Origin of the sequence: Pseudomonas nicosulfuronedens, from assembly GCF_005877905.1 — a bacterium.
Classification (GTDB): Bacteria; Pseudomonadota; Gammaproteobacteria; order Pseudomonadales; family Pseudomonadaceae; genus Pseudomonas; species Pseudomonas nicosulfuronedens.
Genome location: NZ_SWDV01000005.1, coordinates 56,618 through 114,288 on the forward strand (window position 1 = coordinate 56,618; position 57,671 = coordinate 114,288).

Consider the following 57,671-nt stretch of genomic DNA (forward strand, 5'->3'; position numbering starts at 1 on the left):
GATGGGCTTGCCGAGCAGCGCACGGGCGCCCTTCTCGATCCTCCAGGCCGCCGACCAGATGGTGGTTTCGGTGGGGCCGTAGAGGTTCCACAAAGCATCAGTTTGTGCCGTGAGCTTGTCCGCCAGCTCGGCGGACAGCGCCTCGCCGCCGCAGAAGAAGCGGCAGCCGGTCAGGCGCGGGAAGTCCTCGTGACCACTGAGCAGGGTCCAGGTGCTCGGGGTCGCCTGGATCACCGTCACGCCCTGCTCCAGCGCAACACCGAGCAGGCGCGACGGGTCGCGGGCAACATCGCGGTCCACCAGTACCACACGCCCGCCCACCAGCAGCGGCAGGTACAGCTCCAGCGCGGAGATGTCGAAGGACAGCGAAGTCAGCGCGAGCACGCGGTCCTGCGCCTCCAGGCCCGGCTCGCGGGCCATGCTGAGCATGAAGTTGACCACGCCACCATGGCGCACCGCGACGCCCTTGGGCTTGCCGGTGGAGCCGGAGGTGTAGATGACGTAGGCCAGATCATCCGGCGTCGCGAGGTTGTGCAGGTCGCTGTCGGCGTAGCCCTCCAGCTGCGCCCAGTCGCGGTCCAGGCAGAATGCGCGGGCGCCTGTCTGCGGCAACTCGCCGAGCAGGTGCTGCTGGGTCAGCAGCAGGCGTACGTCGCCGTCTTCGAGCATGTGCGCCAGGCGTTCGGCGGGGAATTCCGGGTCCAGCGGCACATAGGCGCCACCCGCCTTGAGCACGGCGAGCAAAGCCACGGGCAGTTCGACGGAACGCTCCAGGGCCACGCCGACGCGGCTATCCGGGCCGACGCCCTGCTCGCGCAGCCAGTGCGCGAGGCGGTTGGCGCGGCTGTTGAGTTCGGCGTAAGAGAAACGGCGCTGGCCGTCGGTGAGCGCCACGTCAGCGGGCGAGCGCTGTACCTGCTGTTCGATCAGCTGGTGCAGGCAGGCCTCGCGCGGGTAGTCCATCGCGGTGTCATTCCAGCCGTAGAGCAACTGCTCACGCTCGCTGCCATCGAGCAGCGGCAGGCGCGCCACCGGGCAGTGCGGGTCGGCCACCAGGCCGCGCAGCAGGTTGAGGAAGTGCCCGGCGAGGCGCTCGATGGTCGCCGCGTCGAACTGGTCAGTGGCGTACATGAACTGCCCGCGGACCTGGCCGTCGCGGCTTTCCTCGGTGTTCAGGGTCAGGTCGAACTTGGCAATCCCGCTGTCCAGCTCCAGGCTTTCCAGCTGCAGGCCGCCGGGCAGCTCGCGCAGGGCATCGCGGCGGCTCGGCTGGTGGTTGCAGGCCACCTGGAACAGCGGGTTGTAGCTCAGGCTGCGCTCGGGCTGCAGCGCATCCACCAGTTGCTCGAACGGCAGGTCCGGGTTGGCCTGGGCGCCCAGCACGGCTTCCCGGGTGCGGGCCAGGAACGCGCTGAAGGATTCGTCGCCGTCGATGCGCGCGGGCAGTACCTGGGTATTGACGAAGAAGCCGATCAGCCGTTCGCTCTCGGCGCGGCCACGGCCGGCGATGGGCACGCCGACGCGCAGCTCGCGCTGGCCGCTGTAGCGCGACAGCAGCAATTGATAGGCGGCGAGGATCAGCATGAACAGCGTGGCGCCCTGCCCGCGCGCCAGGTCGCGCAACGCTTCGCTCAATTCGCGCGGCAACTCGAAGTCGAAAGTGGCGCCGCGGTAGCTCTGCACCAGTGGCCGCGGCCGGTCGCCCGGCAGGGTCAGCAGCAGGGATTCGTCGCCCAGCTGCTGCTTCCAGTACGCCAGCTGCCGCTCGCCCTCTCCGGCCGCCAGCCACAGGCGCTGCCAGCGGGCCATGTCGCTGTACTGGATCGGCAGCTCGGCCAGGTCGGCTTTCGCGCCCTGCACCTCGGCGCTGTACAGCACGGCGAACTCGTCAATCAGCACACCGATGGACCAGCCATCGGCAATGATGTGGTGCAGGTTCACCAGCAACAACGCTTCACCCGGCAGGCGCGCCAGGTGCAGGCGCAGCAGCGGGCCTTCGGCCAGGTCGAAGGAGCGTTGCGCGCAATCGTTAAGCCATTGCCGTGCCTCGGCTTCGCTACCGAAATCCTTCGCCTCCAGATGCGCCGGTCCCGGCGGCAGGATGCACTGCATCACCTCGTCATCTGCCGCTATACCCGGCCCACCTTGCGGCGGATGACGCTGCGCGTCATTCGCCCTACCAGAGCGGTCTTCTGCCGAGCGCAGAACCTCGCCAGCCGGCTCCCGTAGGGCGCATAACGCGCCAGCGTTATCCGCCGAGGCAAGGTGCCCGGGTTGTGCTGAGCGGAACACCGTACGCAGGCTCTCGTGGCGCGCGATCAGCGCAGTGAAAGCACGCTCCAGCGCGCCCTCGTCCAGCTCGCCGCGCAGGCGCACGGCGGCCGGGATGTTGTAGGCGGCGCTGTGCGGCTCCATCTGCCAGAGGAACCACAGGCGCGCCTGGGCCGCCGAGAGCGGCGCGTACTCGCGACCCTCGCGGAGGATCGGCAGACGCGAGAGGCTCCCGCCCTTCTCACGAAGCTGACGCAGGAAGACGATCTGCTTGTCCTCGGGCAGCGCGCCAAGGCGCTCCGCGACCTGTTTCAGCTGGGCGTCCATCGGGTGGGTCATTACAGGTTCTCCAGCTCGCCGAGCAGTTCATCCATCAGGTCCAGTTCCTCTTCCGCGCTGGCGGAGCTTGCCCGCTGGGTTTCGATCCAGGCGGCCAGCGCCTCGATATTGCTCAGCTCGAACAGGCGATGCAGCGGCAGCTCAAGGCCCAGCCGCTGCCGCAGGGTCAGGCCAACCTGGGTGAGCAGCAGCGAATGCCCGCCCAGTTCGAAGAAGTCGTCGTGCAGGCCAACGCGATCCACCTGCAGCACGTGCTGCCAGATACCGGCCAGCTCGACTTCCAGATCACTGCGCGGCGCCACGTACTCGCGCAGGCGCTCGCCCAGTTGCGGGTCCGGCAGGGCCTTGCGATCCAGCTTGCCGTTGGGCGACAGCGGCATGGCGTCGAGGGCGATGATCCGCGACGGCACCATGTAGTCCGGCAGCTCGCCTTGCAGCGCCTGGCGCAGGGCTTCAGGCTCGGCGCTGGCGACCACGTAGGCCAGCAGCACGCCGTCCTTCGCCACCACCACCGCTTCGCTGACCTCCGGCTGCGCTTGCAGGCGGGCCTCGATCTCGCCCAGCTCGATGCGCAGGCCGCGAATCTTCACCTGGTGGTCGAGGCGCCCCAGGTACTCGATGGCGCCGTCTTCGCGCTGGCGAGCCAGGTCGCCGGTGCGATAGAGGCGTTCGCCGCTCCCAAAGGGATCAGCGACGAAGCGTTCAGCGGTCAAGCCGGGGCGCGCGTGGTAACCGCGCGCCAGACCCACGCCGCCAATGTACAGCTCGCCCGCCACACCTTGCGGCACCGGCTCCAGGCGCTCGTCCAGCAGCACCAGGCGCAGGTTGTCGATGGGCCGGCCGATGGGCACGACGTGCCGCGCGTTGTCTTCATCGCAGGCCCAGAAGCTGACGTCGATCGCCGCCTCCGTCGGGCCATAGAGGTTGTGCAGCTTTGCGCTGCTGCGCTGGCGGAACTGCTGTTGCAGCTCGTAAGGCAGCGCCTCGCCGGAGCACATCACCTGCAACAGCGACGGGCAGCGCTCCAGTTCGCCGGAAGCGACGAAGGCCTGCAGCATCGACGGCACGAAGTGCAGCGTAGTGACCTGCCCCGCCTCGATCACCTGGCGCAGTGCCGCCGGATCGCGGTGCGCGCCGGGCGCAGCCACCACCAGCGCCGCACCGGTCATCAGCGGCCAGAAGAACTCCCACACCGACACGTCGAAGCTGAACGGGGTCTTCTGCAACACGCGGTCGGAGGCGTCCAGCGCGTAGGCTTTCTGCATCCAGTGCAAGCGGTTGACCAGCGCGCGATGGCTGTTGCCGGCGCCCTTGGGTTTGCCGGTAGAGCCGGAGGTGTAGATCAGGTACGCAAGATTCTGCGGGCTGCCGGCGATGGCCGGGTTCTGCTCGGAGGCCTCGGCGATCTCGCTCCACTGGCTGTCCAGGCAGATCAATCGGACGTCGCTCGCCGGCAAGCGATCGCGCAGGTGTTGCTGGGTCAGCAGCAGACCCACGCCGCTGTCGCTGAGCATGTGTTGCAGGCGGTCCTGCGGGTAGTCCGGGTCCATCGGCACGTAGGCGCCACCGGCCTTGACGATGCCCAGCAGGGCCACCACCAGTTCCAGCGAACGCTCGGCGGCCACGCCGACCAGCACATCCGGCCCGACGCCCTGGCCTCGCAGCCAATGCGCGAGCTGGTTGGCGCGGGCATTGAGCTGGGCGTAGCTCAGGCGCTCGTCAGCGAACTGCAGGGCCAGCGCATCCGGGGTCGCGGCAACCTGGCGCTCGATCAGCTCCTGCAGCTGCACATCAGCCGGGAACGTCGCCTCGGTGTCGTTGAAGCGTTGCAGCAGCGCGTGGCGCTCGGCGTCGGCCAGTTGGCTGACCCGGCCCAGCGGGCGTTCGGCGTCTTCCACCAGGGTCAGCAGCAGGTGCTCGAAGTGGCCACGCAGTTGCTCGACCTGGCTCGCGCTCAGGCGGTCGGCGCGGTAGGTGTAACGCACGTCCAGCTGTTCGCCAGCGCTGGCCACCAGGGCCAGGGCGTAGTTGGTGCCGTCCACCGGGTGGTGGCCGAGGATGCGCAGCTCATCGTTGCCCGAAGACGCCAGGGCTGCATCCATGGGGAAGTTCTCGAACACGATGAGGCTGTCGAACAGCGCCTGCCCACCGCGGCCGGCCCAGCGCTGGATGTCATACAGCGGCGTGTGCTCGAACTCGCGCACGTCGAGGTTGAAGGCCTGCAGCTGGCGCAGCCAGTCGCCGACGCGCTGCGCGTCATCCGGGCTTTGCAGGATCGGCAGCGTGTTGATGAACAGGCCGAGGCTCTCCTCCGCCCCCGGCAAGTTGGCCGGTCGCCCGGCCACGGTGGCGCCGAAGGTGACGCTGCGCTGGCCGCAGTAACGTTGCAGCAGCAACGCCCAGGCACCCTGCACCAAGGTGTTGAGGGTGATGCGCTGGGCCTGGGCGAAGCGTTGCAGCGGTGCGCTGTCGAGGCGGCTGCGCAGTTCGCGCAGTGGCTCGTCGCGGAACCCGGCGTTGCAGGCGGTGGCCAGCAGGGTCGGCTCATCGAAGTCTTTCAGGTGTTCGCGCCAGAAGGTCTCGCCCGCAGCGCCATCCTGGGCGTGCAGCCAGGCGATGTAATCGCCGTACTGTGCGGCGGGCACCGGCAGTGTTTCGCCACGGTAGAGCGCGAGCACTTCGCCGATCAGTCGCGCGCTGCTCCAGCCGTCCAGCAGCAGGTGGTGGCAGGTCCAGATCAGGTGGTAGCGGCGCTCGCCCAGACGTACCAGCGCCAGGCGCTGCAGCGGTGGCTTGGCCAGGTCGAAGCCGAGGTTGCGCTGGGCGTCAGCCACTTGCTCCAGCTGCTGCTCGCCGACCGGCTGATCGCGCCAGTCGAAGGACTGTACCGGCAGCTGTACTTCGCGCAGGACGAACTGCAGCGGCGCCGCATCCGCACTGGCGAGGAAGCCGGTGCGCAGGTTGGCGTGGCGCGCAATGACCGCGCGCCAGGCGTCGAGGAAGCGGGCTTCATCGAGGCCGTCGAGGTCGACGCGCAGCTGGTTGACGTAGAGCGAGGAGCCCGGCACGTCGAGGGCGTGGAACAGCATGCCCTGCTGCATCGGCGACAGCGGATAGAGATCGTCCACGCCGGCCGGCAGCGGCAGTGCATCGAGCTGTTGCTGGTCGAGTCCAAGCAGCGGCACATCCTTTGCGCCAAGCTTGTAGGGATGGCTCAGGCAATAGGCGACCAGCGCCTGCAGCTCGGCGCGCAGCAGCGCTTGCAGCTCGTCGATGGCGGCGGCGTCGAACATGGCGCTGCTGTAGGTGACTTCCAGGCTCAGCTCGCCGCCCAGCACACGACCGGCGTAGACCAGTGCATTGCCCAGCGCCGCATTCAGCGGTTGGCTGCGGCCGACGCCTTCGAAGGCCGGCAGGAAGTCGGCATCGGCAAACGCCTGGTCGAGCTGGCCGAGGTAGTTGAAGGTCACCTGCGGCGCCGGCAGGTCACGCAGGCTGGCCGCGTGCTGGCTGAGGTAGCGCAGTTGGCCGTAACCCATGCCGGCGCGCGGCAGGTTGCGCAGATGTTCGCGGGTGGCACGCAGGTCCGCGCCCGGCTCGCCGCCGGCTTGCAGGCGGATCGGGTACAGCGCGGTGAACCAGCCCACGGAACGGCTCAGGTCCAGCGCCGCTTCGCCGTCGAAGGCGTCGCGGCCGTGGCCTTCCATCTCCACCAGCGCGGAGGTTTCGCCGGTCCAGGCACACAGGGCGCGGGCCAGCGCGGTGAGCAACAGGTCGTTGATCTGCACGCGCTGCGCCTTCAGTGCCGGACCGAGCAGTTGACGGGTGGTGTCGGCATCGAGGCTGAAGCGTGCGTTGGCGGCCTCCTTCCAGGTGGCAGGGGCGTCGCTGCGGGCGCGGGCCAGACGGGGTGCATCACGCAGTTCGCCTTGCCAGTAAGCCAGCTCGGCAGCGACTTCGGCGCTGTTGGCGGCCGCCTGCTGGCGGGCGCTCCAGGCCTGGTAGCTGTCGCTGCTCGGCAGCGCTGCCGGAGTGCGCCCGGCGCGCAGTTCGCGGTAGGCGGTCTGCAGGTCCTCCAGCAGGATGCGCCAGGACACGCCATCCACCGCCAGGTGGTGGATCACCAGCAGCAGGCTCTCGCCACCCTCCTCGAGGGTGACGTGCATGGCGCGCAGCAGCGGGCCATTGGCGATATCCAGACTGGCCTGGGCGTCGTCGCACAGACGTTCCAGGGTGCGGGCGTCGGCGGCACGGCGGCGCCACAGGAGGGTCATGTCCAGCGGCCCCTGTTCCGCGTAACGCTGGCGGCTGCCATCGAAGCGCAGGCGCAGCGCGTCGTGCTGGCCGACCAGCCAGTGCAGGGCGCGGGCCAGGGCATCGCCATCCAGGGCTTCGCGTGGTTGCAGCAGCAGCGCCTGGTTCCAGTGGTGACGTTGGGCGCTCGGTACGCGTTCGAAGAAGCGCGTCTGTACCGGCGACAGGGCCACCTCGCCGCTGACGGCGGCCACCGGAGCCGGTGCCGCCGCGGCAGCCGGCGCACGGCTTTCCAGCCACTGCGCGAGCTGGCGGACGCTCTGCCGCTCGAACAGCTGTTTCGGGCTGAGCTTGTAGCCCAGCTTACGGATGCGCGCGATGATCTGCAGGCTGAGGATGGAGTCGCCGCCCAGTTCGAAGAAGTTGTCCTCGGCACCGACGCGCTCGACCTTCAGCACCGCCTGCCAGATATCGGCGATGCGCTGTTCCAGCTCGGAGATCGGTGCGCTGTCCAAAGGCTTGGCAGCCGTCTCGACACGCGGCAGGGCCTTGCGGTCGACCTTGCCGTTGGCGTTCAGCGGCAGGCAATCCAGCAGCATCAGCTGGGCCGGCAGCAGGTATTCGGGGACTTCGGCGGCCAGGCTTTCACGCAGACTTTCAATGCTCTGCCCTTCTGCAACGGCCCAGGCCAGCAGCTTCATCGGGCCGTCGCCTTCACGCTCGGCCAAGGCCACGGCATCACGCACGCCGGGCAGGCGCTTGAGCGCTTGCGCCAGTTCGCCTGGCTCGACGCGGTAGCCACGGATCTTCACCTGGTCATCCACGCGGCCGAGGAATTCCACGGCGCCGCGACGATTCAGGCGCACGCGGTCGCCGCTGCGATACAGGCGCTCGCCTTCGATCTCCACGAAGCGCTCCGCCGTCATTTCCGGCAGACCGAGATAGTCCAGGGCCAGACCGGCACCGCCGATGTACAGCTCGCCCGGCACGCCCGGCAGCAGGTCACGACCATTTTCGTCGAGCACGCGGATAGCGGTGTTGGCCAGCGGCGTACCGATGGGCAGGCTGGCCGCCGGCAGATCATCCACCAGCGACCATTCGTGGGTCAGCACGCCAACGGTGGATTCGCTGGGGCCGTAGTGGTTGACGATGCGCAGTCGCGGGGCCAGCTCGCGGATGGGTTGCAGCAGCGCGCGGTCGCAGGCTTCACCACCCACCACCAGCAGACGACGCGGCAGCACAGCAGCGGCATTGGGCGCGGCAGCCAGCAGGCCGGCGAGGTGGCTGGGGACGATCTTCAGCACATCCACTTCACGCATGAACTGCGAGAAGCGTTCGGCGTCGGCCACCGCCTGTGCATCGGCCAGGTGCAGACGGCCACCGCCGCACAGCGCGCCGAACAGCGTGGTATGACCGAGGTCGGCAGCCACCGAGGAAACCATCCCCATGCCCAGGCCCTGGGCACGGCCCTGGTCCAGTTGCAGGCGTTCGAGCACGGCCTGTACATAGTTGGCCAGCGCCGCGTGGCTGACGCGCACGCCCTTGGGCTGGCCGGTGGAGCCGGAGGTGAAGATGACGTAGGCGGCCTGCTGCGCGTCGATCCCGCGCGCGGGCGCTTTATCGCTGCCCTGCTCCGGGCCACCCACAGATATCAACGAGGCTGCTTCACCGAAGGTTTCCAGCAGCGCAGGCTCACTCACCAGTACGCGGCCGATAGCGTTGTCCTGGATCAGCTGACGCAGGCGTTCAGCCGGTTGCGCCGGGTCCAGCGGCACGTAGGTGGCGCCGGCCTTGAGCACGCCCAGCAGCAGGAGCACCCACTGCGCGCTGCGCTCCTGGCAGATGGCGACGCACTCGCCCTGCTCCACACCGCTGTCGATCAGCGCGTTGGCCAGGCGATTGGTGCGCGCATCCAGCTCGGCATAGCTGTAGCGCACGCCCTCGTCCTGCAGCGCGATGGCATCCGGTTGCGCGGCGGCCTGCGCGGCGAACAGCGCGAGCACGTCCTGCTGCGGCCACTGGCGCGCTTCGCCACGACGACGCGAAGCGACCGGGCGCGGCAGCTCGCCGAGAGCACGCTGCGGCTCGGCACACAGCTGGCGCAGCAGGGCTTCGAACTGGCCGGCGATGGCAGCGACGCTGTCCTCGTCGAACAGGTCGCGGGCATAGACGAAGCTGCCGCGCAGCTCGTCGCCGGCGACACCATTGGTGTCCAGCGCCTCGGCCATGTCCAGGGCCAGGTCGAAGCGCGCGCCGTATTGTTCCTCGCTGAACAGTTCCAGCTTCAGCGACCCGGCGTCGGGCAGGCGGCTGACGTCGAAGCCGAAGTTGAACTTCACCTGCACCAGCGGGTTGTAGGCCAGGCTGCGCTGGGGTTGCAGCGCTTCCACCAGCTGTTCGAACGGCAGATCCTGGTTCGCCTGTGCGCCCAGCGCCAGCGGTTTGAGGCGAGCCAGCAGCGCGGCGAAGGATTCATCGTCGGCAAGCTGGCAGGGCATCACCTGGGTGTTGACGAAGAAGCCGATCAGCCCTTCGGTTTCCAGTTGCTGACGGTTGGCGATGGGCACCGCGACGCGCAGGTCACGCTGGCCGCTGTAGCGCTGCATCAGTACGGCATAGGCGCCGAGCAGCAGCATGAACAGGGTGACGTCCTGCTCGCGGGCCAAGTGCTTAAGGCGCGCGCCGAGGCCAGCGTCCAGGCTGAAGCCGAGGCTGCCGCCGCGGTAGCTCTGCACGGCCGGGCGCGGCCGGTCGGCGGCCAGTTCCAGTACAGGCGTCTCGCTATGCAGTTGTTCGGTCCACCAGCCCAGCTGGCGCTGGCCCTCCTCGCCCGCCAGCAGCTCGCGCTGCCACTGGGCGTAGTCGGCGTACTGCACCGGCAGCGCCGGCAGTTGCAGTTCCTCGCCAGCGGCGAAGGCGCCGTAGAGACGGCTGAACTCGTCCACCAGCACGCGGATCGACCAGCCATCGGAGACGATATGGTGCATCGTCAGCAGCAGCACGTGGTCGGCGTTGGCGAGCTTGATCAGGGTCAGACGCAGCAGCGGGCCTTTGCGCAGGTCGAACGGACGCTGGGCTTCTGCCTCGGCCAACTGGCGGGCAGCAGCTTCGGTATCACCTTCAGCGGACAGGTCCACTCGCGCCAGGTCCAGCGGCCGGGCCGGCTGGATACGCTGGAAGGCCTGGCCGTCCACTTCATCGAAGGTGGTGCGCAGGGTTTCATGGCGTGCCACCAGGGCATCGAAGGCACGGCGCAGCGCAGACTCATCCAGCTCGCCGCGCAGGCGCAGGGCGCCCGGCACGTTGTAGGCGGCGCTGGCCGGCTCCATCTGCCAGAAGAACCACAGGCGGCTTTGGGCGGCGGACAGCGGCAGGTCGCCGTCCCGGGCGATGGCCCGCAGCTGCGGGCGGGCACTCGGGCTCAGCGCACTGAGCCGGCCGGCGAATTCGTCCAGGCGGCTGGCCTCGAACAGATCGCGCAACGGGACTTCGCAGCCCAGGTCACGGCGCAGGCGGGAGATGACCTGCGTGGCCAGCAGCGAATGGCCGCCCAGCTCGAAGAAGTCGTCCTCGCGGCCTACGGCCGGCACGCCCAGCACTTCGGCCCAGACAGCCGCCACTCGGCTTTCCAGGCCGTCTCGCGGGGCTTCGGTGGTGCTGGCTTCGTCTTGTGGCTCGGGCAATGCCTTGCGGTCGATCTTGCCGTTGGCATTGAGCGGCATCTGCTCCAGCACGAGGACGCGCGACGGCACCATGTAGTCCGGCAGCTGTGCGCGCAGCGCAGCTTTCAAGGAATCTTCGGCGAGGGCTTCGCCGGTGACGTAGCCCAGCAGGCGCTTGCCGCGTTCGCTGTCACGGGCGATCACCGCCGCTTCGCGTACGCCGGGCAGCGCACGCAGGCGGGCTTCGATCTCGCCCGGCTCGATACGGAAGCCACGGATCTTCACCTGCTGGTCAACGCGGCCGAGGTAGTCCAGCGCGCCGTCTTCACGCCAGCGCACGCGGTCGCCGCTGCGGTACAGGCGAAGGCCGTCGGCATAGGGGTCGGCGACGAAACGTTCGGCAGTCATGCCGGCGCGCTGGTGGTAGCCGCGAGCCAGGCCATGCCCGCCGATGTACAGCTCGCCGGCCACGCCGCGCGGTAGCGGTTGCAGGCGATCGTCGAGGATGTACAGGCTGCGCTCGCCGACCACCTCGCCGATGGGCGCGTAAGCGGCGCCGCATGCGGTGCGCGCATCGGCCTTCCAGAGCATCGGGGTGACCACGGTTTCAGTCGGGCCATAGCCGTTGATCAGGTATTGCGGTTTCAGCGCCTGGTGCGCCAGCTGGTACGCTGCTTCCGGCACGGCATCACCACCGAAGCAGTAGATGCGCATGCTCGGCGCGTGGCCGTGGATCGTCGCTTGTTCGGCCAGCTGTTGCAGGTAGGCCGGCGGGAAGGCGGCGACGCTCACTGCATGACGGCGCAGTTGCTCGAGCGTCTGTTCGGCGGTCCACAATGCGTCGTTGCGGATCAGCAGGCTGCCACCGTGGGACAGAGCGGTGAGCCAGCGCTCGTGGGCGCCGTCGAAGGCGAAGGACATGAAGATCAGTTCGCGATCTTCGCTGGTCATCGCGTAGCGCTGGCCGATGGCGCGGCAGTGCGCGGCGATCTCGCCGTGGGCCACGGCAACGCCCTTGGGTTGGCCAGTGGAGCCGGAGGTGTAGATCAGGTAGGCAAGGTTCTGCGCTTGGATGCGCACCAGCGGGCGCACCGCCAGGGCATTGCCGAGGTCAGCCTCTTCCAGTACCAGGCGCTCGATGCCAGCGGGCAGAGGCAGGCGCTCGGCCAACTGGGCGTTGGTCAGCAGCAGGTCGACGCCGGCGTCCTGCATCAGCCAGGCCAGGCGCTCCTCGGGATAGTCGACGTCCAGCGGCAGGTAGGCGCCGCCGGCCTTCATGACAGCCAGCAGGGCCAGCGGGATGTCCACGCCACGCGGCAGCGCCACGGCAACCCGACGTTCCGGGCCGATACCGCGCTGGATCAGGCGTTGCGCCAGACGGTTGGAGCGATCCTCCAGCTCGGCGAAGTTCACTTCGCGCTGCTCGTCGATCAGCGCAACCTTGGCGGGATGACGGCGGGCCTGGGCGGCGATGGTCTCGCTCAGCGCCTCGAACGCTGGCGCGTCACCGGCCACGGCGATGCTCCAGTCGCGGGTGGGCAGCCAGTCGCGGGCGTCCAGCACGGCGTCGGCATTCATCTGCGGCAAGGCGCGCAGCAGGTCGAGGAAGTGCCCGACGAGGCGCTGCATGCCCGCGGCGGCGTAGCGCTCCTTCGCGTAGCAGAAGCTCACGCGCAAAGAGTGATCGCCTTCGCGGACACGCAACACCAGATCGAACGGGGTTTCCAGGTCGAGCTGTTCCAGCGCTTCCACGCTGACGCCCGGCAGGCCGTTGCCGGCGCGTGGCTGCCACTGGTGGTCGAAGGCCACCTGGCAAAGCGGATGGCGGCCGTGGCCACGTTCGGGCTGCAGGGCTTCCACCAGTTGTTCGAACGGCAGGCCCTGGTGCGCCTGGGCTTGCAGCAGGTCGTCGCGTAGCTGGCGGAGCACGCCACGCAGGCTGGCGCCTTCGGGCAGCTCGCTGCGCAGCACCAGCAGGTTGACGAAGAAGCCGACCAGTCGCTCGCTGTCGAGCTGTTCGCGACCGGCCTGGGTCAGGCCGATGCGCAGGTCGTGCTGGCCGCTGTAGCTTTGCAGCAGCAGGTTGTAGGCGCTGAGCAGGAGCATCGGCAGGGTCGCGCCGTGCGCCTGGGCCAGGCCGCGCAACTTCGCGGTCAGGTCGGCGTCCACTTCACGCTCGATCAGCTCGGCGCTCTGGCCTTTTCCGCCGGTGGTGAAGGGCAGTTCCAGCGGCGCATGCTGGGTGCCCAGGCGTTCGCTCCACCAGTCCAGCAGGCGCGTTCCCTCACCCGCTTCCAGCTTGTTCTGCTGGGCGGCGGCGAGGTCGAGGTACTGGCGCGACAGGACCGGCAGCACCGGTTCGCGTTGTTCGACGATGGCGCGGTAGCACTCGGCGAACTCGTCCAGCAGCAGATTCAGCGACCAGCCGTCCGCGATGATGTGGTGCACGCAGAGCAGCAGCGCCTGGCGGCCGCCGCCGAGGTTCTGCAGGCGCAGGCGCAGCAGCGGGCCGGCGGCCAGGTCGAACGGCTGCGCGGCAAAGGCATCGGCGTCCTCGCGGGCGGCGATGTCACGGCGTGCATTGCCCAGGGAGCTGAAGTCGCTCTCGGTCAGCTCGACCTGGCTCATGTCGGACAGGCTCAGCGACACCTCGCCGTCCGCCTGCTCGATGAAGCGGCTGCGCAGGGTTTCATGGCGGCCCAGCAGCACCGCGAAGGCTTGCTCTACCGCTGGGCGGCGCAGCTCGCCGCGCAGGTTCATGCGTCCGGCAATGTGGTAGACGGCGCTTTCCGGCTCGAGCTTCCAGAGGAACCAGAGGCGACGCTGGGCCGGCGAGAGGGGCAGCAGGCCGTCACGCGGAACCTGCGCAATGACTTCGGTTTCGCTGGTCGGCAGTGCCGCCAGTGCAGCGACGAAGGCACCCAGTTCCGGCGCTTCGAACAGCAGGCGCAATTCCACGGCGCGGCCGAGACGTTCGCGCAGGCGCGCCATCAGTTGGGTGGCCTTGATGGAGTTGCCGCCCAGGGCGAAGAAGTTGTCGTCACGGCGGATCGCCGGCAGTTCCAGCACTTCGCTCCACAGCGCGGCGATGGCTTGCTCTTGGGCGGACAACGGCGCGACCGGCTTGGCATTGGCGCCATCGCTGATCGGCTCGCCGGCACGCTGGATCGCGTAGGCCTGAAGACTGCCGTCCAGCAGCTGGGCACGGCACGCCGAGCGCTGCAACTTGCCACTGGAGGTTTTGGGCAGTGCGCCGGGTTCCAGCAGCGCCACCACCAGCGGCGCCTCCTGGAAGGTTTCCGCCACGGCGGCGGAGATGGCCTTGGCCAGCGCCTCGGCGGAGATCAGCTTGCGCACGCTGCGCCCGACCTCGGCGGCGATGCCGATGCCGTCGCGGCCCTGGTGTTCGATGGCGAAGGCGGAAACCCGGCCCTTGCGAACCAGGTCCACCTCTTCCTCGACGCAGCGTTCCAGATCCTGCGGGTAGAGGTTCTGCCCGCGGACGATGAGCATGTCCTTGAGGCGGCCGGTAACGAAGAGTTCGTCGTTGTGCAGGAAGCCCAGGTCGCCGGTACGCAGCCAGGTGCGACCTTCCTTCTCGACGAAGGTGCGCGCGCTGGCTTCCGGATTGCGCCAGTAGCCGAGGGCGACGCTGGGGCCGCTGCTCCAGATTTCGCCGACGCGGTCCGGGCCGAGGGTTTCTCCGCTCACCGGGTCGACCAGTTGCACGTCGTGGTCCGGCTGGGTGCGGCCGCAGTTGATCAGCGAGGTACCACGACCCGGGCGGGCGATATTCTCGCCCAGGGCGTTGAGGTCGACTTCCAGCTGCACAATGCCTTCGCCACGCACGCCGCCGGTGACGAACAGCGTCGCTTCGGCAAGGCCGTAGCAGGCGTAGAAGGAAGAGGCGTCGAATTGTGCCGGGGCGAACCAGGCGGCAAAGCGTTCCAGGGTGTCCGGGCGGATCGGCTCGGAGCCGGAGAAGGCCACGCGCCATTTGCTCAGGTCGAGGCCTTCCAGGGCGGATTCGTTGACCCGCTCGCAGCACAGTCGATAGGCGAAGTCCGGGCCGCCGCTGACGGTGCCACCGAAGCGCGCGATGGCTTCCAGCCAGCGGCGCGGGCGCTCGAGGAAGTAGCGCGGGGACATCAGCACGCACTCGATACCGCTGTAGATCGGCTGCAGCAGGCCACCGATCAGGCCCATGTCGTGGAACAGCGGCAGCCAGCTGACGATCACGTCGTCGTCGCCGATGCCGAAGCCGTGACGGATCAGGCGCTCGTTGGCGACCAGGTTGCCGTGGCTGACCTGCACGCCCTTGGGCGTCGAGGTGGAGCCGGAGGTGTACTGCAGGAAGGCGATGTCGTCATCGGCCAGCTCGGGCATCTGCCACTCCACGGCCAGTGCCGGGTCGGCCTGATCCACCGCCAGCAGCATCGGGCTGTCGCCGTTCTCGCGCTCGCACGCCGGGCGCAGCGCTTCGATCAGCGTGGAGTCAGTGAGCACCAGACTGGGCTCGGCGTCATCGAGGATCGAGCGCAGGCGCGCCAGGTGCTGCGGGCGCACCGATTCCGGCGGGTAGGCCGGCACGGCGATGATCCCCGAGTAGAGGCAGGCGAAGAATGCGGTGACGTATTCAGGACCGCTGGGCAATAGCAGCACGGCGCGGTCGCCCTGCTGGCCGTGGCGCAGCATCCAGGCGGCCATGGCACGGGCACGCTCGTCCAGCTCGCGGAAGCTGATGGGCTGTTCGAGGTTCTCGGCGATGAATCGCAGGGCAGTCTTGCGCGGCATTTCGCAGGCGCGTTGCAGCAGGGCCTCGACCAGGTTTCCTGCGGCTTCGTAACGGTCGTTCATGACATCACCTGTTCTGGCGGCGAGTGCGTGGGCGCTCGCCGGAGGAAATTCTTGGGACTTACCGGCGCCCGTGCCTGGCATGGGCTTTCCCGGTACTCCAAACTGTTCCCTCTCCCTTCAGGGAGAGGGAGCTATCCGTGCCGGCCTTTACGTCCGGCGCACTCCTGATACATCCATCTACTCCGAACCAGTCCCCTCTCCCTTCAGGGAGAGGGTTAGGGAGAGGGAGCTATCCGTGCGGCGTTCAGGCCCCTGCGTCAGCCCCATGCCCTTCCGACATCGCCACCACTACCTTGCGCGGACCTGAGAACGGCGAGCGCGCATGGGCGGCGAGCATGTTGTCGAGCATCAGGACGTCGCCGCTGTACCAGGGGAAGCTCACCTTGGCCTCCTCCAGCACGCCGCGCACTTCGTCGAGTACCGAGGGTTCGATGGGGCTGCCGTCGCCGTAGTAGACGTTGCGCGGCAGGTCTTCCTCATCGACGATTTCCAGCAGGCTCTCGCGCACTTCCGGCGGCAGGTTGGAGACGTGGAACAGGTGCGCCTGGTTGAACCAGACCCAGTCGCGGGTGACCGGATGCCGGGCCACCGCCTGGCAGACCTGGCGAGTGCGCAGCTCGCCGTCTTCCTTCCATTCCCAGCCGATCTGGTGAGCCTTGCAGTAGGCCTCCACCACGGCCGGATCGTCGCTGTTGAACACCTGTTCCCAGGCCACGTCCAGGCCGTTGCCGAAGTTGCGGGTGTACATCAGGCCGCGTTCGGTGAAACGGCGGCGAATGCCCTCGTCCACCTGGCGGTAGATTTCGCGACTGTCAGCGATGGGCGTCTCGCCGCCGCTCTGCGCGGCCTGCACGCAGTAGAACCAGATTTTCAGCGGCCACTCGCGGGTATAGGCCTGCTCGTTGTGCAGCGGGATGTGCTGGTGCGGCGGGTACTCGGTGGAGGTATACACGCCGCTGGTGACGTTGCTGCGCGGGGTGGAGCCGAACTCGTAGTTGAGCAACGGATGGCCGAAGCCGGCGGCGAACTCGCGGAAGCGCTCCGGCGCACCGACCTGGAAGCCACGGAAGAGAATGCCGGCGCAGACCGGCAGGCGCTCGGCCACCAGTGGGCGCAGCTCGGCCAGGGCGTCGAGCAGGTCGATGCCGTCGCCGCGGGCCTGGACCAGCAGCGGCAGGCCGCCGCGCGCTTCGGCCAGGGGAGCAATGTCGAACAGAGAGGAGCTTGGCATCGGGGTCTCCGCTTGAATCGATCAGGCCAGCGCTGCGCTGGTCGACTGGCCGGGCTGGCGCAGGTGGCCGAGCAGCAGCTCGAGCAGGCGCGCCTCGCCGGCATTGAGGAAGAAATGGCCGCCGTCGAGCATCTCCAGGGAGAAGCCTGCGCTGGTTTCGTCCTGCCACGCGGACAGGGAATCCACCGAGAGCCGGTCGGCCTTGCCGCCGAACACATGGATCGGGCAGGCCAACGGTGCACGGGGGCGGTAGTCGTAAAGGCCGCAGAGGAGAAAATCGGCGCGCATCACCGGCAGGGTCAGGCGCAGCATTTCCTCGTCGGCAAATACCGCTTCAGGCGTGCCGCCCAGGCGCCGCATGCGCTCGATCAGTTGAGCATCGCTCTGCTCTTGCGCCAGCTCGCGATGGCTGTCGCGGCGGGCCGGCGCGGAGGCTGCCGAGGCAAACAGTGCCTGCGGCATCGGCAGGCCGCGCTCGCGCAGGGCGTGGGCCAGCTCGAAGGCCAGCAGGCCACCGAGGCTGTGGCCAAAGACCGCGTAGGGCTGGTCCAGGCGCGCGGCGATTTCATCCGCCAGTTGACCGGCCAGGGCGCGCAGATCGGTCTGCAGGTTCTCGGCGAAACGCCGGCCGCGGCCGGGCAATTCCACCGGGCAGACCTCGATCCAACCCGGCAGCTGGCGTTTCCAGCGGGCATAGACCATGGCGCTGGCGCCCGAGTACGGCAGACAGAACAGACGCAGCATCGGTTATTGCCCCTCGGCCATCTTCTGCCGAAGGCTCAGCGGGCGCATGTCGGTCCAGTTGGCTTCGACGAAGGCGAGGCAATCGGCCTTGTTCCCCTGCTGGCCGGCTTCGCGCCAACCAGCGGGGACTTCCTTGTACTGCGGCCACAGCGAGTACTGCTCTTCACCGTTGACCAGCACCTTGTAAACCGCCTCTTCGCGATCGAACGCCATCGCCTTTCTCCTTCAGCTGTATGGGATGCCGGCCACCGGCCATTACCGATGTTTTCCAGCTCTGCCATGAAGACGAGGGAGGCAATGAAATAGTTAGTGTTCTCGGATGCGATTAATTCTCATAAGATATGCGCCGGCGAAATTTCCTAGCTTGTCCTTCACCCATGTACCGAGAGATCTGACGAATGGATGCGAATGAAAAATCTTCACACTTGTGTGGGAACCCTGTCGCAGAGCGATAGTCGGAGTCTCTCGAATAAATTGATAATAATTATCATTTGATCTAGATTGACCGCCTCAACCCATGTGGACGTCCCCGCCTCCGCCGCCGCATAGGAAAACCTTGCATGTCCAAGCCAATGCCCGCCGAGTCGCGCCCCGCTCTCCACGAGCTGTTCGCCACCCACCGGCAGACCTTCATCAATGCGGCCGCACGCATCCTCGGCTGCCGCAGCCATGCCGAAGACGTGGTGCACGATGCGTACATCAAGCTCAATGCGAGCGACCTCACCCCCGGCATCCAGTCGCAGAGCGGCTATCTGATGCGCGTGGTGCGCAACCTGGCCATCGACCTCTATCGTCGCCAGGCGCTGGAGAAGCGCTACTCGGGTAGCGAGGAAGAAGGCATGCACATCGCGACGCCGTCCGCGTCACCGGAGATCGAGCACGAAGACCGGCAGACCCTGGAGGCTATTTCCAGCGCACTGCAGACCCTGCCCGAGCGCACGCGCTACGCCTTCGAGATGTACCGCCTGCACGGTCGCACGCAGAAGGAGATCGCCGAGGAACTGGGCGTTTCCCCGACCCTGGTGAACTTCATGGTGCGCGACGCACTGATCCATTGCCGCAAGACCCTCAAGGGCCTGGAAGACGGCAAGCGCTGAGCCTCAGCCTTCCGCCAGGGCGCGGAAGGTCGAGCGATACTGCTCCGGCGTGGTGCCTGACAACCGGCGGAACATCGCGATGAACGCCGAAGGGCTGCTGTAGCCCAGGTTGAAGGCAATCTGCTGCACCCCCTCCCCCGATGCCAACGCCTCGATGGCGGCGAGAAACCGCAGGCGCTGCCGCCATTCGCCGAATGACATCCCCAATTCCCGCTGGCAGGCCCGCGCCAGGGTACGTTCGGTGCTGTGCACGCGCTCGGCCCATTGCGCCAGGGTGCGGTTGTCGCCCGGCTCAGCCTGTAGCGCGGCCAGCACCTCACCCAGCGCGCCGCCATTGGCATACGGCAGGTAATCGTCGTGAGGCTGCGCAGCCTGCAACTGATCCATCACTACCTCGGCCAGCCGCTGATCCGCCGGGCTCTGCGGGATGTTCACCCCTCGCGCGGCGAAGTCGGAAAGGATCGCCTTGAGGATATCGCTGATCGCCAGCGTGCAAGGGGACTGCGGCAACTTGCGGGCCAGTTCGGCGGACACGTACAGCGAACGGTAGATGATGGCCTGGCGGTTGTAGCAGCTGTGCAGACGTCCCGGCGGAACCCACACGGCGTATTGCGGCGGCGAAAGAAAGCGCTGGCCGTCCACCTCCAGCTCCATCACCCCGTGGGACGCATAGTTGAGCTGGCCCCAGGCATGGCGATGGCTGGGCGAGTGCGAGCCGGCGTCGAATTCGTCGTAGCGGAAGTAGAGGTCGGCAGGCAGCCGGTCGATGTCAGGCAGCGGAAGGGAGAGTACGCGGGTCATGTCCGAATGCCGGGGTGGATTGTCTGATTTTCATTATACGTCTCGATTCGGACGAGCGGACAATACGCTTCGTTATCCCCGGAAGCGTTCCTCCATGAATTACCTGTTCCCCCTGCTGGCCGTGGTCATCTGGTCCGGCAATACCGTCGTCAACAAGCTCGCCGTGGGGCAGATCGCCCCGGCGGAGATCGGCTTCTTCCGCTGGCTGCTGGCGGGGGCTCTGCTGACACCCTTCCTGTTGCGCGCCACCCTCGCCCACTGGCCGGTGATCCGCGCCAACCTGGGCAGGATCGTCACCCTCGGCCTGCTCGGCATGGCCGTCTACCAATGCCTGGCCTACTACGCCGCCGCCCTCACCTCGGCAACCAACATGGGCATCATCTTGTCGCTGATGCCGCTGATGTCCCTCGCCCTGGCGTCGATCCTGCTGCGCCACAAGCTGAGCATCGCAGCGCTGCTGGGCGCGCTGGTCTCGCTGGGCGGCGTGTTGCTGGTGATCACCCAGGGCAACCCGCAGCAATTGATCAGCCACGGTGTGAACCTGGGCGACGGCATGATGATCGTCGCCACCCTCGCCTATGGCGTGTACGGCGTACTGCTGAAGAAGTGGAACCTGCCATTGCCGCCGCTGCTGATGCTCTATCTACAGGTGCTGGTAGCGATCCTCGCACTGGCGCCGCTGTACCTGGCCTCGCCGCACCACGGGCTGAATGCCGCCAACCTGCCACTGGTGCTGTATGCGGGGCTGCTGGCCTCCATCGTCGGCGCACTGGCCTGGATGCAGGGCGTGCAGCGCATGGGACCGAGCCGCATGGCGCTGTTCTTCAACCTGCTGCCGGTGATCACCGCTGCCATCGCCTCGGTTGTGCTGGGCGAGCAGTTGACCAGCTACCACCTGGTGGGCGGTGCACTGATCCTCGTCGGCGTGCTGCTGGCCGAACTCTGGCGGCCACGGGAGAAACCCGCCGCCATCGGCGCGCACTGACTCGGATGTTCTCGCAGGAGCGAGCTTGCTCGCGAACCGCTTGACGCAAGGGTCGCCGGAAAATTTGTTCGCGAGCAAGAACCAGGCGTCCCCCTCGCTCCTACAGATTCGCGCCAGTGCGGAATTCCCGCATCAGGGTTGCCACCAGCTCCGCCGCCGGCATCTCCCGCGACAGCGGCGCACCCTGCCCGGCCCATTGCACAGCGAAATCGGTATTGCCCCTGGCGGTCGCGGCGGCCGTCAGTGCCTTGGCTGCGTCGTAGGTGATCGGGTAGTCAGGCAGTGTCGGCGCGTCCGCGCCGCCCAGGTCGGTGAACAGCCGATTCACCATGCCCCGCGCCGCGCGGCCGGAAATCGCCGCCGTCACCTCGGTGCGCTCACCGCGCTCACCTCGCAGCGCCGCCTTGAACGCCGCATTGGCCGAAGACTCGTCGGAAGAGATGAACGCCGTGCCCATCTGCACCGCCTGGGCGCCCAGTTCGAACACCGCGCGCATGCCCTGTCCGTCCATGATGCCGCCCGCCGCGATCACTGGCAGACCGGTGCCTTTTACCAGCGTGCGAACCAGAGCGAAGGTGCCGATGCGCGCGTCTTTCTCCGGCTCGAACACCCCACGGTGGCCGCCAGCCTCATAACCTTGCGCGACGATGGCGTCGATGCCCGCCGCCTCGATGATCCGCCCTTCCTCCAGGCAGGTAGCGGTGGCCAGCAGGCGAATGCCAGCGCCTTTCAGGCGGTCGATCCAGGCCTGCGGCGGCAGGCCGAAGTGGAAACTGACCACGGCCGGACGAGCTTCGACGAGGAACTCCAGCATGTCCGGGTCAGCCAGGAAGCTGCGGTAGATCTCGGTGATCTGCGCCGGCGGCTGCGCACCGAACTCGGCGAACAGCGGGCGCAGGTGGTCCAGCCAGGCTGCCTCACGCACCGCGTCAGCCACGGCCGGGCGGTGGCAGAACAGGTTCAGGTTGAGCGGCTTGTCGGTCAGCGCGCGGGTCTGCTCCAGCAGGGCACGGGCCTGCGCGGCGTTGCTCGCACCCAGGCCGATGGAACCCAGCCCTCCGGCATTGGACACCGCTGCCGCCAGCGCCGGGGTGGATACGCCGACCATGGGCGCCTGGATGATGGGGTGCTGGATGCCGAGCAGTTCGGTGATACGCATGACGGGGTCCTCGCCGGTTGACGGATTAACGCTTGACTAACCATCTCATAAAGAGAATATTCTTATCAACACATTCTCTATTTAAGATTAATCATGGATCTCTCCAGCCTGGAAATCTTCCGCTGCGTCGCCGAGGAACAGAGCGTCACCCGCGCTGCCGCTCGCCTGCAGCGCGTGCAATCGAACGTCACCACGCGCATCCGCCAGCTTGAAGAGGATCTTGGCGCGGCGCTGTTCCTGCGCGACGGCAAGCGCATGACGCTGACCGACCAGGGCCGCGAGTTCCTCCGCTACGCCGAGCAACTGCTAGCGCTCGCCAACGAGGCGCGCCAGTCGCTGCATCCGGACCGAGCCACCGGCAGCCTGCGCGTGGGCAGCATGGAAGCCTCTGCCGCCAGTCGCCTGCCCGAACCGCTGGCACGTTTCCATCGCGCCTGCCCGGAGGTCGAGCTGCACATGACCACCGGCCATAGCCAGAAGCTGCTCGGCGAAGTGCTGAACCGCCAGCTGGACTGCGCCCTGATCGCCCACCCGGACATCCTCCGCGCCGAACCGGGCTTCGAAACCAAGCTGGAGCGCGGCCTGCGCGCCGAGCCGGTATTCCGCGAGGAACTGCTGCTCGTGCTGCCGGGCAACCATCCACCGGTGAAGCGGCCCGAGGACGTGCAGATTCGTACCCTGGTCGGTTTCACCCGTGGCTGCACCTACCGCCAACTGGCGGAGGACTGGCTCAAGGGCGCGCCGCTGGCGGTGCAGGAAGTGGGCTCCTACCACGGCATCCTCGCCTGCGTGAACGCCGGTTCCTGCATCGGCGTGCTGCCGCGCTCGGTGCTGGAACTGCAACGGGAAATGCCGGGCTTGCAGGTGGTGCCGCTGATGGAGGTGGACACCCTGCTGATCTGGCGCGACGGCTACGCCACTGGCGCCTTCCAGCGCTGGCGGGAAACCCTGGAGGCACGCCCGTGAGCCGCACTCGCCGCCTGCCCGCAGCCGTGTCGGCGGCGCTGATCCTGGCCGTCGGCATGGGCTTCGGCCGCTTCGCCTTCACCGGGCTCTACCCGCTGATGGTGCGCGACGGGATGCTCAGCATCACTGGCGGTTCCCTGGCCGCCTCGGCCAACTACGCCGGTTACCTGCTCGGCGCGCTGCTGCTGTCACGCAGTCACGAACGACATGCCGCGCGAATCTGCGTCATTGCCCTGGTCGGCACCTTGGCCACCCTCGCCGCCATGGCCCTTCCGGGACCCGCCTGGTTTGCCATCGGCGTACGCCTGCTGGCCGGCGTGCTCAGCGCCATGGCCCTGGTCAGCGCCGCGCAATGGCTGCTGCAGAGCATGGGCGAAAGCCATGGGGCCCCGATGATGTTCGCTGGCGTGGGCATCGGCATCCTGGTCTCGGCGGAACTGATCGCCGCCGGCAACGCCTTTGGCCTCGGCAGCGCGGCGATCTGGTGCGTTCTGGCGCTGGCCGGGCTGGTGCTGTCGCTGCTGGCCGCACCCGCGCTCGGCCGGGAGGCGCCGGCCAAGCCGCATCACACGGCGAGCGGTGCGGGGGTGGCGCCGGAGCTGTCCGCGCCGATCATCCTGCTGGTCTATGGCCTGGCCGGCTTCGGCTACATCATCACCGCCACCTACCTGCCGCTGCTGATGAAGAGCAGCCTGGGAGCCATCGACCCGCTGCAGGTCTGGGCTGCGTTCGGCCTGGGGGCTGCACCCTCGTGCTTCCTCTGGCACCGTCTGCACCTGAAGCTTGGCGGTCGTCGCGCGCTGGCATTGAACCTGCTGGTGCAGGCCGTCGGCGTGATGCTACCGGCGCTGGGCGACTCGGCCTTCCTTTATCTGGGCAGTGCGGTGCTGGTGGGCGGCAGCTTCATGGGAACCGTGACCATCGCCATGCCGGCGGCCCGTATGGTTGCCGCGCAGGTTCGATTCAACATGCTCGCCGCGATGACAGCACTGTATGGTGTCGGGCAGATCATCGGGCCGCTGGCCGCCAGCGCCCTGCGCGGGCTGACCGGCAGCTTCATCCCGGCCCTGGGGGCTGCCGCCAGCGCTTTGCTGGTAGGTGCGTTTTTCTGCCTGCCACTGCGCCGTACTGCCCCCTGTAGGAGCGAGCTTGCTCGCGAATAGCCTCAACACTGTGGCTGCCTGGAACTCCTTTCGCGAGCAAGCTCGCTCCTACATAAAGCAGCCGACGTCGGCCAATTCAGACCGGCGGCTGCTGGCGAAAGGAGACGCCCAGGCGGTTCCACACGTTGATCGCACCGATGGCCACGGTCAGGTCCACCAGTTCTCGTTCGCTGAACTGTTCGCGCGCCAGCTGGAAGACCTCCAGCGGCACCTTTGATTCGGACAACAGCGTCACCGACTCGCACCAGGCCAGTGCCGCCCGTTCGCGCTCGGTGAAGAATGGCGACTCGCGCCAGACGCTGACAGCAAACAGACGCCGCTCGGTCTCCCCGTTGCGACGGGCCTCCATGGCGTGCATGTCGGCGCAGAAAGCACAGTTGTTCACCTGCGAAACCCGCAGGCGCACCAACTCCAGCAACGGCTTTTCCACGGACAGTTCGAAGATGGCAGCTTCCAGCGCCAGCACCGCCTTCAGCGCTTCCGGCGAGGCGGTGTAGTAGTCCAGACGCGGTTCCATGATGGGAACTCCAGGGGATGACCCGGCTATTGTGCGCCGCCACCTTGCCATTGCAGGTGTCCAATACCGGGGAATTCGACCACGCAACTTCACCGGGCCACGTGCCAGCGCTACGCTTGCGCAACTACCTTGCCCCGGAGTTCGCCCTTGGAGCTGCACCTGATCATCCACGGCCAGAAGGATCTCGCCGGGCAACTCTATCGCCAGTTGCGCGAAGCCATCGACTCCGGGCGCCTCGCCGCGGGCACCCGCCTGCCGCCCAGTCGTCTGCTGGCGGAGCAGCTCGGCATCTCGCGCAAGACCATCTCCGACACCTACGCCCAGCTCACCTACGAAGGCATCCTGGTGGGCAAGATCGGCAGCGGCACCTTCGTCAACACTCGCCTGCCACGCCACGACCGGCGCCAGGACGGCGTGCGCTTCGCCAGCCAGGACAACATCGATCGCTGGGCCAACCTCGACACCCGTCTGCGCCATCCCGGCACGACCGGCACGGCGAAAGCCGACTTCATCGGCGGCGCCACCACCCAATTGCAGTTCCCCCAGGAGGAATGGCGGCGCTGCGTGAACCATGCCATGCGCCAGATGGCCGGCCCGCGCGGGCACTACAGCGCGCCCGAAGGCATCGCCCCGTTGCGTGACGGCATCGCCCGGCACATCTCCTATGCCCGTGGCGTGAACTGCCAACTGGATGACGTGATGGTCTGCAACGGCGCGCAGCAGGCGCTGGACCTGCTCGCCCGGATAATGCTCCGCCCCGGTGACAAGGTGGCCATGGAAGACCCCGGCTACACCCCGGCGCGGCTGATCTTCCAGACGCTCGGCGCCGAGGTGGCCAGCGTGCCGGTGGATGCCGAGGGCATCTGCGTCGACCTGATTCCCGACGGCACGCGGATGATCTACACCACGCCTTCGCACCAGTTCCCGCTGGGCATGCCGATGAGCTCGGCACGGCGCGCGGCGCTGCTGGCGCGGGCGCTGGAGCTGGGTGCACTGGTGATCGAGGACGACTACGACAGCGAATTCCGCTACGAAGGCCGGCCCACAGACGCGCTGCAGAGCCTCGACCGTCATGGCGTAGTGGCTTACATCGGCACCTTTTCCAAGGTGCTGCTCCCCGAGCTGCGCCTGGGCTACCTGATCCCTCCGCCCAGCCTGTTCCCGGCGCTGGTGCGCGCGAGGCAGATTTCCGATTGGCACAGCTCGACGCTGCCGCAGTGGGCACTGGCCAAGTTCATCAGCGAGGGTTACCTGCTCAAGCACATTCGCCGCTGCCACGGCATCTATGCCGGGCGCCGCGAACGCATCCTCGCCAGGCTGCAGGGCGACCTGGCGCCCTGGCTGGAGACAGTGCCTTCGGTGGCGGGCTTCCATCTCACCGCGTTGCTGCGCCAGCCGATCAACGTCGCGCTGCTCACCGAACTGGCACGCAAGGTCGAAGTGGGCCTCTATGGCCTGGCGCCCTTCCACCACCAGGCGCCGGTGCGCGAAGGGCTGCTGCTGGGCTTCGGCGCCATCGACACACTGGACATCGACCCGGCGCTGGACAAGGTGCGCGACCTGCTGCAGCAATTGGCCTGAGCCATACCCTCATGCTCCTACGCACAGCCCCCTCACATGCTGTGCCTTTGTAGGAGCGAGCTTGCTCGCGAACCGCATGGCACGGAGCTTGTTCGCGAGCAAGCTCGCTCCTACAGGTTCGTCACGCAGGGCGTATTGGCCCAATGGTTTTCCCGGGAATTGGCGGTTCAGGCGAGGGAACTACGCCATTACCCTGTCAGCATCGGTTTGAAAGCCGGTTCCGGCCTTTATCGGATCGCAACCTCAGTGCCCAATGGCCGTTCATCCGGCCAACAGAAAGGAGCCTCGCCATGTCCCCGTCCGCCATTGCCATCGTCCGCGTCCAGGCATTCCCCGGCCAGGCCGCCGCACTGGGTCTTCACCTGAGTGAGCTGCTGGTGCAGGTGCGTCAGCAGCCCGGTTGTCAGTCCGGGGAGTTGCAGGCGCTGGCCGCCGATCGCTGGCAGGTGAGTACCTGCTGGGCCAGCCAGGCCGAGCTGGACGCGCACTTGTCTGGCCCGAAAGCGCAACAGTGGCTGGGCCGCCTCGGCAGCGGCGAACTGGCGCTGGGGTTGGAGTTCGAAAGCCGCAGCGCCGAGTGACTCAGAACGGCGAGCGCACCACCCCGCCGTCCACCCGCAAGGCCGCGCCATTGGTGGCCGATGAGGCCTCGGAGCAGACGTAGACCACCAGGTTCGCCACCTCCTCCGGGCGCGCAAAGCGCTGCAGCAGCGAACTGGGGCGAGCGCTGCGGAAGAACTCCGCCTCGAACTCAGCGAATGGCTGGCCACCGGAGAGCTTCTCCACGAACTCGTTGACGCCCTCGGAAGCGGTCGGCCCCGGCAGTACCGCGTTCACCGTCACGCCGGTACCGGCACAGGTTTCCGCGAGCCCGCGGGACAGGCTGAGCTGGGCGGTCTTGGTGACACCGTAATGGATCATCTCCACCGGAATCACCATCCCACTCTCACTGCTGATGAACACCACTCGTCCCCAGTTGTTCTTTTTCATCCCTGGCAGGTAGGCACGGGATAGCCGCACGCCGGAGAGCAGGTTCACATCGAGGAAGCGCACCCAGTCCTCGTCAGGAATCTCCTCGAAGGGCTTGGGATCGAAGATGCCCAGGTTGTTCACCAGCACGTCCACGGACGGATAGCGCTGCACCAACGCCGCAACCTGCTGCGGGTCCGACAGGTCCCCGGCGAAGCCTTCCACCTGGGCGTCGGCCTGCCCGGCGCGCAGGCGCTGCAACGCCTCGTCCACCGAGGCCTGGCTTCGGCCATTGACGATGACTCGGGCCCCTTCGCGGGCCAGGCCCTGGGCGATGGCGAAACCGATGCCCTTGGTCGAACCGCTGACCAGGGCGAGCTTGTCGGTGAGGTGCAGGTTCATGGGTGTCTCCGGCAATGGCGAAGTGATGGGCGGCGGCGTTGCGCCGTGCGTCCGTGGACCGATCAGGATAGATGAGAGTTGGCGTTGTCAACGCCCCGTCGGGTTGTCGGGCTTCGCCGGCGCCGCGTGCCACTGCTCCCGCGGCACCCACTTGGGCTCCTGGGGGTCGCCCAGGTAGTGCGGCGACATGATCTGCACGCCGTACTCGTTGAACACATCCTGGATGTTGGCGTGCAGCACGCTGAGCAACAGCGCGCGCGGACGCGGCTCGCTGGGGATGGCCTGAGCCACCAGCCGGTACTCGGGATAGAAGTCCGACAGCGCGGTCTGGAACACCTGCGGCGCCGGTGTTTCGAGGATGCCGTCGGTGCGCCGCGCCGCCTCGATCAGCATGGCCTCCACCTGCCGCCAGGGCGTGTCGTAGCCGATGGTGACCACGGTATCCACCACGTAGCCCTGCCCTTGCACGATGCGCGAATAGTTGCGCGTCACGGAGCCGGTGATCATCGAGTTGGGCAGCGTCAGCACCTCGCCCAGGCCGGTACGGATGGTGGTATTGAACACGCCGACTTCGGTGACCGTGCCTTCGTTGTCGCCGATACGGACGAACTCGCCGACCCGCAGGGTGCGCGAGTAGGTGAGGATCAGCCCGGACGCCGCCTGGCCGATGACGCTGGACGCGCCCAGGGAGATCATCAGGCCGACCAGTACCGACAGGCCCTTGAAGGCCTCGGTGCCGGAACCGGGCAGGTACGGATAGGCCATGACAATGGCGAACAGCCAGATCGCCAGGGAGGTCAACCGCGTGGTCGGCTGCAGGGTTTCCTCGGTCAGCCAGCGCAGGTTGCCGGGCCGCGCCATGCGTTGCAGCACATGACGGGCAAAGCCACTGATGGCGCGGGCGATGATCAGGATGCTGAGCGCCACCGCCAGGCCGGGCAAGGCGTCGAGCATGCCGTTGATGAGGTAACGCGCCAGGTTCACCAGGTGCACGTTGAGGCTTTCACCCCACGGGCGCGTATAGGGGAAGCGCGACAGCACGAAGCTCAGCCACTGGTAGCTGAAGAGGAAGGCCAGCAGCCAGTAGACCAGCCAGATCAACCGGCCGGCCAGGTAATACAGGTAACGACTGCCCAGTAACGGCGTATGGCCGACCTTGAGCTTGCCGCTGTGTCGGCTCATGACATCGGGCAGTCGATCCAGCAGTTTGTTACGCACGTAGCCGGTGCCGCACAGCGCCACGATATAGATGAGCGTCGCCAGGGCCGCCAGCCCCAGGGCGGTCAACAGGAAGCGCAGGCTGTGCGCCTCGCCGTTTTCCGCCACCACCAGGCGCAGGTTGGCGGCGGCCAGCTCGGCCGCGGCGCGTACCGAAGCACCAGGGGAGTCCAGGTCCGCCGGGGAGATAATGAAGGCACGGCTGTAGCCCAGCAGCACCAGGTAGCTATCCTGGATCGGGTCGATGCTGACCTTGGGCTCCTCGTTCCCTTGCAGCGCCTCTTCGATGGTTGCCTTGGCGCGGTGGGCTCGGACCTCAGGGGATTCGCCGAGCAAGGTCGCGCGAAACGTCAGGATCGCCCGATTGCCGACCTTGAGCTCCGTCGCTGCATCGGCGGGGGCAGCCGTAGCGGCCGGCTTCTCTTCAGCATACCCAGCGCCCCCCCAGGCGAACGCCAGCCACAGTACGAGCAGCCACCTTCCCAGCTTCTTCCCCATTCCCCGCTCCCTGATACGCGACGCGTAGCCATGGCCTCTGATGGGCCTCTCGCCCAAGCGTAGCCAATGTCGGATGACACGCCTGCGCAGGGAGGAATATTGATGCCGCCCTCAGTTAACGCCTCAGGAGACTAGGAATACGCGGATTACGACGAAGGACCCTGTAAGAAACCTGATACACAACAGATACCTCGCTGTCGCTTATGTCGCTGTTCTGCTGGCGAAAATTCCAATCCCGACTAGTTTCAATTCCGTAAGCAGATATGCGTAGGACTGCTTTCCTCAGGGACTCACCAGCCGGATAGACGGAAATGCAGGCCAAATATCGCTCGAAGCTCTTCCAGCCCGTCGGCCACGCTCTGGCGCTGGAGCAACGCATTCTGTTCGACGGAGCTGCTGCAGCGGCCGTCGATCAACAGCATCACGACAGCAGCGCCGACGCCAAGGACACGGCCAAACCGGCCACGGCAGTCGAAGCGCGCGCCCAGGCGGCGGCTCCCGCGCAGGCGGCCCCGCGCAACCTGGTGGTCATCGATGCGCGCCTGGAAAATCGCGACCAGCTGGCCGCCAACCTGCCGGTGGGTACCACCGCACTGGTCGTGGATGCCGGCCAGGATGCCATCGCGGCGATCAGCAACGCCCTGGCGCAACTGGGCAAGGTCGATTCCATCCAGATCTTCTCCCACGGCGCCACCGGCCAATTCACCCTCGGCAACCAGACCTTCACCAGCCAGAGCGTCGACCAACTGGGCGAGCGCCTGAGCGCCTGGCGTGGCGAACTCAACGCCGGGGCGGACATCCAGCTGTACGGCTGTGATGTGGGTGCGGGCAGTGCCGGCCAGGCACTGGTCAATGAGCTGGCGCGCTGGACCGGCGCCGATGTCGGTGCCTCGAGCAACGCCACCGGCTCGAGCCGTGCCGGCGGTGACTGGAACCTCGAAGTACGCTCGGGTGATGTCGACAAGACCATCGCCCTGAGCGCGACCACCCTGGTGGACTTCCAGGGCCTGCTGGCAGACGCCAGCCCCACCGTCGCCATGGGCAGCGGCGGCGCCGCCGTGCGCCTGGGCGACACCTTCACTTTCGATGTGATCTTCAGTAACCCTTCGACCCAGGTTGGCTACGCCCCCTACATCGACCTGTTCATGCCGGTCACCGGCCGCGACGGCAACGATGGGGCCACTTTCGTCTCTGCCACCTACCTGGGGCAGGCGGTGAAAAGCACCGTCCTGACCTTCGACGCCAGCGGCAATGCCACCCACCCATTCGCCAAGGACGCCAACGGCAATGCGCTGGTGATCAATGCCGCTAGCGTCGGCATGAAGCCGGGCGATCAGATGATCGTGCTGCAACTGCCCTATGGCAGCGTCACCAACGGCCAGCCGGGCATCGACATCCAGATCACCGCGCAATTGAGCAACCTGGCCGATACCACCTACTCCGACGGTGCGCCCAACCTCACCATCAATGCCCGCGGCGGCTTCGAGTACGGCAACGACTCGTTGAACAACCCGACCCAGGACCCCTCGCTGGTGGAGTCCACGTTGCACAGTTTCGTGGTCACCCCGACCCTGTTGTCGGTCACCCAGACGGTCAACATGCCCGAGGGCGAGACCGTCACCGGGCCGAACTTCACCCGCACCCAGACGGTGACCGTGACCCCGGCCACCGGCCAGACCCTGACCAACGTCAGCGTCACCCAGACCGTGCCCGACCAGGTCCACGTCAGCCAGATCACCCCCGGTGCCGGTGGCACCCTGGAATCGATCACCCTGCATGACGGCACCGTGCTGACCGATCCGACGCAGATCGCCGACGCGCTGGCCAACCCCAATGCGTTCGTCTCCAGCTACACCATCCATTACGACACCCTGAGCAGCGCCAGCACCACCCAGGTCAGCTTCTACGTGCCGGAGATCGACGCCAACGGCCGGCCGGTGATCGACCCGGCCACCGGTAACCCGGTCACCATCAACTTCGGCACCGCCACCGTCAACGGCGACTGGAACCCGCTGGATACCCGCGACCGTCCCACCGATCCGGACGGCTACCCCTTCACCGAGACCGGCAACGGCCAGGGCGTCACCTTCGTCGCCAAGTCCATCACCCTGCTCAAGCAGGTGACCATCCAGAACGACATCGGCAGCGCCGGCCTGACGCCCGGCGATACCCTGCGCTACAACATGGAGGTGGCCATCTCCGACTTCTTCGCCTTCGGCAAGAACATCCTCGGCCAGGGCACCTTCACCATCACCGACCAGCTTGGCGACGGTCAGACCTTCAGTGCCCTCAACCCGCCGACCATCGTCATCCAGCAGCACGGCGGCAGCCAGGTCATCCCGCTGATCTATACCGCCACGCAGAACGCCGACGGCAGCACCACCCTGGTCTTCGATATCGCCGCGTCGATTGCCGCCGCTGTCCAGGGACCGGGGGTCTATGCCCTGTACGGCGACCTGTGGGACGACGATCCGCAGGAAGGCGCTACGACCCTGACCATCGTCTACGACGCCATCGTCGACCTCACCTACACCTCCGACCACCCACCCCACGACCAGCTCAACGAGGGCGACAGCGTCGGCAACAACGCCACCGTCGACGCCACCGTGCTGCGCGACTCGGTGAACCTCGGCGGCGAACAGACCGACGGCTCCAGCACCACCAGTACCATCCAGACCTCGTCCGTCGACATCGAGCTGACCCAGGTGAACGGCGGCAACCCACCGGCCAATGGCGAGCTGCGCCCCGGCGACGTGGTGACCTTCACTATCACCTACGACCTGCTAGTAGCGGACTACGAGAACTTCACCCTCACCGCCTACCTGCCGCTGCCGCTGCTGGATGCCACCGGCATCAACTGGTCGCAGGGCACCGGCGTCGGACAGTGGCTGATTACCGCCGGCAACACCATTGCCGACGTGCCCGACAGCGTCACCACCGGCCCAGGCAACTCGATCATCTTCAACTTCGGCAATTTCGTCTCCGGCGGCCTGAACGGTGGCCGGGTGCAGGTGCAGTTCACCATGCGCGTGGGCGACCAGCCCTTCGCCGACCAGCGCGAGCTGGATGTGCTGGCCCAATCGAGCCAGACCACCACTGTCGACAAGACTGTGCTGACCTCCTCTGACGTGGCGGTCATCGAGTCGGTCGCAGAACCCGTGCTGGACATCAAGCACGGCGTGGTTTCCAGCACCAACGGCACGGTCACCGGCACCACCGGCACCTGGAGCCCGCCGGGCTCCACGGGCGTGCCCTTCAGCGGCAGCGTCACCAGCCTGGCGGCGGTGGACGGCAATGTCAGCGGCATCGACGGCGCCGACACCCTGCGCCTGGCCACCGCGATCAAGAACAGCGGTGGCGGCGGCGCCTACGACGTGGTCACCAGCATCACTCTGCCCGCCGGCCTGGCCTTCGCCAATGGCAGCCTGGCAGCGGCCAACCTGCAGATCTTCCGGGGCGATGGCAGCCAGCTGATCGCCGGAGTGGACTACAGCGTCAACGGCAATACTATCACCTTCCTTGACGCCAACTTCCAGCCCACGCTGCTGGCCGGGCGCGCCGGCACGGTGAATGACGCCACCGGCGCCAACGTAGTGGTGATCACCTACGACGTCACCGTCGACAATGCCATCCTCGCTTCGCGCACCCTGCAATCGAGTGCTTCGCTGACCAACTACGCCAGCGTCGAGGGCGGCCAGGACTTCACCCCGACTGATATCACCGAGGTGGCCAACCAGCAGGTAGCCGCGCCGACCATCGTCAAGAACTACAAGGACGGCAGCCTCAGCGCCGACGACTCCAGCGCCGGCCACACCACCGGCAGCAACCTGGTGATCGGCGAAAGCATGACCTACGACATCGTCGTAACCCTGCCCGAAGGCACCACCGGCAACCTGCGTATCAACGACCTCATACCACCGGGACTGCGCCTGGATCTCAACTTCAATGGCGGCCTGGGCTACCAGCTCATCTTCACCAGTACCGGCAGCGGTGCCTTGGCCCAGGACTTCAACGGCAACGTGAATGTCTCAAGCTTCGTGGTCGACTCCGGCGATGGCGGTGACGTCCACCTGGTGTTCAACGCCTCGGGGGTCAGCGCCGACAACCTCACCGGCAACAACAGCTTCGTCATCCGCCTGGTACTGATTGCCAACAACGTCATCGGCAACCAGCAAGGCGTGGTCCTGAACAACGGCGCGCAACTGGTCTACAGCGACCCCGACGGCGACACACCCAACGGTGCCACCGCGATCGACCGCACCCTGACCAGCGGCCAGCAGCCGAGCGTGACCATCGTCGAGCCGACGCTGTCGGTCACCCAGGCCCTGACCACCACCCCGGCGTTCGGCGGCTTCGGCGAGAACGCGCCGATCTCCTGGGACATCACCATCAGCAACACCGGCGGCATCGATGCCTTCGACCTGAGCTTCCTCGATACCCTGCCGGTCCAGATCAGCAACTACACCATCACCAACATCAGCGGCGCCGCCGCAGGCAGCTTCGCCATCGTCAATGGCGTCCTGCAGATCGTCGGCAAGGTGGACCTGTCTGCAGGCGGCAACATCGTCATCAGCCTGTCCGGGGTGGTCAACAGCCAGGTCGGTACCGTACCGGTCATGCGCAACATAGCCGCCGTGCAGTGGACCAGCCTGGACGGCCCCGATAGCGGCGAGCGCACTGGCGTCGACGGCATCCTCCACAGCGGCGTGCTCAACGACTACGACATCGACCACACGCTGCTGATCCCGGTCTCCAACCAGATCCTCGTTTCCCGCGTCGGCGGCATGCCGGATACCCCGCCGGCCACCAATGCCAGCGGCGCGGTCGATACCTCGGCCCCCGTCGAGACGGTCGCGGTTGGCGAGGTGATCCGTTACCGCGTAGCCGTGCAGATTGCCTCCAGCGGCACCGGCAACCTCAACTACCAGATCGTCATCGACCTGGCGCCCGGCCTGGAATTTCTTGCCGCCGACCTCAACGAAGTGCTCATCGCCTTCATTTCCTCCACGCAAGGCGGCCTCAACAGCAGCAACCCGTTGCTGGACGCGAACACAGTGGCCGGCCTGTGGATCCAGGGCAACCAGCTCAGTGGCGTGGCCCAGCCGATCGACCCCAATGTGCCGGTCGACCCGTCCAACCCCGGCGCCTGGCCCGGCCCGACCGTGGTACTGAACTCCTCCCTGTACTCCATCGCCCAGACCGGAGGCATCAACAATGGCCAGCGGATCACCATCAGCCTGGGCAACCTCACCAACACGGAGCAATTGCCGGGCGACGACGACATCGAAGGTGTGGTCATCGACTTCAACGTGCGGGTGCGCAATACCGTCGGCAACCAGGCCGGCACCCAACTGGGCATGCAGGTCAGCGAGTACGTCGACGGCAACACCGAACCGCGTGGTCAGAGCGGCGTTCTTTACGAAACCGTGGTCGAACCCGGCTTCACCGATCCGACCAAGTCGGTGATCGATCTGACCCTGAATGCCGGAAACACCACCGACGCGACCCTGGAAGTGAGCTTCCAGCAGAACGGCAACGTGCCGGCCTACGATGTCCATCTGCAGGACAAGCTGCCAGGCGGCAGCAACTACCAGTTCGTCAGCGTCACCATTACCGATGCCGGCGGCACCAGCGTCATTTACACGCTCGCCGACTTCCTACCCGGCGGCAATGCAACCCTGGCCGGGTTGACCCTTACCATCGATCCGGACCCGGCCAACGGCATCGGCCTGGACATCGCCAAGCTCGACGTCGGTGACAAGGTCAGCTTCCGCTACAGCGTCACCGTGCCCGACAACCCCATCGCCAACAACGCCGCCAGCTCCGCGGTGCTGACCTGGACCAGCCTGCCGCAGAGCTTCACCAGCTGGGGCGGCTCGGCGGTCGGCGCGGCCGGCAGTGCCAGCGGCGAACGCACCGGGCAGGACGGGCCCGGCCCGGATAACAGTGTGTTGAACAACTACGTGAAGAGCGTCGGCATCGCCTTCGGCGTGGTACGAGGAACCCTCTGGGACGACACCGCCTCGGCAACCAGCAGCACCACACCCGATGGGGTCGGCCTGGCGAACCAGACCGTTACCCTGACCTGGGCTGGCGCCGATGGTCTGTTCGGCACCGGCGACGACGCTCAACTGGCGACCACCACCACCGACGCCAACGGCCAATACGTCTTCAGCATCCTGCCCAGCGGCCTGTACCGGGTCGACGTTGCGGCGCAGGTCAGCAATCCGGTGGCCGGTGACCCCAGCAACACCCTCAACGTACGCATCGACACCGACGGTGCTGGCAACACCTTCAACCGGGTCGAGCTGACCCTGGACGGCGGTACCGCCACCGACGGCCCGACCGGCCAGGCGAACTTCGGCTACGTGCACCTCAACGAGGCACCGATCAACACCATCTCCGACCAGCACGGCCAGGAAGACACCGTGCTGCACATCGGCGGTCTGGCGATCAGCGACGTGGACGCCGGCAACGGCGAGCTCACCGTCACCCTCTCGGTGCTGCACGGCGTGCTCTGGACCAGTGCCACCACCCCGGCGCCCGACGCGACCCCGCCCGCCGGCGCCAGCAACACCCTGGTGCTGCGCGGCACCCTCGCGCAGATCAACGTGCTGCTCGGCCAGCTCTATTACAAGGGCAATCAGGACTTCAACACCTTCCGCGACGCCGAGACGCTGACCATGGTCACCAATGACCAGGGCAACTTCGGCGACCACCCCACGACCGGGGACGGAACACCCGGGCAGAACCCGGCCGACGCCCTGAGCGATACCGACCAGATGAACATCATCATCGACCCGGTCAATGACGCGCCCGTGGCCCATCCGGACGTTGCCATCGCTGTCGAGGCCGGCGGCAGCCTCAACGCCGACCCCGGGGTCAACCCCACCGGCAACGTGCTGGATAATGACACCGACGTCGACATCGCCACCAATAACGATGTGCTGCGCGTGACCCGCCTGGAGAATGCCGCCGGCGCCGGCGTCAACGTCCCGAACGATGGCACCGTCGTCAGCCTCGCCGGCCGCTACGGCACGCTGTACATCACCGCCAATGGCGGCTACCAGTACGTGGTCGACAACAACAACGCCGCCGTCCAGGCCCTGCGCACCGGCACCGACATGCTGCGCGACTCCTTCGGCTACTACATCGCCGACCTCGGCAATCTCGCCAGTTCGGCTGCCTTCACCGTCGATATCCACGGCGCCAACGACACCCCGATCGGCGTTCCCGACTTCGGCACCGCCATCGAGGCCGGCGGCACCAACAACGGCACGCCAGGCCAGGATGCGACCGGCAACGTGCTCACCGGTGTCCCTGTCACCGGCGCTGGCGCCGACACCGACGTCGACTCGGTAGCACTGGGCGAGACCAAGTCGGTCACCCTGGCACGCTACGACGGGCCCGGTGGCGGCCGCATCTTCCCGGTCGCCACCGGAGCACCCGCCGTCCTGCAAACGGCGTTCGGCACCCTGACCATCAACGCCGACGGCTCCTACCGCTATGTGATCGATAACAGCAACGCGGCGGTACAGGCCCTCTCGCCGAACGAAACGATCACCGAGAACTTCACCTACCAGGTCACCGACAAGGGCGGCCTGAGCGCGCTGACCACCCTGACCATCACCATCCAGGGTGCCAACGATGCCCCGGTGGCGGCAGACGACCACAACACCGCCACCGCCGGTGCCAGTGACAACAGCCCACCAGCGACCAGTGCCACCGGCAACGTCATCACGGGCACCCCTGGCACCGGCGTGGATACCGATGTCGACAACGCCGACAAGCCCAACGCCGACAAGCTCCGGGTCGACGGCGTGCGTTCGGGCCTGGAAACCGCTGGCGGCAGCCTCACCACCGTCGCCGGCATCACCGGCATTACCGGCACGGTTGCACGGCTGGCCAACGGCACGCTCATCAGCGGCGACTTCGGCCGGCTCGTCATCGGCGTGGATGGCGCCTACCTCTTCGTGGTCAACAGTTCCGACCCGGCCATCCGCGCCCTGGCCGCCAACCAGAGCCTGGACGTGATCTTCACCTACCGCATCCACGACAGCGGCGGCCTGACCGACCAGGCGCAGTTGGTGATTACCGTGACCGGGGTGAACGACCCGCCGCAGGTCAACGCGGTCAACGTCGACGCCATTGAGGCCGGTGGGCTCATCAACGGCACTCCGGGACTGGACCCCAGCGGCAGCATCCGCTCGTCCTACAGCGATCCGGACGGCGATACCCTCACCATCACCGGCATCGCCACCGCCGGCGGTACCGCCGGCACCGTCGGGCAAAGCCTGACGGGCCTCTATGGCAGCCTGGTGCTGGATGCCCAGGGCAACTACCGCTACGTGGTGAACAACAACAACCCGCTGGTGGAGGCCCTGCGTACCAACCAGCAAACCCTCAGCGATGTCTTCCAGTACAGCGTCAGCGACGGCAATGGCAAGACCGTGACGGCCAGCTTCACCGTGGTGATCCATGGCCGCGATGACACGCCGATCGCCAATGACGACACCCGCACCGCCATCGAGGCCGGGGGCACCAACAATGGTACCCCCGGCGCTCCGGCCAGCGGCAATGTGCTGGACAACGATACCGACGTGGACAGTGTCCCCAACGGCGAAACCAAAGTGGTCGACGCCCTCCGCACCGGCACCAAGGCTGCCGGCGGAACCCTGATCGACCTCACTGCCAGCGGCGGCGTCATCGCCGGCAGCTACGGCACCCTGACCCTCAACGCCAACGGCACCTATACCTACGTGGTGAACGACAGTCTCGCCGCCGTGCAGGCGCTCAAGCTCGGCGACAGCCTGGTGGAATCCTTCACCTACCGCATGCACGACACCGACGGCGCCAGCTCCATCGCCCAGCTGACCATCACCATCGAAGGCCGCTATGACGCCCCGGTGGCCAACGACGACATCAACTACGCCGTGGCCAACCTCGACGGCAGTGGCGGTCGCAACCCCACCGGCAACGTGATCACCGGCCTGACCGGGATCTTCGACGGTATCGGCAAAGACACCGATGTCGATGCCGGCGACCATATGGTCGTCACCACCATCGCCAAAGGCCCGGAAGGTGCCCAGGTGAACACCGTGCCTGTCGTGCCCGGCAGCCCGCAGACCATCCAGGGCGCCTTCGGTACCCTGGTGATCAACGCCGACGGCAGCTACCAGTACTTCGTCGACAGCACCAACCCGACCATCATCGCCCTCGGCCCGCTGGCCTTCGCCATCGAATCGTTCACCTACCAGGTGACCGACGACGGCAACCTCGACGACCACGCGACCCTGATCATCCTCATCCGGGGCCGCAACGAACCGCCGGTCACCGAACCGGACTTCGGCACCGCCGTGGAGGACGGTGGCCTGCACAACAACGTGCCGGGCAGCAATCCATCGGGCAATGTGCTGGCCAACGACACCGACCCGGACACCATCACCACGATCCCGCAGGACGTGATGCACGTGGTCTCCTTCTGGGCTGGCGACAGCCCGACGTCGACCAGCGTCACCGCTCCCGGCCAGACGCTGCGCGGCCAGTACGGCACGCTGACGCTCAACCAGGACGGCAGCTGGAGCTACGCCCTGGACAACACCCTGCCGGAAGTCGAAGCCCTGCGTGCCAGCGGGCAGACCCTGCAGGACAAGTTCACCTACCTGGGCGCGGACATCTGGGGTGGCGCCACGCCCGGCCTGCTGACCATCACCATCGACGGCCGTAACGACACGCCGATTGCCAGCGATGACGTTGCCACCGCCGTGGAAGCGGGTGGCGTCAACAACGGCACCCCGGGCGTCGACCCGCGCGGCAACGTGCTGGACAACGACACCGATGTCGACGGCGTGCAGTACGGCGAGACCAAGACGGTCGTCTACTACACCAACCAGAACGGCACATCGGCCAACGCCGGCAACGTGCTGCAAGGCCTCTACGGCAAGCTGCTGATCAACGCCGATGGCAGCTTCGAGTACCTGGTGGACAACGCCAATCCCACCGTGCAGGCGCTGCGCACCGCCGGGCAAACGCTGACGGAAGTCTTCGGCTATCGCATGCGCGATACCGCCGGAGCAACCTCCGATGCACGCCTGACCGTGACCATCCAGGGCGCCGACGACAACCCGGTCGCCCGCGACGACAGCAACTTCGCCAGCGACGAGACCCCGGCGCCACAAGCCACGGGCAACGTACTGCCTAACGACAGCGACGTGGACGGCGGTGATTCCATCAGCGTGACCGGCATCCGCACCGGGCAGGAAAACGGCAGCGGCACCGCCGGGGTCGTCGGCCAGCCCATCGCCGGGCGCTACGGAACCCTCGTGCTCAACGCAGACGGCAGCTACACCTACACCATCGACCAGAGCAACCGCGAAGTACTGGCCGCCGCCGGGCTGGGGCAGATCCTCAAGGACTACTTCACCTACACCATCAGCGACCTGGTTGGCCTCACCGACCAGGCGCAATTGACCATCACCCTGGATATCGCCACTCCGTACATCCCGCCGGGACCACACTTCGACCGCTTCGGCGACGATGGTTATCCGCGCGACCGGATACCCGACGTCGACCCGGCGATCTTCGTACAGCCGGTGGTCGAGCGCGTCGACGAGCGACTGTCCCTCTCCGGCTGGGGCGCCGACGGCAGCAATGTCGAGTTCTTCGCCACCCCGGAGATCGATAGCCCGTCGCTGGGCGATCAATTGGGACAGGTGAAGGGCCAGTTCGTCGCCCGCGCCGTGGCCGAAAGTCGACGCGCCAGCGACCTGGACAAGAACTGGGTGGACGGCCGCCACGGCGTGATCAGCCTCTCCGCCGACGGCCTGCTGCCCGACCCATCACTTTGGGCACCCTTCCCCGCCGACATGGTCGGCCAGCCGGACAAGGCCGCGCAGACCGCACCGGGCTTCCGCGCCCAGCTGCGCGAAGCAGCCCAGCGTCGGAGCGGCGGCCAATGAGGAAAAAGCGATTAATTCGAATCGATCAAGGACAGAACATGCCCGCCTACGCACTGAAATGCCTGAGCGCAACCATCACCGTGAGCATTCTCCTCAGCGCCTGCTCGGCCTTCGAGCCCAAGCCTTACACCGAGGAGGAGATGCGCCAGCGGGTGATCGAAGACCAGGCGCGGATGTACAAGGAGCAGGAGCCGGTCAACGGGCCGATCACCTTCTACGAAGCCTCGGCACGTGCGTTGAAGTACAACCTCGACTACCGCCTCAAGTTGCTGGAAAGCGCGCTGGCCTCCGACCTGCGTGACGTCACCAGCCACGAGATGCTGCCGCGTGTGGTCGCCTCCGCCGGCTACGCCGGGCGCAACAACGACTCGGGCGGTACCTCCATCGGTATCGAGGATCGTCAGGTCAGCTTGCGGCCGTCCACCTCGGAAGAACGCTACCGCCAGCTCTACAGCCTCGGGCTGTCCTGGAGCCTGCTGGACTTCGGCGTCGCCTATTACCGCACGCAGCAGAAGAACGACCAGATGCTGATGGCCGAGGAGCGCCGCGAGAAGGTCGCGCAGAACGTCCTGCAGGACGTTCGCAACGCCTACTGGCGCGCGCTGGGCGCCCAGCGCCTGTTGCCGGAAGTGGACGGCCTGCTGATGCGCACCCACCGCGCCCTGACCTCCGCCCGCGAGGCCGAAGGCAAGGGCCTGCTGCCGCGCCAGGACATCCTCGCCTACCAGCGCGCCCTGCTCGACTCGGTGTACATGCTCACCGTACGCCGCCAGGACCTGGAGTTCGCCCGCGCCGAGCTGGCCGCGCTGATGTCGTTGCCGCCGAACACCAAGATGGTCCTGGCCGACATCGGCGAGCAACCGCTGCCGCTGGTCACCAACAATATCGACCAACTCGAGCGCCTGTCGCTGGAACGCCGCCCGGAAATCATGGAGGAGTGGTATCGCAAGCGCGTCGACATGAACGACCTGAAGATCGCCAAGGCCCAGCTGTGGCCCAACGTGAGCTTCAACTACGGCTACGAGTACGACTCCAACAAGTACCTGTACAACAACGACTGGAACCAGACCGGCATCAACGTCTCGATGAACCTGCTGCGCCTGGCCCAGTACCCGGACATCAAGGCCGCCGAAGCCAGCCAGGAAAAGACCGACGACATGCGCCGCACCGCGCTGTCCATGGCCATCCTCACCCAGGTCCGCGTCGGCCTGCTGCGCTACCAGCTGGCCAGGCAGGAAGTGGAGTTCGCCGACGAGAGCCTGCGCGTCGACCAGAGCCTGCTCAGCTACGCCCAGTCCGCCCGTGGCGCCGCCCTGGGCAGCGAACTGGAGCTGATCCGCGCCGAAGGCCGCTACCTGCTCTCGCGTTACCAGCGCGAAGCCGCCTACTCCGACGCCCAGGCCGCCTGGGGCCGGTTGTACAACTCGGTGGGCTTCGAGGTGATGCCCAAGGAAATCGAGAACCACGACGTGAAGACCCTCGCACGGGAAATCCAGCGCACGCTGGAGCAACAGACCAGCACCAACCTGCTCGCCAGCAGCGGCCCGACGACCGCTAAACCGACCGCCGGGCAAGCATCCGCAGGGCAGAAGGAAATCGCCAATGCCGCGCAGTAAGTCGTACCTGCTCCTCCCTCTGTACCTGATGTTGCTCCAGCCGGCGCTGGCCGACGACAGCACCGGCGCCCTGCCGCCGTTACCTGACAACCAGGACCCCGGCGCCATTCGCGTGCTGCTGGTATCCAACCTGGAAACCACCCTCTCCGCCCAGATGAACGGCACCCTCGGCGCGTTCAAGGCAAGCCTCGGCGACAAGGTCGCCAAGGACGCCGAACTGGCCCAGCTCAACTGCGTGGAAGTCAACGCCCGCGCCAAGGTCGCCGCCGCCGAACTGAACATGGCCCGCTCCAACCTTGCCGCCAAACAGAACCTGCGCAAGCTCGATGCCGTGGGAGACCTCGAAGTCGCCATGGCCAATACCGAGGTACAGAAGGCCGACGGCGCACTCACCCTGGCCCGCGCCCAGGCCGGCTACTGCCTGGTCGACGCGCCCTTCTCCGGTCGCATCGCCAAGGTCTACGTCAAGCCGTACCAGACGGTGACGGCCGGCACTCCGCTGTTCGACCTGGTCAGCGACGGCGCCCTCAAGGTGCGCCTCAACGTGCCCTCTTCCATGCTGCCCAGCCTGCGCCCGGACATGCCACTAGAGGTGGACATCCACGAAACCGGCAAGCAATACCCCGCCAAGGTCAGCGTGATCAACGCGCGGGTTGACGCCGTGGCGCAGACCGTGGAGCTGGAGGCAAAGCTGGACGCCAGCTATCCCGAACTGATCGCCGGCATGAGCGGGGTCGCACGCTTCCCCGAAAGCCATGAGTGAGCTGCTGCCGCCACCCCAGCTGCTGCTGAGCCTGGCCAATGTGCGCGACAAGGCGCTGACGGCCGACTCCCTCGGCGGCCTCGCCTTCAGCATCGCCAACGACCTGTTCCCGCTGCTGCGCTTCCACCAGGCGCTGGTGTTCGCCTGCCATGAATCGCGCAACGAGCTGCTGGCGGTGTCGGGACTGGCCAAGCCGACGGAGGACTCGCCCTATCTGGTCTGGCTGGAGCGCGCGAGTCGCTGGGTAGCCGGGCAGATACCCGACGCTACGCCCACCTGGCTGGCCCGCGATGCCATCGAACCGCCTGCCGACATCGCCGAGGGCTGGAGCGAATGGTGGCCCGCCGGGCTCTGGTGCGTACCGCTGCACGATCGCGCGGGCAAGCGCCTGGGGCTGGTGCTGTTCCTCCTCGACGAACCGCCGGCGCGCAATCTGCAACCGCTGCTGCAGGGCATCTGGCAGACCTGGGCGCACGCCTGGGCAGCGTTCGGGCCACGTACCCGCCTGCGCTTCTGGCGACCGAGCAGGCGCCAGGTGCTGATCGGTGTGATCGCGCTGGCCGCGCTACTGCTGATCCCGGTGCGGCAGACCGCCCTGGCGCCGGCGGAAGTCGTCTCGCGCAACGCCCAGGTGATCAGCTCGCCGATCGACGGGGTGATCGTCAAGATGCTGGTGCGTCCCAACCAGAGCGTGGAAGTCGGCACGCCGCTCTTCGAACTGGACGAGACCACTCTGCGCAGCCGCGCCGACGTGCTGGCCAAGGAAGTCGCCGTGGCCGACGCCGAGCTCATGGCGGCCAGCCAGCGCGCCTTCGACAACCCACAGAGCAAGAGTGAGTTGACGGTGCTCGACGGCCGTGCCCGTCAGCGCCGCGCCGAACTGGCCGCCGTGCAGGCGCAACTGGCGCGCACCCGCGTGCTTGCGCCGCGCGCCGGCGTTGCCGTGTACAGCGACCCCAACGACTGGCTGGGCAAGCCGGTGGTGACCGGCGAACGCATCCTGCAGATCGCCGACCCGAAGGCACCGGGCATGCGCATCCAGCTGCCGGTGGCCGATGCCATCGCGCTGGAGCCGGGGGCGAAAGTGGCGCTGTTCCTCACCGCCTACCCACTGGACCCGCTGCATGGGGAAATCCTCGACACCAGCTACCAGGCCAAGCCCAGCGACGAAGGCGTGGCCTCCTACCGCCTGCTGGCCAGCGTCGAGAACGCGCCGCCCCACGCGCGCCTGGGCCTGCATGGCACCGCCAAGCTCTACGGTGAGCGCGTCGTGCTCGGCTACTACCTGCTGCGCCGCCCGCTGGCATCCCTGCGCGCCTGGACTGGCTGGTAACGGCGATGGACATTGCCGCCGAAGACCTGCCCACCCCGCCACTGCGGGACGACCTGCGCCTGGACGAAGCTGCCCCTGGCCCGGACGGCGAGCCGGTCTGGGTGATCCACGACAGCGTGCTCAATCGCTTCTACCGCATCGGCTGGCTGGAGTTCGAATGCCTGCTGCGCTGGGAGCAGACGCCCCGGCAGATCAGCGAGCAGATCGCCGAGCAGACTGCCCTCAAGCCCGAGGCCGAGCAGGTGCTGGGCTTTCGCCAGTTCCTCGAACAGCACCAGCTGCTGCGCCCTGGCCCCGAGGCGCTGGCACGGCTGGCCGCCCGTAGTGAAGGCAAGCAGTGGACGACCTGGAACTGGTGGCTGCACCACTACCTGTTCTTCCGCATTCCGCTGCTCCGCCCGCAGCGTTTCCTGCGCGCCATCGCCGGCAGCCTCGACTGGCTGTTCAATCGCTACGTGGCCATGCTGGTGCTGCTACTGAGCCTGGCCGGCATCGTCCTGGTAACCCACCAATGGGACACCTTCACCCATGACGTCGTGGAATCCTTCTCTCTCGAAGGTCTGCTGAGCTTCGCCGCCGCGCTGGTGGTGGCCAAGACATTCCACGAGCTGGGCCACGCGCTGGTGGCCACGCGGCTGGGGCTGAAGGTCGCGCACATGGGCATCGCCTTCGTGGTGATGTGGCCGATGCTCTACACCGACACCGGCGAGAGCTGGAAGCTGCGCAGCAACCGCCAGCGACTGGCCATCGCCAGCGCCGGGATCATCACCGAACTGGGCCTGGCCGGGCTGTCGACGCTGGGCTGGGCGCTGGCCGATCCCGGCCCGTTCCGCAACGGGCTGCTGTACCTGGCGACGACCAGTTGGGCGTTGTCGCTGGCCTTGAATGCCAGCCCTTTCATGCGCTTCGACGGCTACTTCATCTTCTCCGACCTGCTGGACTTCCCCAACCTGCACGAGCGCGCCGGCGCCCTCGCGCGGACCACGCTGAGGCGCAACCTGCTGGGGCTGGAGGAGCCCTGGCCAGAGCACTTCCCCACCAGCAAGCGCCGGGCGCTGGTGGCCTTCGCCTTCGGCACCTGGGTCTACCGCCTGCTGCTGTTCCTCGGCATCGCCGTGGCGGTCTACTACTTCTTCTTCAAACTGCTGGGAATCTTTCTGTTCGCCGTGGAAATCAGCTGGTTCATCGTTCAGCCCGTGTGGCGTGAACTCAAGGTCTGGTGGCAGCGCCGCGCGGAAGTGAAGCCGCGGCGCAAGCTGGTGTTCTTCGCGGCACTGGTCGCCGTGCTCCTGCTGCTCGCCATCCCCTGGCGCACCCAGGTGCACGCCATGGGCGTGGCTCGCGCGGCGCAGCAGCTGCACGTCTACGCGCCCTTCCCCGCGCTGCTGCGCGACCTGCGCCCGGGCGGCGAAGTCGGCAAGGGTGAAACCCTGGCCGTGATGGAAGAACCCGATATCGCCGCCAAGGTCGCCGGCAGCGAGGCGAGCATCCGCGGCTACCAGGGACGGCTGGCCGGCATGCTCGCCGACCCGTCCGGGCTCTCCGAGGAGGCCGTCACCCGCCAGCGGCTGGGCGTGGAGTACCAGCAGGCTCGCGCCGCCCGCAACGAGATGGCGAGGCTGAACCTGCAGGCACCCTTCGCCGGCCGCTGGATGGACGTCAATCCGGACTGGAAGCCCGGCCAGTGGATCAACACCCGCGAGCCCATCGGCGTACTGGTGGACCCGCAGCACTGGCTGGTGGATGCCTACGTCAAGCAGGACGAAGTGCAACGCCTCACCGATGGCGGCCATGTGCGCTTCTACCCCGAAGGTGTGCCGCGCCCCATCGAGGGCCAAGTGGTGCTGATCGGCACCACGCGCATCAGCCAGCTGGAGCAACCGATGCTCGCCTCGCGCTACGGCGGCCCGCTGAACGTCAATCCTCAGGGCGAAGCGCTGGTGCCCAATCCGGCGCTGTTCCATGTGCTGGTGAAGCTCGACGCAGCGCCGCCGGGCTTGCACGAGACCCGTGGCCACCTGCAGATCGAGGGCGCCCGGCGCAGCTGGCTGGGCGAAGGTTTTACCCGCCTGCTGGCTGTCGCCCTGCGCGAGAGCGGCTTCTAGCGCCGCTATAAGCCGGCCCTGCCGCGATCCGCAGGCAGGGCTGGCGCGTCGGCCTTACTCCTTCGCCATCCCGAAGCAATGCCGCGCCTGCGGGAACCGGCGCTCGCGCACCTCGCTGGCGAAACGCTCGGCCGCCGCGCCGATCAGCTCGTCCACCCGCACGTACTGCTGGGCAAAGCGCGGAATCTGCTCGCCGGAAAGCCCCAGCATGTCCTCGGTCACCAGCACCTGCCCGGCGCAGGCGGGTGAAGCGCCGATGCCGATCACCGGGATGTCCAACTGCTCGCAGACCTGCCGCGCCACCGGCTCCAGCACGCCTTCGAGCACCACGCTGAAGGCACCGGCCGCAGCAACGGCATCCGCATCGCGCAGCACCTGCGCGACGCCGGCTTCCTCCTTGCCTTGAACCTTGAAACCGCCGAGGGCGTTGACCTTCTGCGGCATCAGGCCGATATGCGCCATCACCGGAATGCCGCGTTCGATGAGGAAGGCGATGGTCTCGGCCATCTCCGCCCCGCCTTCCAGCTTCACCGCCTGCGCACCGCTTTCCGCCAGTACCCGCGCGGCGGCGAGAAACGCTTGCTGCGGCGAGGCCTGGTAACTGGCGAAAGGCAGGTCCACCACCACGCAGGCCCGTTGCGAGCCCCTGACCACCGCAGCGCCGTGGGCGATCATGGTGTCCAGGCTGACCGCCAGCGTGTGCGGCATGCCGTAGAGCACCATGCCCAGCGAATCCCCCACCAGCAGCACATCGACGTGCGGATCGAGCAGCCGGGCCATGGGCGTCGAGTAGGCCGTCAGCACGACCAGGCTGCCAGGCTCGTGGCGCTGGCGGATGTCGAGGGTGGACAGGCGTTGTTGCGGGCGATGGCTGCTCATGGTGCTCTCCGCTGTGGGATGGTTTTGGGGGCTGGTATTGGCCGGGAAAGACGCTACCATCGGCGCTTCGTGGCCCACTTCCGTGAGAGAGACAAGCTATGCCGTCGACGGGACAGGATCCTCTGGCGCTTCCCGGGTTCGCTTCCCTGCCCCGCCCCGTCTGGCTGCGCGCCTTCGACATGCCGGCCGGCCACAGCGTGGAGCCACATACCCATCCCTGGGGCCAGTTGATGTACGCCGCCAGCGGGGTTCTCGAGGCCAGCACCGAGCAGCACGCGTGCCTGATCCCGCCCCGTCGCGCCATGTGGCTGCCGGCAGGGGTTTGCCATAGCGTGCGGGCGCGGACGGCCGTGGTCTTCCGCAGCTTCTACCTGGCCCCGGAGATTGCCGCGGGGCTGGGGCCCTGCCGGGTCGTGGAGATCTCGACACTGCTGGACAACCTCATCCAGCGCGCCAGCGAGTTCGCCAGCGACTATCCCGACGAAGGCCCGGAAGCCCGCCTGATGCAGGTTCTGGTGGATGAACTGCACAATGCGCCGGACTCCGGCCTGGACCTGCCCCTGCCGCGCGACACCCGGCTGCGGCGCGTCACCGACCACCTGCAGGAGCACCCCGGCGAGCGCCTGGGCATCGAAGACTGGGCGCAGCGCGTCGGCGCCTCGCGGCGCACCCTGGCGCGGCTGTTCCGTGACGAGACCGGATTGTCGTTCCGCGAATGGCGCGAACGCGTGCGACTGCTCGCGGCGCTGCCCAGGCTGGAGCGCGGCGAGTCGGTGACGCTGATCGCCGGAGAACTGGGCTACGAGTCCACCTCGGCTTTCATCGAGCTGTTCCAACGCCAGCTCAACACCTCGCCTGGCGCCTTGGCGCGGCAGATGCGAGCAGGTAGCCAGCCCAGCACAACTTGAGAATTTCTTATGTTCATCGCGAGAACATTGAGTTTGTCTCATGAAGAAGTCGCCAGGAGAATCTCACCATTCGCTGATTCAATGGAGAGATTCACATGGCACTGGCACACAACCTCGGCTTTCCCCGCATCGGCCGCGACCGCGAGCTGAAGAAAGCCCAGGAGGCCTTCTGGAAAGGTGAGCTGGACGAAGCCGGCCTGCGCGCCGTTGGCCGCGAACTGCGCGCTGCCCATTGGCAGATCCAGAAAAACGCCGGCATCGAGTTGCTGCCGGTGGGCGACTTCGCCTGGTACGACCAGGTGCTGACCCACTCGCTGACCTTCGGCGTGATCCCCGAGCGCTTCCGCGCCCATGGCGACGCCAAGCCGACCCTGCAGACGCTGTTCGCCATGGCGCGCGGAGTCAGTGATAGGTGCTGCGGCGGCGCCCACGCGCAAGAAATGACGAAGTGGTTCGACACCAACTACCACTACCTCGTCCCCGAGTTCAGCGCTGACCAGCCGTTCGAGCTGAGCTGGGAGCAACTCTTCGAGGAAGTGGAAGAAGCCCACGCACTCGGCCATGCAGTCAAGCCGGTGGTGATCGGCCCGCTGACCTACCTTTGGCTGGGCAAGACCAAAGGGACTGACTTCGACAAGCTGAATCTGGTCGAGCGCCTGCTGCCGCTCTATGGCCAGATTTTCCGTCGTCTGGCTGCACAAGGCGTCGAATGGGTGCAGATCGACGAACCGATCCTCGCCCTCGACCTGCCGCAGGAGTGGAAAAACGCTTTCGAGCGTACCTACAACCTGCTGCAGAGCGAGCCGCTGAAGAAACTGGTGGCCACCTACTTCGGCGGCCTGGATGACAACCTGGGGCTGGCCGCCGGCCTGCCGGTGGACGGCCTGCACCTCGACCTGGTGCGCGCGCCGGAGCAGTTCCCGACCATCCTCGACCGCCTGCCGGCCTACAAGATTCTCTCCCTCGGCCTGGTCAACGGCCGCAACGTCTGGCGCTGCGACCTGGAGAGGAGCCTGGAAGTGCTGCGACACGCCCATGAGCGTGTCGGCGAGCGCCTCTGGGTCGCGCCGTCCTGCTCGCTGCTGCACAGCCCGGTGGACCTGGAGCGCGAAGACCAGCTCGACGGCGAGCTGAAGAGCTGGCTGGCCTTTGCCGTGCAGAAGTGCGCCGAGGTCGCCCTGCTCGCCCGTGCCGTCAATGAGCCCCAAGCGCCGGAAGTCCAGGCCGCGCTGGAACAAAGCCGCGCCGTACAGGCCAGCCGTGCCGCCTCGCCGCGTATTCACAAGCCGGAAGTGAAGGCCCGTCTGGCCGCCGTCCATGCGCAGGACAGTCAGCGCCAGTCGCCTTTCGCCGAGCGCATCGTCAAGCAGCGCGCCGGCCTCAACCTGCCGGATTTCCCCACCACCACCATCGGTTCCTTCCCGCAGACCTCTGCGATCCGTCTCGCGCGCCAGGCCTTCAGACAGGGCAAGCTCAGCGTTGCCGACTATACGGAAGCCATGCACAGCGAGATTCGCCATGCCGTGGAGATCCAGGAGAACCTGGGGCTGGACGTGCTGGTACACGGCGAAGCCGAGCGCAACGACATGGTCGAGTACTTCGCCGAGCAGCTCGACGGCTACCTCTTCACTCGCTTCGGCTGGGTGCAGAGCTACGGCTCGCGCTGCGTGAAACCGGCGGTGATCTTCGGCGACCTGAGCCGACCGCAAGCGATGACCGTGGCGTGGATCAAGTACGCCCAGAGCCTCACCAGCAAGGTGATGAAAGGCATGCTGACCGGCCCGGTGACCATGCTGATGTGGTCCTTCCCGCGCGAAGATGTCTCCCGCGAGGTGCAGGCACGCCAGCTGGCCCTGGCGATCCGCGACGAAGTGGTGGACCTGGAGGCCGCCGGCATCCGTATCGTGCAGATCGACGAGGCCGCGTTCCGCGAGGGCCTGCCCCTGCGCCGCAGCGACTGGGGTCGCTACCTCGACTGGGCCACCGAAGCCTTCCGCCTCTGCGCCTCCGGCGTACGCGATGAAACCCAGATCCACACCCACATGTGCTACAGCGAGTTCAACGACGTGATCGAGTCCATCGCCGCCATGGACGCCGACGTCATCACCATCGAGACCTCGCGTTCGGACATGGAGTTGCTGGAGGCCTTCGAGAAGTTCGAGTACCCCAACGAGATCGGTCCGGGTGTCTATGACATCCACTCGCCGCGCGTGCCGGGCAAGGACGAGATGGTCAAGCTGCTGCGCAAGGCGACCCAGCGCATCCCTGCCGAGCGCCTGTGGGTCAATCCCGACTGCGGCCTGAAGACCCGCGCCTGGCCGGAGACCGAAGCGGCGCTGGTGAACATGGTCGCGGCCGCCCGCGAGCTGCGCAGGGACGTGGCGCTGCTGGGCTGACCGGCCTGCCGCCGTTCATAGGATGGTGTGGAGCGCAGCGATACCCATCGCCCCTGCGCAACGACAGCATGGGTATCGCAAGCTCCACCCATCCTACGATCTACACACGACATCGGATTCGCAGGAGCGGACTCCGTCCGCGATTGGCATCCGCTCGCAGCGGAACAACGGCGAACACCTGCTCTGCTGCACCGCGACGACCCGGCAGATGAGCGCACCGCCGGACAGGCGTAGTCTTGAAGGCCTTCGCTCCACGGCACACAGGACCAGACATGAAGCAGTTGCTCATCATCGGCATCGGCGCGGGCGACCCCGAATACCTCACCGTGCAGGCGATCAACGCGATGAACCGCGCGGACGTGTTCTTCCTCATGGACAAGGGCGCGAGCAAGGTCAAGCTGCTCCAGCTGCGCCGGGACATCCTCGAGCGCTACGTCTCCCGTATCGACTACCGCATCGTCGAAGCCGACAGCCCCGAACGCGCCCGCGAAGGCGACTATTCCGGGCAGGTGCAAGGCCTCAACCACGCCAAGCAACAGGTGTTCGAACGACTGATCGACGAAGAACTGCAGGATGGCCAGTGCGGCGCCTTCCTCGTCTGGGGCGACCCATCGCTCTACGACAGCACCCTGCGCATCCTCGACGCCGTCCTGCGCGAGGGCCGGGTGAACTTCGACTATCAGGTGATCCCCGGCATCACCAGCGTGCAGGCCCTGGCCGCGCGCCACCGGGTGCCGCTGAACGCCATCGGCCAGTCGGTGCAGATCACCACCGGTCGCCGTCTGGCCGAAGGGTTCCCGGCCAATGCGCAGAGCGTCGTGGTAATGCTCGATGCCGAAGATACCTACCGCCAGCTGGACGATCCGGAACTGGAAATCTACTGGGGCGCCTACCTCGGCACGCCAGACGAGATCCTGCGTAGCGGGCGGCTCGTCGAGGTCGGCGAAGACATCCAGCGCACCCGCCAGGCGGCCCGCGAAGCCAACGGCTGGATCATGGACACCTACCTGCTGCGGCGCGGGCCGAAGGACGCCTGAGCCCCCAAGCAGGGCAGACAACCCGTGCCGGGGCATGCGCCCCACGGTTCTGAGCAGGCTCGGCAAAAGCGGCTAGAGTGATTGCGTTGTGTCGCCAACGCCCGCCGGAGCGCACCGCTCATGCCCAACGCCACCCTCGCCCGCTTCATCGAACACGCTACCCAGCTCAGCCGGCAGGAGTCCGAGCCCTGCCAGTGCGTGGCCACGCTGGCACCTTTCATGATGGAGCTGCTGGCCCATGCCGGCGACTTCCTCGAAGCGCACCACTACCAGAGCGACCCGTTCCACTATGCGCGCAACCTGGTCTACCAGGCCCCTGACGACAACCTGTCGCTCTACGCGCTGGTCTGGTCGCCAGGCCAATGGACGCCGGTGCACGACCACGGCAGCTGGGGCGTGGTGGGCATAGTCGAAGGCGTGCTGGAGGAGCGCAGCTACGTTTGCCTGTCCGCTGACCGCCACCGCGATGAAGGCATCGAACTGGTCAAGGGCGGCATGATCCTGCTGCCGCCCGGCGCGGTTACCAGCTTCGTCCCCAACCCCGACCACATCCACGTCACCGGCGTCCCCGCCGAGCGTCCGCGTGCGGTCAGCCTGCACCTCTACGGGCGGATGATGAACAACTACCACATCTATGACGTCGAGGCCGGCACGCGGCAATTCGTCGAGGTCGAGCACAACGGCTGAGCCGCCTGCCAGGCGAGCCTCCCGAATAGCCGGAGGCCACGCCCAGCGCGGGCTATACTGGTTCCGGCGCACAGGAAGGAATAGCTCTGGCGCGCCCCTTCGGCGGAGGACGGTCAATGAATGCGCCTGGTCCCGTTGTTCGTCCGACGATCCTGATCGTCGACGATGCTCCCGAGAACCTCACGCTCCTCTCGGAGCTGCTCAAGCTGCTGTACTGCGTCAAGGCCGCCCGCAGTGGCGAGAAGGCACTGCAGATCGCCCAGTCGGACGAGCCGCCGGACCTCATCCTGCTCGACGTGATGATGCCTGGCATGGATGGTTTCGAGGTCTGCAAGCGCCTGCGCGACGACGCCCGAACCCGGCATATACCGGTGATCTTCATCACTGCCCAGGACACCGCCGATGAGGAAATACGCGGTCTGGAGCTGGGCGCCGTGGACTACCTGACCAAGCCGATCAACCCGCCCACGGTGCTGATGCGCGTGGACAACCAGTTGCGCATCAAGGCCGCCGCCGACTTCCTGCGTGACCAGAACGAATACCTCGAACAGGAGGTGCAACGGCGCACCCGCGAGCTGGCGGCCATCCAGGACGTGACCATCCTGGCAATGGCCTCTCTGGCAGAGACTCGCGACAACGAAACCGGCAACCACATTCGCCGTACCCAGCATTATGTCAGCGCGCTGGCCGAGCACCTGCAGCAGCACCCGCGCTTCACCGCCGAGCTGGATGAGGAGACGCGGCAGCTGCTGTTCAAATCGGCGCCACTGCACGACATCGGCAAGGTCGGCATCCCCGACCACATCCTGCTCAAGCCGGGCCGCCTCACCAGCGAAGAGTTCGAAGTCATGAAGACGCACACCACCCTGGGCCTGGATGCCCTGGAGACGGCCGAGGCGCGGCTCGGGATGGACGTGCCCTTCCTCCGACTGGCCAAACAGATTGCCTACGGCCACCACGAAAAGTGGGATGGCTCGGGTTACCCTCAGGGGCTGGCCGGCGACGCTATTCCGCTGTCGGCTCGGCTGATGGCGGTGGCCGATGTCTACGACGCACTGATCAGCCGGCGTATCTACAAGAACGCCATGCCTCACGAAGCCGCCGTCGAGCACATCCGCGGCCAGCGCGGCCAGCACTTCGATCCTGACGTGGTCGACGCGTTCCTCACTCTTCAGGACGAATTCCGCCGCATCGCCGAACGCTTCGGCGACAAGGAAGCTCATCCTGCCGAGGGCGCCACGCCCACTTGACCGATGCTCCCCCTTCATCGATCCAGAGCAGCCCCGCCAGGAGGCGCCCCGATAGTGACTCCACTCGGTTTTCTACAGCGGCTGAAGCTGAGGACACGGTTGGTGATCGGGTTTGGCGGCATCCTCCTGTTTGCCCTGTTCATCGGTCTGTACAGCCTGTACGTCCAGCGCGAGCAGACTCAGCGGATCACCCAGATCTACGAAAAGGAAATGCTCGGCCTTGCCCATATCGATGCCGCCCGGGTCGCGCTGGCCAGCATCGGCAGGAGTGTTCGCCAGACGGTGCTCGCGGCGGACACCGGCGCCAGGGAGCAGGCACTGGGGCAACTCAAGGAAACCCAGGCGGCCTTGCGCGAGGAGATCGAACAGGCACGTCCGCTCATCTACCGCACCCGCGCGCAGCAGGAGCTGATCCGTTTCGAGGTCGCCTACGAGGAGTACCAGGGCCAGATCGACCGGGTGCTGCAACTCAACGATCAACCTGCCAGTGCGGGCCACTCCTCGGACCTGGCGGCGATTGCCCTGCTGTCGTCCACTGAGCTCCAGCGACCTGGCGAGGTCGCCAACCAGGCACTTTCCGAAGTGGGGCAAATCAAGCGCGCAGGAGCGGACCTGGAGGTCAATCGTGCCTCCGAGCACTTTCTGCGCAGTGTCGAGCTGACCTTCTGGCTCCTCGCCTTGTGCGTGGGTGGCGGAGTCCTGTTCGCCATTCTCATCAGCCTGTCCATTCGCCGCCCGGCCGACAGGCTCAGGCACTCGGTCGACGCACTGAGCAAGGGCGAACTGGACGTGGTCGTTCCCTTCCAGGATTACCCCAACGAAATTGGCGAGATGGCGCGGGCCATCACTGCCCTGCAATCCGAAGCCCGGCAGATGGCGGACCAGCGCTGGGTGAAGACCCAGGTGGCGACGCTGAGCATGGCCATGCAGTCCGTCGCCGGGTCCCGCCAACTGGGCGACCGTGCCCTGGAGGCACTGGCCCCACCGATGTGGCTGCGGCGTGCCACTCTGCACATTCATGATGAGAAAAATGCCGAGCTGGTGCTGCTGGGCAGCTACGCGCCAGGCCCTGACTCACCTCATCGCGTGGCCGTCGGCCAGGGGCTGATCGGTCAGTGCGCGAAACAGCGCGCGGCAATCCACCTGCCCCGACCTGAAAACGCGGCGGAGGATGGGTCCTCCCCAGCGCGGAGACTCGATGTTCTCCCGCTGATCCATGGTGAGCGCCTGGTCGGCGTGCTCGCGTTGGAGGGGGTTCAGGAATTTGGCCCGAGCCAGCTCGACCTGCTCGGCGAATTTGTCCCGCTGCTGGCGATGAACCTGGAAATCCTCGAGCGCACCTCGCGCACCGAACAGCTCCTCAAGGAGACCCTGACCCAGGCCGAGCAGATGGAATGCCAGGCCGCAGCCCTGCAGGAAAGCGAGAAGCGCCTGCAGTACATCCTCGACTGCAGCCCGGTCAGCGTCGCCATTTCCACCCAGGAGCACCTGCACCTGGTCAACCCTGCCTTCGCCACCAGCTTCGGGCTCAAGGTGGGCGACAATGCAGCCGGGCTTTACGTCGACGAGACGGAGCGCGAAGCGGTCTGGAACGAGCTGCTGTCCGGCGAGCAGATGCTCGAACGTGAGGTTCGCCTGTATGACGGCCAGGGCGCCGAGCGCGACATCCTCGCGACCTACCTGCCGATAGTCCACCACGGCGAACCCGCCATGCTCGCCTGGCTGTACGACATCACCGAGCGCAAGCTGGTCGAGCAGCAGATGCGCCGTGCCAAGGAACTGGCCGAGGAAGCGACCCGGGCCAAGAGCGAGTTCCTCGCCAACATGAGCCATGAGATCCGCACGCCGATGAACGTGATCATCGGCATGAGCAGCCTGGCCCTGAAAAGCGGGCTCGACGCGCGCCAGCACAACTACGTGCAGAAGGTAAACCGCTCCGCCGAGGGGCTCCTGGGTATCATCAACGACATCCTCGACTTCTCGAAGATCGAGGCCGGCATGATGAGCGTGGAGCACGTCGAATTCCGCCTGGAGGACGTGCTGGAGCAGTTTTCCGCGATGGTTGGTTTCAAGGCTGAGGAGCATTCACTGGAACTGCTCTTCCAGCTCAGCCAGGACCTGCCGACCTCACTGATCGGCGATCCGCTGCGCCTGGGGCAGATCCTGCTCAACCTGGGCAACAACGCGGTGAAATTCACCGAGCGCGGTGAGATCGTCCTCGGCATCGAACCTGTGGCACTCGACGCCGAGGACGCGGAGCTGCACTTCTGGCTGCGCGACACCGGGATCGGCATGACCTCCGAGCAGTGCGGACGCATGTTCCAGTCCTTCATCCAGGCAGACTCCTCCACTTCGCGCCGCTACGGTGGCACCGGGCTCGGGCTGTCGATCTCCAGGAGCCTGGTGGAACTCATGGGCGGGCGCATCTGGGTGGAAAGCGAACCGGGCAAGGGTTCGGTGTTCCACTTCCACGCGCACTTCGGCATCCCCGAGGCCGCCGCGCCACGGCGCATGCTGCGGGCCGACGAGCTGCTCGGAGTGCGCGCCCTGGTGGTCGACGACAACGCCTCGGCGCGGGAGATCCTCTCCGGCATGGCGCTCAGCTATGGGCTGGAAGTGGACGTCGCGCGCAATGGCAACGAGGCGCTGGAGTGGATCAGCGAAGCGGAACAGCGCCAGCTGCCCTACCAGCTGGTGCTGGTGGACTGGCAGATGCCGGGCATGGATGGCATCGAGGTCGTTGCGCGTCTGCACGACGGCCACTGCGAGGAGGTGCCGGCGGTGGTCATGGTCACTGCCTTCGGCCGCGAGGAGGCTCTGGATGCGGCCCAGCAGCGCGGCGTCGAACTGGGCACGGTACTGACCAAACCGGTGACGCCCTCCACCCTGCTGGAGTCGATCAACATTGCCCTGGGCAAGCAGAACGTCGTCGAGCCGCGCAGTCGCGAACGCCAGAGCGCTACCGACGAGGCAGTGGCCCGTGTCGCCGGCAGCCGAATATTGCTGGTGGAAGACAACGAGCTGAACCAGGAGCTGGCGATGGAGCTGCTGGGCGATGCCGGTATCGAGATCGTGCTGGCCTGCAACGGTCAGGAAGCACTGGACCTGCTGGCCGTCGACAGGCGTTTCGACTGCGTGCTGATGGACTGCCAGATGCCCGTGCTCGACGGTTACGCGGCCACCCGGGCACTGCGCCTGCGGCCGGAACTGGCGCAGCTGCCGATCATTGCCATGACCGCCAACAACATGGCCGGGGACCGCGAACTGGCGCTGGCTGCCGGCATGAACGACCACATCGCCAAGCCCATCGACCCGCCCGCGATGTTCCTCACCCTGTCGCGCTGGATCGAGCCGCGGCAACGGCCGGGCACAGCGAGCGCGTCGGCACCCACTGCATCGCCCGCCAGCCTGTTCGACCTGCCGGGTATCGACAGCCGCGCCGGGCTCGCCACCTGCGCCGGCAAGGCAGCACTCTACGAGCGACTACTGCGGCGTTTTCACACCAGCTACCGGGATTTCATCGACGAGTTCCGCGCCCTCGACTCGGCGACCGACCCGACGATCCGTCGCCGCGCCGCCCACACCCTGCGCGGCGCGGCCGCGAACATCGGTGCCCTGGCACTGGCACGGGCGACCACAGCGCTGGAAGACGCCTGCCTTGGATCGTCCTCGGAAGCACTGATCTCGCGCCTGCTGCTGGATGTGCAGGCGCAACTGGAGACGGTGCTGGCGAGCGTGGCGAATCTCGCCACAGCTTCCCCCGCGGAGCCGCCTGCGGCCGCCATGACCGAGGAGCAGATCACCGCCCTCTTCCGGCAGCTGCACGGTTTGCTGGAGCACAGCGACACCAGCGCCGGCGAACTGGTCGCCCGGCTGAGCCGCGTCTTCGCGGACTCGCCTCGGGCCGGGCTGCTGCGAGAGATAACCGAAGCCATCGAAGGCTTCGACTACGATCGGGCTCTGGCGCAGCTGCAGCGATTGATGGACGAGACCCCCGCGCCCCTGCAGCCGCATGCCTGAGCGAGCGGCCTCAGAGCGTCCTGATCGAGGTGCTGATCGCCCGCGCGCATTCGATGGCTGCCGGTGCCAGGCGACGTTCGGCGTCCTCGCGGGTCCAGCGACTGGTGGGCGCCACCACGTGTACCGAGGCGACCGGACGGCCCTGGCTGTTGCGCACCGGTGCGGCCACCGCCATGTCTCCCAGGAACAACTCCTCGCTGTTGATCGCATAACCCTTGCGGCGAATCTCGGCGATCTCGCTGAGGATTTCCTCCAGCGAGGTGCGGGTGTACTGGGTGTGGCTGGACAGGTCACTGTCCTGCAGCAACTCCAGCACCTCGTCGTCGCTCAACGCGCTGAGGAAGGCGCGGCCCGAAGCGGTGCAGTACATGGGAATGCGGCTGCCGATGGGCAGATGAATCGGGATGAACTTCGGCCCGACGAAGCGCGCCACGTAGAGCATGTCGGTGCGTACCGGTTCGGTGAGATTGGTGGTCTCGCCCGTGGTCTGCGCCAGCTCCGCGAGGAAAGGGTTGGCCACGTCCACCAGGGTATCGGCGGCGAGGTAGTTGTAGCCGATCTCCATTACCTGCGGCGTCAGCTGGAAGCGCTTGGTCTGTGGGTGCTTGCTGACATACCCCAGTGCTTCGAGGGTATGGATCATCCGCTGCGCCGAGCTCTTGGTGATATCGGCGGCCTCGGCCACCTCGGCCAGGTTCATCGTGCGGTTGCGCGCATTGAAGGCGCGCAGCACCGCCAGGCCTTTTTCCAGCGACTGGTTGAACAGGCTGTTTTCGTTGTCGCTCATGTCTCGTCCTTGCGAGGGAGAACGCCTTGAATCAGGCATTTAGTATCGATATGCGATATTTATAAATCTCTTTACGATTCTTGTAAATCATTTATATTGCGACCAACGCCTCCTGCCGAACCTCGAGGCCATCCATAACGCATAACGACAACAAACCGCGTCAAATGGGAGTTCACCAATGCATCCTCGCCTCCGCGTGTTTTCCTGCGCCCTCGCGC

At 66.8% G+C, this 57,671-nt stretch carries 30 protein-coding genes (2 of these 30 running past the window's edge); 18 read left to right on the plus strand and 12 right to left on the minus strand.

All coding sequences use genetic code 11. The features are described from left to right. The 5 genes from FAS41_RS07125 to FAS41_RS07145 form a co-directional block, all read right to left on the minus strand. Window positions 1–2,610, minus strand: the start of a protein-coding gene (locus FAS41_RS07125; protein ID WP_138520904.1) for a non-ribosomal peptide synthetase. 5,319 nt of this gene lie to the left of the window's left edge; 2,610 of the gene's 7,929 nt are visible here — the first part of the coding sequence; the start codon lies at window positions 2,608–2,610; the stop codon falls past the left edge of the window. Continuing rightward, the gene (locus tag FAS41_RS07130) at window positions 2,610–15,383 is read right to left on the minus strand and encodes a non-ribosomal peptide synthase/polyketide synthase (protein WP_138520905.1); all 12,774 of its coding nucleotides are present in this window, start codon (window positions 15,381–15,383) and stop codon (window positions 2,610–2,612) included. Before FAS41_RS07130 ends, FAS41_RS07125 begins: the two co-directional genes overlap by 1 nt. Before the next feature lie 244 nt (window positions 15,384–15,627). Beyond that, window positions 15,628–16,614 carry a TauD/TfdA family dioxygenase gene (locus FAS41_RS07135; RefSeq protein WP_138520906.1) on the minus strand — a complete coding sequence of 329 codons (987 nt, stop codon included), beginning with the start codon at window positions 16,612–16,614 and terminating at the stop codon, window positions 15,628–15,630. Window positions 16,615–16,635: 21 nt separating this feature from the next. Beyond that, window positions 16,636–17,358 carry a thioesterase II family protein gene (locus tag FAS41_RS07140; protein ID WP_138520907.1) on the minus strand — a complete coding sequence of 241 codons (723 nt, stop codon included), beginning with the start codon at window positions 17,356–17,358 and terminating at the stop codon, window positions 16,636–16,638. Between the two features lie 3 nt (window positions 17,359–17,361). Then, window positions 17,362–17,571, minus strand: a complete 210-nt coding sequence (locus FAS41_RS07145) for an MbtH family protein (protein ID WP_138520908.1) — start codon at window positions 17,569–17,571, stop codon at window positions 17,362–17,364. Between the two features lie 347 nt (window positions 17,572–17,918). Here FAS41_RS07145 and FAS41_RS07150 point away from each other — a divergent pair, with 347 nt between their 5' ends. After that, window positions 17,919–18,455, plus strand: a complete 537-nt coding sequence (locus FAS41_RS07150; RefSeq protein WP_138520909.1) for an RNA polymerase factor sigma-70 — start codon at window positions 17,919–17,921, stop codon at window positions 18,453–18,455. 3 nt (window positions 18,456–18,458) lie between these two features. Here the strand turns inward: FAS41_RS07150 and FAS41_RS07155 are convergent, their stop codons facing one another. After that, window positions 18,459–19,256 (minus strand): AraC family transcriptional regulator, encoded by a 798-nt coding sequence (locus FAS41_RS07155; protein ID WP_138520910.1) that lies wholly within the window; start codon window positions 19,254–19,256, stop codon window positions 18,459–18,461. Between the two features lie 94 nt (window positions 19,257–19,350). Between FAS41_RS07155 and FAS41_RS07160 the strand changes: the two genes are divergently transcribed. Next, a complete protein-coding gene (locus FAS41_RS07160) occupies window positions 19,351–20,241 on the plus strand; it encodes a DMT family transporter (protein WP_138520911.1) in 891 nt (296 codons plus the stop codon). Between the two features lie 100 nt (window positions 20,242–20,341). On the opposite strand, the gene FAS41_RS07165 is transcribed toward FAS41_RS07160, so the two are convergent. Then, window positions 20,342–21,400, minus strand: a complete 1,059-nt coding sequence (locus FAS41_RS07165; protein ID WP_138520912.1) for an NAD(P)H-dependent flavin oxidoreductase — start codon at window positions 21,398–21,400, stop codon at window positions 20,342–20,344. A 93-nt stretch (window positions 21,401–21,493) separates the two neighbouring features. Between FAS41_RS07165 and FAS41_RS07170 the strand changes: the two genes are divergently transcribed. Beyond that, window positions 21,494–22,366: a LysR family transcriptional regulator gene (locus FAS41_RS07170; RefSeq protein ID WP_138520913.1), complete on the plus strand. Its 873-nt coding sequence runs from the start codon at window positions 21,494–21,496 to the stop codon at window positions 22,364–22,366. Further along, a complete protein-coding gene (locus tag FAS41_RS07175) occupies window positions 22,363–23,529 on the plus strand; it encodes a YbfB/YjiJ family MFS transporter (RefSeq protein WP_138520914.1) in 1,167 nt (388 codons plus the stop codon). The genes FAS41_RS07170 and FAS41_RS07175 overlap by 4 nt, the downstream gene beginning before the upstream one ends. 76 nt (window positions 23,530–23,605) lie before the next feature. Here the strand turns inward: FAS41_RS07175 and FAS41_RS07180 are convergent, their stop codons facing one another. After that, window positions 23,606–24,046, minus strand: coding sequence for a carboxymuconolactone decarboxylase family protein (locus FAS41_RS07180; RefSeq protein WP_138520915.1), 441 nt, complete (start codon window positions 24,044–24,046; stop codon window positions 23,606–23,608). A gap of 147 nt (window positions 24,047–24,193) precedes the next feature. Between FAS41_RS07180 and pdxR the strand changes: the two genes are divergently transcribed. Together pdxR and FAS41_RS07190 are read left to right on the plus strand one after the other, a co-directional pair. After that, the gene (gene pdxR / locus FAS41_RS07185; protein ID WP_138520916.1) at window positions 24,194–25,627 is read left to right on the plus strand and encodes a MocR-like pyridoxine biosynthesis transcription factor PdxR; all 1,434 of its coding nucleotides are present in this window, start codon (window positions 24,194–24,196) and stop codon (window positions 25,625–25,627) included. A gap of 290 nt (window positions 25,628–25,917) precedes the next feature. After that, entirely contained in the window at window positions 25,918–26,208 is a 291-nt protein-coding gene (locus FAS41_RS07190; protein WP_138520917.1) for a putative quinol monooxygenase, read from the plus strand. Between the two features lies 1 nt (window position 26,209). On the opposite strand, the gene FAS41_RS07195 is transcribed toward FAS41_RS07190, so the two are convergent. Together FAS41_RS07195 and FAS41_RS07200 are read right to left on the minus strand one after the other, a co-directional pair. Continuing rightward, the gene (locus FAS41_RS07195; RefSeq protein WP_138520918.1) at window positions 26,210–26,998 is read right to left on the minus strand and encodes an SDR family NAD(P)-dependent oxidoreductase; all 789 of its coding nucleotides are present in this window, start codon (window positions 26,996–26,998) and stop codon (window positions 26,210–26,212) included. A gap of 87 nt (window positions 26,999–27,085) precedes the next feature. Continuing rightward, a complete protein-coding gene (locus FAS41_RS07200) occupies window positions 27,086–28,714 on the minus strand; it encodes a mechanosensitive ion channel family protein (protein WP_138520919.1) in 1,629 nt (542 codons plus the stop codon). 311 nt (window positions 28,715–29,025) lie between these two features. Here FAS41_RS07200 and FAS41_RS07205 point away from each other — a divergent pair, with 311 nt between their 5' ends. From FAS41_RS07205 to FAS41_RS07225, 5 genes are read left to right on the plus strand one after another with little or no spacing between them, the layout of a single operon-like run. Next, window positions 29,026–39,672: a VCBS domain-containing protein gene (locus tag FAS41_RS07205; RefSeq protein WP_138520920.1), complete on the plus strand. Its 10,647-nt coding sequence runs from the start codon at window positions 29,026–29,028 to the stop codon at window positions 39,670–39,672. 38 nt (window positions 39,673–39,710) lie between these two features. Further along, window positions 39,711–41,288: a TolC family protein gene (locus FAS41_RS07210; protein ID WP_138520921.1), complete on the plus strand. Its 1,578-nt coding sequence runs from the start codon at window positions 39,711–39,713 to the stop codon at window positions 41,286–41,288. Next, complete coding sequence (locus tag FAS41_RS07215; protein WP_138520922.1) at window positions 41,275–42,051, plus strand: efflux RND transporter periplasmic adaptor subunit; 777 nt, start codon at window positions 41,275–41,277, stop codon at window positions 42,049–42,051. Before FAS41_RS07210 ends, FAS41_RS07215 begins: the two co-directional genes overlap by 14 nt. Beyond that, window positions 42,044–43,384, plus strand: a complete 1,341-nt coding sequence (locus FAS41_RS07220) for an efflux RND transporter periplasmic adaptor subunit (protein WP_138520923.1) — start codon at window positions 42,044–42,046, stop codon at window positions 43,382–43,384. Before FAS41_RS07215 ends, FAS41_RS07220 begins: the two co-directional genes overlap by 8 nt. Before the next feature lie 5 nt (window positions 43,385–43,389). Next, complete coding sequence (locus FAS41_RS07225) at window positions 43,390–45,489, plus strand: site-2 protease family protein (RefSeq protein WP_138520924.1); 2,100 nt, start codon at window positions 43,390–43,392, stop codon at window positions 45,487–45,489. 54 nt (window positions 45,490–45,543) lie between these two features. Here the strand turns inward: FAS41_RS07225 and panB are convergent, their stop codons facing one another. Further along, window positions 45,544–46,368: a 3-methyl-2-oxobutanoate hydroxymethyltransferase gene (gene panB / locus FAS41_RS07230; RefSeq protein ID WP_138520925.1), complete on the minus strand. Its 825-nt coding sequence runs from the start codon at window positions 46,366–46,368 to the stop codon at window positions 45,544–45,546. A 98-nt stretch (window positions 46,369–46,466) separates the two neighbouring features. On the opposite strand from panB, the gene FAS41_RS07235 reads away from it, so the two are divergent. The 6 genes from FAS41_RS07235 to FAS41_RS07260 all read left to right on the plus strand — a co-directional run bounded on the left by FAS41_RS07235 (window position 46,467) and on the right by FAS41_RS07260 (window position 56,666). After that, window positions 46,467–47,276 carry an AraC family transcriptional regulator gene (locus FAS41_RS07235; protein ID WP_171049455.1) on the plus strand — a complete coding sequence of 270 codons (810 nt, stop codon included), beginning with the start codon at window positions 46,467–46,469 and terminating at the stop codon, window positions 47,274–47,276. A 95-nt stretch (window positions 47,277–47,371) separates the two neighbouring features. Beyond that, window positions 47,372–49,672: a 5-methyltetrahydropteroyltriglutamate--homocysteine S-methyltransferase gene (metE, locus tag FAS41_RS07240; protein ID WP_138520926.1), complete on the plus strand. Its 2,301-nt coding sequence runs from the start codon at window positions 47,372–47,374 to the stop codon at window positions 49,670–49,672. Between the two features lie 272 nt (window positions 49,673–49,944). Next, a complete protein-coding gene (gene cobF, locus FAS41_RS07245) occupies window positions 49,945–50,709 on the plus strand; it encodes a precorrin-6A synthase (deacetylating) (RefSeq protein ID WP_138520927.1) in 765 nt (254 codons plus the stop codon). 120 nt (window positions 50,710–50,829) lie between these two features. After that, window positions 50,830–51,396 (plus strand): cysteine dioxygenase family protein, encoded by a 567-nt coding sequence (locus FAS41_RS07250; RefSeq protein WP_138520928.1) that lies wholly within the window; start codon window positions 50,830–50,832, stop codon window positions 51,394–51,396. Between the two features lie 116 nt (window positions 51,397–51,512). Continuing rightward, window positions 51,513–52,646, plus strand: coding sequence for a response regulator (locus FAS41_RS07255; protein WP_138520929.1), 1,134 nt, complete (start codon window positions 51,513–51,515; stop codon window positions 52,644–52,646). Window positions 52,647–52,649: 3 nt separating this feature from the next. Further along, window positions 52,650–56,666 carry a response regulator gene (locus FAS41_RS07260; protein WP_138520930.1) on the plus strand — a complete coding sequence of 1,339 codons (4,017 nt, stop codon included), beginning with the start codon at window positions 52,650–52,652 and terminating at the stop codon, window positions 56,664–56,666. A gap of 10 nt (window positions 56,667–56,676) precedes the next feature. Here FAS41_RS07260 and FAS41_RS07265 read toward each other — a convergent pair whose 3' ends face one another. Beyond that, the gene (locus FAS41_RS07265; RefSeq protein WP_138520931.1) at window positions 56,677–57,453 is read right to left on the minus strand and encodes an IclR family transcriptional regulator; all 777 of its coding nucleotides are present in this window, start codon (window positions 57,451–57,453) and stop codon (window positions 56,677–56,679) included. A gap of 178 nt (window positions 57,454–57,631) precedes the next feature. On the opposite strand from FAS41_RS07265, the gene FAS41_RS07270 reads away from it, so the two are divergent. Continuing rightward, window positions 57,632–57,671: the beginning of an ABC transporter substrate-binding protein gene (locus FAS41_RS07270; protein ID WP_138520932.1), read on the plus strand. It continues 719 nt past the right edge of the window; the window shows 40 of its 759 coding nt (coding positions 1–40); its start codon is at window positions 57,632–57,634; its stop codon lies off the right edge, out of view.

Coding starts and splice junctions, on each gene's coding strand:
- FAS41_RS07130 (WP_138520905.1), bottom strand. CDS start 15,383: ATGAACGACCGTTACGAAGCCGCAGGAAACCTGGTCGAGGCCCTGCTG.
- metE (WP_138520926.1), top strand. CDS start 47,372: ATGGCACTGGCACACAACCTCGGCTTTCCCCGCATCGGCCGCGACCGC.
- FAS41_RS07190 (WP_138520917.1), top strand. CDS start 25,918: ATGTCCCCGTCCGCCATTGCCATCGTCCGCGTCCAGGCATTCCCCGGC.
- FAS41_RS07220 (WP_138520923.1), top strand. CDS start 42,044: ATGAGTGAGCTGCTGCCGCCACCCCAGCTGCTGCTGAGCCTGGCCAAT.
- FAS41_RS07145 (WP_138520908.1), bottom strand. CDS start 17,571: ATGGCGTTCGATCGCGAAGAGGCGGTTTACAAGGTGCTGGTCAACGGT.
- FAS41_RS07160 (WP_138520911.1), top strand. CDS start 19,351: ATGAATTACCTGTTCCCCCTGCTGGCCGTGGTCATCTGGTCCGGCAAT.
- FAS41_RS07155 (WP_138520910.1), bottom strand. CDS start 19,256: ATGACCCGCGTACTCTCCCTTCCGCTGCCTGACATCGACCGGCTGCCT.
- FAS41_RS07165 (WP_138520912.1), bottom strand. CDS start 21,400: ATGCGTATCACCGAACTGCTCGGCATCCAGCACCCCATCATCCAGGCG.
- FAS41_RS07180 (WP_138520915.1), bottom strand. CDS start 24,046: ATGGAACCGCGTCTGGACTACTACACCGCCTCGCCGGAAGCGCTGAAG.
- FAS41_RS07200 (WP_138520919.1), bottom strand. CDS start 28,714: ATGGGGAAGAAGCTGGGAAGGTGGCTGCTCGTACTGTGGCTGGCGTTC.
- panB (WP_138520925.1), bottom strand. CDS start 46,368: ATGAGCAGCCATCGCCCGCAACAACGCCTGTCCACCCTCGACATCCGC.
- FAS41_RS07260 (WP_138520930.1), top strand. CDS start 52,650: ATGCTCCCCCTTCATCGATCCAGAGCAGCCCCGCCAGGAGGCGCCCCG.
- FAS41_RS07170 (WP_138520913.1), top strand. CDS start 21,494: ATGGATCTCTCCAGCCTGGAAATCTTCCGCTGCGTCGCCGAGGAACAG.
- FAS41_RS07215 (WP_138520922.1), top strand. CDS start 41,275: ATGCCGCGCAGTAAGTCGTACCTGCTCCTCCCTCTGTACCTGATGTTG.
- FAS41_RS07225 (WP_138520924.1), top strand. CDS start 43,390: ATGGACATTGCCGCCGAAGACCTGCCCACCCCGCCACTGCGGGACGAC.
- FAS41_RS07235 (WP_171049455.1), top strand. CDS start 46,467: ATGCCGTCGACGGGACAGGATCCTCTGGCGCTTCCCGGGTTCGCTTCC.
- FAS41_RS07255 (WP_138520929.1), top strand. CDS start 51,513: ATGAATGCGCCTGGTCCCGTTGTTCGTCCGACGATCCTGATCGTCGAC.
- FAS41_RS07135 (WP_138520906.1), bottom strand. CDS start 16,614: ATGCCAAGCTCCTCTCTGTTCGACATTGCTCCCCTGGCCGAAGCGCGC.
- FAS41_RS07265 (WP_138520931.1), bottom strand. CDS start 57,453: ATGAGCGACAACGAAAACAGCCTGTTCAACCAGTCGCTGGAAAAAGGC.
- FAS41_RS07150 (WP_138520909.1), top strand. CDS start 17,919: ATGTCCAAGCCAATGCCCGCCGAGTCGCGCCCCGCTCTCCACGAGCTG.
- FAS41_RS07195 (WP_138520918.1), bottom strand. CDS start 26,998: ATGAACCTGCACCTCACCGACAAGCTCGCCCTGGTCAGCGGTTCGACC.
- FAS41_RS07140 (WP_138520907.1), bottom strand. CDS start 17,358: ATGCTGCGTCTGTTCTGTCTGCCGTACTCGGGCGCCAGCGCCATGGTC.
- FAS41_RS07210 (WP_138520921.1), top strand. CDS start 39,711: ATGCCCGCCTACGCACTGAAATGCCTGAGCGCAACCATCACCGTGAGC.
- FAS41_RS07205 (WP_138520920.1), top strand. CDS start 29,026: ATGCAGGCCAAATATCGCTCGAAGCTCTTCCAGCCCGTCGGCCACGCT.
- FAS41_RS07250 (WP_138520928.1), top strand. CDS start 50,830: ATGCCCAACGCCACCCTCGCCCGCTTCATCGAACACGCTACCCAGCTC.
- cobF (WP_138520927.1), top strand. CDS start 49,945: ATGAAGCAGTTGCTCATCATCGGCATCGGCGCGGGCGACCCCGAATAC.